The 56297-nt window shown below is 72.3% G+C and carries 48 protein-coding genes, 1 tRNA gene and 1 riboswitch (2 of these 50 only partly in view); of the genes, 28 read left to right on the forward strand and 21 right to left on the reverse strand.

Going from position 1 to position 56297, the window contains the following annotated elements; all coding sequences use genetic code 11:
* The 6 genes from EIM47_RS01545 to EIM47_RS01570 form a co-directional block, all read left to right on the forward strand.
* Window positions 1-2542 carry the 3' portion of an efflux RND transporter permease subunit gene (locus EIM47_RS01545; RefSeq protein WP_125075876.1) on the forward strand. Its footprint begins 593 nt before the window's first position, so 2542 of the gene's 3135 nt are visible here — the last part of the coding sequence; its start codon lies off the left edge, out of view; the stop codon is at window positions 2540-2542.
* A gap of 90 nt (window positions 2543-2632) precedes the next feature.
* Complete coding sequence (locus EIM47_RS01550; RefSeq protein WP_125075877.1) at window positions 2633-5302, forward strand: M1 family metallopeptidase; 2670 nt, start codon at window positions 2633-2635, stop codon at window positions 5300-5302.
* A 49-nt stretch (window positions 5303-5351) separates the two neighbouring features.
* Window positions 5352-5897, forward strand: a complete 546-nt coding sequence (locus EIM47_RS01555; protein ID WP_028914579.1) for a GNAT family N-acetyltransferase — start codon at window positions 5352-5354, stop codon at window positions 5895-5897.
* 66 nt (window positions 5898-5963) lie between these two features.
* The gene (locus EIM47_RS01560; protein WP_039730881.1) at window positions 5964-7160 is read left to right on the forward strand and encodes a DUF418 domain-containing protein; all 1197 of its coding nucleotides are present in this window, start codon (window positions 5964-5966) and stop codon (window positions 7158-7160) included.
* Between the two features lie 117 nt (window positions 7161-7277).
* The gene (locus tag EIM47_RS01565) at window positions 7278-8783 is read left to right on the forward strand and encodes an alanine/glycine:cation symporter family protein (protein WP_019397940.1); all 1506 of its coding nucleotides are present in this window, start codon (window positions 7278-7280) and stop codon (window positions 8781-8783) included.
* Window positions 8783-9691, forward strand: coding sequence for an RNA methyltransferase (locus EIM47_RS01570; RefSeq protein WP_037034288.1), 909 nt, complete (start codon window positions 8783-8785; stop codon window positions 9689-9691). Before EIM47_RS01565 ends, EIM47_RS01570 begins: the two co-directional genes overlap by 1 nt.
* Window positions 9692-9713: 22 nt before the next feature.
* Here the strand turns inward: EIM47_RS01570 and EIM47_RS01575 are convergent, their stop codons facing one another.
* The 5 genes from EIM47_RS01575 to EIM47_RS01595 form a co-directional block, all read right to left on the reverse strand.
* Window positions 9714-11714, reverse strand: coding sequence for a glycoside hydrolase family 97 protein (locus tag EIM47_RS01575; RefSeq protein WP_125075878.1), 2001 nt, complete (start codon window positions 11712-11714; stop codon window positions 9714-9716).
* 160 nt (window positions 11715-11874) lie between these two features.
* Window positions 11875-13275, reverse strand: a complete 1401-nt coding sequence (locus EIM47_RS01580) for a M28 family peptidase (protein ID WP_125075879.1) — start codon at window positions 13273-13275, stop codon at window positions 11875-11877.
* Window positions 13276-13366: 91 nt separating this feature from the next.
* Window positions 13367-13792: a large-conductance mechanosensitive channel protein MscL gene (mscL, locus tag EIM47_RS01585; RefSeq protein WP_028914584.1), complete on the reverse strand. Its 426-nt coding sequence runs from the start codon at window positions 13790-13792 to the stop codon at window positions 13367-13369.
* Window positions 13793-13867: 75 nt separating this feature from the next.
* Window positions 13868-14584: a fumarylacetoacetate hydrolase family protein gene (locus EIM47_RS01590; protein ID WP_125075880.1), complete on the reverse strand. Its 717-nt coding sequence runs from the start codon at window positions 14582-14584 to the stop codon at window positions 13868-13870.
* A gap of 54 nt (window positions 14585-14638) precedes the next feature.
* Entirely contained in the window at window positions 14639-14914 is a 276-nt protein-coding gene (locus EIM47_RS01595; RefSeq protein WP_125075881.1) for a hypothetical protein, read from the reverse strand.
* A gap of 62 nt (window positions 14915-14976) precedes the next feature.
* Between EIM47_RS01595 and EIM47_RS01600 the strand changes: the two genes are divergently transcribed.
* Window positions 14977-15318, forward strand: a complete 342-nt coding sequence (locus EIM47_RS01600; protein ID WP_019398520.1) for a Rieske (2Fe-2S) protein — start codon at window positions 14977-14979, stop codon at window positions 15316-15318.
* 6 nt (window positions 15319-15324) lie between these two features.
* On the opposite strand, the gene EIM47_RS01605 is transcribed toward EIM47_RS01600, so the two are convergent.
* From EIM47_RS01605 to thiS, 4 genes are all read right to left on the reverse strand, one after another.
* Entirely contained in the window at window positions 15325-17178 is a 1854-nt protein-coding gene (locus EIM47_RS01605) for an SLC13 family permease (RefSeq protein ID WP_125075882.1), read from the reverse strand.
* 87 nt (window positions 17179-17265) lie between these two features.
* Complete coding sequence (gene trmB / locus EIM47_RS01610; protein WP_019398518.1) at window positions 17266-18030, reverse strand: tRNA (guanosine(46)-N7)-methyltransferase TrmB; 765 nt, start codon at window positions 18028-18030, stop codon at window positions 17266-17268.
* A 2-nt stretch (window positions 18031-18032) separates the two neighbouring features.
* Window positions 18033-18827 (reverse strand): thiazole synthase, encoded by a 795-nt coding sequence (locus tag EIM47_RS01615; protein WP_019398517.1) that lies wholly within the window; start codon window positions 18825-18827, stop codon window positions 18033-18035.
* Between the two features lie 54 nt (window positions 18828-18881).
* Window positions 18882-19082 (reverse strand): sulfur carrier protein ThiS, encoded by a 201-nt coding sequence (gene thiS / locus EIM47_RS01620; RefSeq protein WP_019398516.1) that lies wholly within the window; start codon window positions 19080-19082, stop codon window positions 18882-18884.
* A gap of 140 nt (window positions 19083-19222) precedes the next feature.
* Here thiS and EIM47_RS01625 point away from each other — a divergent pair, with 140 nt between their 5' ends.
* From EIM47_RS01625 to EIM47_RS01645, 5 genes are all read left to right on the forward strand, one after another.
* A complete protein-coding gene (locus EIM47_RS01625) occupies window positions 19223-21019 on the forward strand; it encodes an autotransporter domain-containing protein (RefSeq protein ID WP_125075883.1) in 1797 nt (598 codons plus the stop codon).
* Between the two features lie 64 nt (window positions 21020-21083).
* Window positions 21084-21157 (forward strand) — tRNA-Gly (locus EIM47_RS01630).
* A 74-nt stretch (window positions 21158-21231) separates the two neighbouring features.
* A complete protein-coding gene (gene rimK, locus EIM47_RS01635; RefSeq protein ID WP_019398514.1) occupies window positions 21232-22119 on the forward strand; it encodes a 30S ribosomal protein S6--L-glutamate ligase in 888 nt (295 codons plus the stop codon).
* 551 nt (window positions 22120-22670) lie between these two features.
* Window positions 22671-23354 (forward strand): response regulator transcription factor, encoded by a 684-nt coding sequence (locus EIM47_RS01640; protein WP_019398513.1) that lies wholly within the window; start codon window positions 22671-22673, stop codon window positions 23352-23354.
* Complete coding sequence (locus EIM47_RS01645) at window positions 23311-24720, forward strand: HAMP domain-containing sensor histidine kinase (RefSeq protein WP_051403623.1); 1410 nt, start codon at window positions 23311-23313, stop codon at window positions 24718-24720. The genes EIM47_RS01640 and EIM47_RS01645 overlap by 44 nt, the downstream gene beginning before the upstream one ends.
* Here EIM47_RS01645 and EIM47_RS01650 read toward each other — a convergent pair.
* Window positions 24717-25502 (reverse strand): hypothetical protein, encoded by a 786-nt coding sequence (locus tag EIM47_RS01650; protein WP_125075884.1) that lies wholly within the window; start codon window positions 25500-25502, stop codon window positions 24717-24719. The genes EIM47_RS01645 and EIM47_RS01650 overlap by 4 nt on opposite strands.
* Window positions 25503-25550: 48 nt before the next feature.
* Window positions 25551-26375: a methylenetetrahydrofolate reductase [NAD(P)H] gene (gene metF / locus EIM47_RS01655; protein ID WP_125075885.1), complete on the reverse strand. Its 825-nt coding sequence runs from the start codon at window positions 26373-26375 to the stop codon at window positions 25551-25553.
* A gap of 182 nt (window positions 26376-26557) precedes the next feature.
* Here metF and EIM47_RS01660 point away from each other — a divergent pair, with 182 nt between their 5' ends.
* The gene (locus tag EIM47_RS01660) at window positions 26558-27115 is read left to right on the forward strand and encodes a DUF3228 family protein (protein WP_028914590.1); all 558 of its coding nucleotides are present in this window, start codon (window positions 26558-26560) and stop codon (window positions 27113-27115) included.
* Window positions 27116-27254: 139 nt separating this feature from the next.
* The gene (locus tag EIM47_RS01665; RefSeq protein WP_019398508.1) at window positions 27255-27947 is read left to right on the forward strand and encodes a hypothetical protein; all 693 of its coding nucleotides are present in this window, start codon (window positions 27255-27257) and stop codon (window positions 27945-27947) included.
* 64 nt (window positions 27948-28011) lie between these two features.
* On the opposite strand, the gene ahcY is transcribed toward EIM47_RS01665, so the two are convergent.
* Window positions 28012-29457 (reverse strand): adenosylhomocysteinase, encoded by a 1446-nt coding sequence (ahcY, locus tag EIM47_RS01670; protein ID WP_125075886.1) that lies wholly within the window; start codon window positions 29455-29457, stop codon window positions 28012-28014.
* Between the two features lie 31 nt (window positions 29458-29488).
* Window positions 29489-29604, reverse strand: a riboswitch (S-adenosyl-L-homocysteine riboswitch).
* A gap of 245 nt (window positions 29605-29849) precedes the next feature.
* On the opposite strand from ahcY, the gene ppc reads away from it, so the two are divergent.
* The 3 genes from ppc (at window position 29850) to EIM47_RS01685 (ending at window position 36115) form a co-directional block, all read left to right on the forward strand.
* Complete coding sequence (ppc, locus tag EIM47_RS01675; protein WP_125075887.1) at window positions 29850-32564, forward strand: phosphoenolpyruvate carboxylase; 2715 nt, start codon at window positions 29850-29852, stop codon at window positions 32562-32564.
* A 329-nt stretch (window positions 32565-32893) separates the two neighbouring features.
* Window positions 32894-33985, forward strand: a complete 1092-nt coding sequence (locus EIM47_RS01680; RefSeq protein WP_125075888.1) for a glycosyltransferase family 4 protein — start codon at window positions 32894-32896, stop codon at window positions 33983-33985.
* Window positions 33986-33994: 9 nt separating this feature from the next.
* Window positions 33995-36115, forward strand: a complete 2121-nt coding sequence (locus EIM47_RS01685; protein ID WP_232210965.1) for an amylo-alpha-1,6-glucosidase — start codon at window positions 33995-33997, stop codon at window positions 36113-36115.
* Between the two features lie 75 nt (window positions 36116-36190).
* Here the strand turns inward: EIM47_RS01685 and metK are convergent, their stop codons facing one another.
* Complete coding sequence (gene metK, locus EIM47_RS01690; RefSeq protein ID WP_019397447.1) at window positions 36191-37408, reverse strand: methionine adenosyltransferase; 1218 nt, start codon at window positions 37406-37408, stop codon at window positions 36191-36193.
* 153 nt (window positions 37409-37561) lie between these two features.
* On the opposite strand from metK, the gene EIM47_RS01695 reads away from it, so the two are divergent.
* On the forward strand, window positions 37562-38575 hold the full coding sequence (locus EIM47_RS01695; RefSeq protein ID WP_028914594.1) for a metal-dependent hydrolase: 1014 nt from the start codon (window positions 37562-37564) through the stop codon (window positions 38573-38575).
* A 142-nt stretch (window positions 38576-38717) separates the two neighbouring features.
* Here the strand turns inward: EIM47_RS01695 and dusB are convergent, their stop codons facing one another.
* From dusB to EIM47_RS01710, 3 genes are all read right to left on the reverse strand, one after another.
* Complete coding sequence (gene dusB, locus EIM47_RS01700; RefSeq protein ID WP_019397445.1) at window positions 38718-39716, reverse strand: tRNA dihydrouridine synthase DusB; 999 nt, start codon at window positions 39714-39716, stop codon at window positions 38718-38720.
* 10 nt (window positions 39717-39726) lie between these two features.
* On the reverse strand, window positions 39727-40692 hold the full coding sequence (locus tag EIM47_RS01705) for a ribokinase (RefSeq protein WP_125075889.1): 966 nt from the start codon (window positions 40690-40692) through the stop codon (window positions 39727-39729).
* Window positions 40693-40767: 75 nt separating this feature from the next.
* Window positions 40768-42066, reverse strand: coding sequence for a nucleoside transporter C-terminal domain-containing protein (locus EIM47_RS01710; RefSeq protein WP_125075890.1), 1299 nt, complete (start codon window positions 42064-42066; stop codon window positions 40768-40770).
* Between the two features lie 192 nt (window positions 42067-42258).
* Here EIM47_RS01710 and EIM47_RS01715 point away from each other — a divergent pair, with 192 nt between their 5' ends.
* The gene (locus EIM47_RS01715) at window positions 42259-43233 is read left to right on the forward strand and encodes an aldo/keto reductase (protein WP_125075891.1); all 975 of its coding nucleotides are present in this window, start codon (window positions 42259-42261) and stop codon (window positions 43231-43233) included.
* Between the two features lie 74 nt (window positions 43234-43307).
* The gene (locus EIM47_RS01720) at window positions 43308-43502 is read left to right on the forward strand and encodes a hemin uptake protein HemP (RefSeq protein ID WP_028914598.1); all 195 of its coding nucleotides are present in this window, start codon (window positions 43308-43310) and stop codon (window positions 43500-43502) included.
* Window positions 43503-43570: 68 nt separating this feature from the next.
* On the opposite strand, the gene EIM47_RS01725 is transcribed toward EIM47_RS01720, so the two are convergent.
* The 3 genes from EIM47_RS01725 to EIM47_RS01735 are packed head-to-tail and all read right to left on the reverse strand — an operon-like array spanning window position 43571 to window position 45888.
* Window positions 43571-44668 carry a PDZ domain-containing protein gene (locus tag EIM47_RS01725; RefSeq protein ID WP_125075892.1) on the reverse strand — a complete coding sequence of 366 codons (1098 nt, stop codon included), beginning with the start codon at window positions 44666-44668 and terminating at the stop codon, window positions 43571-43573.
* A 33-nt stretch (window positions 44669-44701) separates the two neighbouring features.
* On the reverse strand, window positions 44702-45361 hold the full coding sequence (locus EIM47_RS01730) for a hypothetical protein (protein WP_028914600.1): 660 nt from the start codon (window positions 45359-45361) through the stop codon (window positions 44702-44704).
* Window positions 45358-45888 carry a sigma-70 family RNA polymerase sigma factor gene (locus tag EIM47_RS01735; RefSeq protein WP_240626128.1) on the reverse strand — a complete coding sequence of 177 codons (531 nt, stop codon included), beginning with the start codon at window positions 45886-45888 and terminating at the stop codon, window positions 45358-45360. The genes EIM47_RS01730 and EIM47_RS01735 overlap by 4 nt, the downstream gene beginning before the upstream one ends.
* Window positions 45889-46154: 266 nt before the next feature.
* On the opposite strand from EIM47_RS01735, the gene EIM47_RS01740 reads away from it, so the two are divergent.
* From EIM47_RS01740 to EIM47_RS01765, 6 genes are all read left to right on the forward strand, one after another.
* The gene (locus EIM47_RS01740; protein WP_125075894.1) at window positions 46155-47123 is read left to right on the forward strand and encodes an SPFH domain-containing protein; all 969 of its coding nucleotides are present in this window, start codon (window positions 46155-46157) and stop codon (window positions 47121-47123) included.
* A gap of 3 nt (window positions 47124-47126) precedes the next feature.
* Window positions 47127-47558: an NfeD family protein gene (locus tag EIM47_RS01745; RefSeq protein ID WP_125075895.1), complete on the forward strand. Its 432-nt coding sequence runs from the start codon at window positions 47127-47129 to the stop codon at window positions 47556-47558.
* 96 nt (window positions 47559-47654) lie between these two features.
* A complete protein-coding gene (gcvT, locus tag EIM47_RS01750; protein WP_019397516.1) occupies window positions 47655-48761 on the forward strand; it encodes a glycine cleavage system aminomethyltransferase GcvT in 1107 nt (368 codons plus the stop codon).
* A gap of 91 nt (window positions 48762-48852) precedes the next feature.
* Entirely contained in the window at window positions 48853-49248 is a 396-nt protein-coding gene (gene gcvH / locus EIM47_RS01755; RefSeq protein WP_125075896.1) for a glycine cleavage system protein GcvH, read from the forward strand.
* 64 nt (window positions 49249-49312) lie between these two features.
* A complete protein-coding gene (locus tag EIM47_RS01760; RefSeq protein ID WP_125075897.1) occupies window positions 49313-49732 on the forward strand; it encodes a hypothetical protein in 420 nt (139 codons plus the stop codon).
* Between the two features lie 287 nt (window positions 49733-50019).
* On the forward strand, window positions 50020-50475 hold the full coding sequence (locus tag EIM47_RS01765; protein ID WP_028914603.1) for a histone H1-like repetitive region-containing protein: 456 nt from the start codon (window positions 50020-50022) through the stop codon (window positions 50473-50475).
* 455 nt (window positions 50476-50930) lie between these two features.
* On the opposite strand, the gene EIM47_RS01770 is transcribed toward EIM47_RS01765, so the two are convergent.
* The gene (locus EIM47_RS01770) at window positions 50931-52235 is read right to left on the reverse strand and encodes a serine hydrolase domain-containing protein (protein ID WP_125075898.1); all 1305 of its coding nucleotides are present in this window, start codon (window positions 52233-52235) and stop codon (window positions 50931-50933) included.
* Between the two features lie 161 nt (window positions 52236-52396).
* On the opposite strand from EIM47_RS01770, the gene EIM47_RS01775 reads away from it, so the two are divergent.
* Window positions 52397-53002, forward strand: coding sequence for a LemA family protein (locus tag EIM47_RS01775; RefSeq protein ID WP_026010270.1), 606 nt, complete (start codon window positions 52397-52399; stop codon window positions 53000-53002).
* A 73-nt stretch (window positions 53003-53075) separates the two neighbouring features.
* Window positions 53076-54974: a M48 family metallopeptidase gene (locus EIM47_RS16075; RefSeq protein ID WP_125075899.1), complete on the forward strand. Its 1899-nt coding sequence runs from the start codon at window positions 53076-53078 to the stop codon at window positions 54972-54974.
* Window positions 54975-55016: 42 nt separating this feature from the next.
* Here the strand turns inward: EIM47_RS16075 and EIM47_RS01785 are convergent, their stop codons facing one another.
* Window positions 55017-56297: the 3' portion of a choline dehydrogenase gene (locus tag EIM47_RS01785; RefSeq protein ID WP_125075900.1), read on the reverse strand. The gene runs 306 nt beyond the window's last position; 1281 of the gene's 1587 nt are visible here — the last part of the coding sequence; the start codon falls outside the window, past its right edge; the stop codon is at window positions 55017-55019.

Consider the following 56297-nt stretch of genomic DNA (forward strand, 5'->3'; position numbering starts at 1 on the left):
CACCGCCGGCGACGTCGAATCGGCGCTGCGCACGGAGAACGTGGAGCTGCCGGCCGGGCGCATCGAGTCGGCCACCCGCGACTTCACCCTGCGGGTGGAGCGCGGCTACCGGGCGCCGGAGCAGTTCGCGAACCTGCCGTTGCGCAAGGGTGCCGACGGCTACGTGGTGCGCCTGGGCGACGTGGCCCGGGTCGAACTGGGCCCGGAGGAGCGGCGCTCCTACCTGCGCAGCAACGGCGTGCCCAACGTCGGCCTGGGCATCGTCCGCACTTCCACTGCCAACGCCCTGGACGTGGCCCGCGCCGCGCGCGCCGAAGCGGAGGAGATCCAGAAGACGCTGCCGGAAGGCACGGACATCTTCGTGGCCTACGACAGCACCATCTTCATCGAAGCCTCGGTGGAGCGGGTGTACTGGACCCTGGCCGAGGCCATGGTCCTGGTGTTCGGGGTGATCTGGCTGTTCCTGGGCAGCCTGCGCGCGGCGCTGATCCCGGCGGTCACCGTGCCGGTGTGCCTGGTGACCGCATTCATTGCCCTGTATGCCTTCGGCTTCTCGATCAACCTGCTGACCCTGCTGGCGCTGGTGCTGTGCATCGGCCTGGTGGTGGACGACGCCATCGTGGTGCTGGAGAACGTGCAGCGCCGCGCCGACCTGGGCGAGCCGCCGCTGGTGGCCGCGCGCCGCGGCACCGCGCAGGTGGCGTTCGCGGTGATCGCCACCACCGCGGTGCTGGTGGCGGTGTTCTTGCCGGTGGGCTTCATGGAGGGCAACACCGGGCGCCTGTTCCGCGAGCTGTCGGTGGCGCTGGCGGCGGCGGTGGCGATCTCGGCCTTCGTCGCCCTGACCCTGACCCCGATGATGTGCTCCAAGCTGGTGCGCCCGCATGCGGCGCCGCGCGGGCTCAACGCCTGGACCCAGCGCGTGCTGGCCCGGGTCAGCGATGGCTACGGCCGCCAGGTCACGCGCCTGGTCGGGCTGCCGGGCCGGCGCCTGCTGGCGCTGCTGCTGCTGGCCATGGCCCTGTGCCTGGCGGCGGTGGCGGCGCTGGGCCTGCGCGTGCCCAGCGAGCTGGCGCCGGCCGAGGACCGCGGCCGCTTCTTCGTGATGGTCGACGGCCCCGAGGGTGCCGGCTTCGACTACACCGTCTCCCAGATCCAGCAGGTGGAGGAGATCATCCTGCGCCGGGTGGGTGGGGACCAGCCGGTGCAGCGCGCCAACTCGCGCGTGCCGCGCGGCTTCGGTGGTAGCGAGGAAATGCACACCGGCCAGGTGGTGGTGTTCCTGCAGGACTGGCGCCAGCGCAAGGCCAGCACCGACGAGGTGGTGGCGGAGCTGCGCCGCGAGCTGGGCACGCTGCCGGGGGTGCAGGTGCGCGCCAACGTGCCCGGTGGCCTGGTCAACACCCGCGGCCAGCGCTACCAGCTGGTGCTGGGCGGCCCCGACTACGCCGAGCTGGCGCAGTGGCGCGACCGCATCCTGCAGCGCATGGAGTCCAACCCCGGGATCCAGGACCCGGACTCGGACTACAAGGAAACCCGGCCGCAGATGCGGGTGGAGATCGACCGCAACCGCGCCGCCGACCTGGGCGTGTCGGTGCAGGAAATCGGCCGCACCCTGGAGACCATGATGGGCTCGCGCCAGGTGACCACCTTCGTGGACAACGGCGAGGAGTACGACGTCATGCTCCAGGCCGACCGCGACAAGCGCATGGACCCGGCCGACCTGGAGCGCACCTGGGTGCGCGCCGCCAGCGGCGAGCTGGTGCCGCTGTCCAACCTGGTCACCCTGCGCGAGGTGGCCGAGGCGGGCAGCCTCAACCGCTTCAACCGCCTGCGCGCGATCACCATCAGCGCCGGCCTGGCGCCGGGCTACAGCATGGGCGAGGCGCTGGAATGGACCCGCCAGGTCGCCGCCGAGGAACTGCCCGACTACGCCCAGATCGACTGGAAGGGCGAGTCGCGCGAGTACCGGGAGGCCGGCGGCGCGGTGCTGCTGACCTTCGCCATGGCCCTGCTGGTGGTGTACCTGGTGCTGGCGGCGCAGTTCGAGAGCTTCCTGCACCCCCTGGTGATCATGCTGACCGTGCCGCTGGCGGTGCTGGGCGCGCTCATCGGCCTGTGGGCCACCGGCGGCACGCTCAACCTGTTCAGCCAGATCGGCATCGTCATGCTGATCGGCCTGGCGGCCAAGAACGGCATCCTGATCGTGGAGTTCGCCAACCAGCTGCGCGACGAGGGCCGCTCCGTGGCCGCCGCGATCGCCGAGTCGGCGCGGGTGCGCCTGCGCCCGATCCTGATGACCTCGGTCGCCACCGTGGTCGGCGCGGTGCCGCTGGTGGTGGCCGGCGGCCCGGGTTCGGCCAGCCGCGCCACGATCGGCATCGTGATCATCTTCGGCGTGTCGTTCTCGACCCTGCTGTCGCTGTACGTGGTGCCCGCGTTCTACGCCCTGCTGGCGCCGTTCACCCGTTCGCCGGAGGCGCTGGCGCAGGAGCTGGATCGGCTGGAAGCACGCACGCCGCCGGTGGGCGGCCACGGCTGAAACCCGGGAAAGGGGCCTTGCGGCACTTTCCCCGGATTGCCCGGACTGGTACACCTGCAACCTTTCACACGTCGCAGGTTGGATGTCCTGATGCGCAAGTTCCTCCGTCCCTTGTTGCTCTCCCCGTTGGCCCTGGCCTGCCTTGGCGCCCACGCCGCCGACGAGGTCCCGCTCACCCGCCTGCCCGACTGGGCGGTGCCGGCCCGTTACGCGATCGACCTGAAGGTCGACCCGCGCCAGCCGCGGTTCGAGGGCACGGCGCGGATCGAACTGGAGCTGCGCCAGGCCTCGGACCACGTGTGGCTGCATGGCAAGGAACTGCAGGTGGCATCGGCCACGGTGGTCACCGCCGACGGCCGCCGCATCCCGGCACGCTGGAGCCAGGCCGACGAGCGCGCCGGGGTCGCGCGGGTGGACTTCGGCAGCGAGCTGCCGGCGCAGAAGCTGGCGCTGGAGTTCCGCTACACCGCGCCGTTCAACCAGCAGCTGGAAGGCCTGTACAAGGTTGGCTACCAGGGCGATGACTACGCCATCACCCAGATGGAGCCGATCAGCGCGCGCCTGGCGTTCCCGGCGTTCGACGAGCCGGCGTACAAGACCCCGTTCGAGCTGAGCCTGACCGTGCCCGAACAGGACGTGGCCCGCGCCAACACCGCCGAGGTCGCCACCGAACCGGCCGGCAAGGGCTGGAAGACCGTGCGCTTCGCCCCGACCCTGCCGCTGCCCACCTACCTGGTGGCCTTCGGCGTGGGCCCGTGGGACGTGGTCGAGGGCCCGCAAATCGCACCCAACCGCTGGCGCAAGGAGCCGGTGCCGCTGGCCGGCGTCGCCGCCAGGGGCCAGGGCGGGCGCATGCAGAAGGCGCTGGAGCAGTCGCCGGCGATGATCGAGTGGCTGGAGGAGTACTTCGACTACGGCTACCCGTTCGGCAAGCTCGACCTGGTCGCGGCCCCGGACTTCTCCGCCGGCGCGATGGAGAACCCGGGCTTCGTCACCTTCCGCGACTGGCTGCTGCTGCTGGACGACAACTCGCCCACGCGCAACGTCAAGGGCTCGTTCAACGTCACCGCGCACGAGCTGGCCCACCAGTGGACCGGCGACATCGTGACCATGGAGTGGTGGGACGACCTGTGGCTCAACGAGGCCTACGCCACCTGGCTGCAGCAGAAGATCACCATGGCCCTGCGCCCGGAATACGAGGCGCAGCTGGACCGGGTCTCCAGCGCGCAGCGCACGATGGCCGCCGACAGCCTGGTCAGTGCCCGCCGCATCCGCCAGCCGATCACCGGCAACGGCGACATCGAGACCGCGTTCGACGGCATCACCTACCAGAAGGGCGCGGCGGTGCTGGCCATGTTCGAGGCCTTCGTCGGCGAGGACGTGTTCCGCCAGGCGATGCGCCAGTACATGCGCAAGCACGCCTTCGGCAACGCCACTGCGTTCGACCTGATCGACGAGATCGCCGCCGCCTCCGGCAAGGGCGAGGCGCTGAAGGCCTCGTTCCGCAGCTTCATCGAGCAGCCGGGCGTGCCGTACCTGTCCGGCGAGCTGGTCGGCAAGGGCAGGGAATGGCGCTTCCGCGTGCAGCAGCAGCGCTACCTGCCGCTGGGTTCGGCCGGCGACGCCGCCCAGCAGTGGGGCGTGCCGGTGTGCGTGCGCTACGGGGTCAAGGGCGGTGACCGCACTGCTTGCGGGCTGGTCAGCGGACGCAGCGGCGAGATCGCGCTGCCCGGCGCCAGCGCGGACAGCTGGGTGATGCCCAACGCCGGCGCCACCGGCTACTACCGCTTCAGCCTGCCGCCGCAGCAGCTGGCGCGCCTGGCCGCGCAGGTGCCCAAGCTGGCCGATACCGAGCAGCTGGCCTATGCCGATGCCCTGGGCGCGGCCTTCGCCCGCGGCGACGCCGACGCGCACGACGTGCTGGAGGGCATGCGCCGCCTGGCCGGGGCCGCCTCGCCGGAGGTGGCCACCGCGCTGCTCCCGCGCTTCAACTGGATCTGGAGCAACCTGGCCAGCACCGACGCGCAGCGCCAGGTGCTGCGCCAGGCGGCCAGCGATGCGTTCCTGCCGCGCCTGCGCGCGCTGGGCTACGCGCGCAAGCCGGGTGAGTCGGCGCGCGACACCGAGCTGCGTCCGGCCCTGGTGCAGCTGCTGGGCGGGCAGCTGGAGATCCCCGAGGTGACCGCGGCCCTGCTGGAGCAGGCGGACAAGGTGCTGGGTGGCGGCAGCGGCGCCCTCGACTTCGCCGCCGCCGAGCCCGACCTGCTGGGCGAGGTGCTGGGCGCGGCGGTGCGCACCCGTGGCGAGCCGGTGGTGAGCCGGCTGATCGCCGAGCTGGCGGACAACGGCGATCCGGTGCAGCGCAACGCCATGCTGCATGCCCTGGCCGCCACCCGCGACCCGGCCCAGGTGGCGCGGGTGCGCGACCTGGCGCTGGATCCGGTGGTCAAGGTCGGCGAGATGTACTGGCTGGTCGGCGTCGGCGTGGACGATCCGCAGCTGCGCGAGGGCCTGTGGCCGTGGTTCACCGCCAACTTCGACCGCATCCTCGCGCGCACCGGCGTGTTCGCCGCCACCTACATGCCGGGCATGGCCGTGGCCGGGCAGTGCTCGGTCGAGGCGGCCGAGCGCCTGGAGGCGTTCTTCGGCCCGCGCCTGGCGGAACTGCCGGGTGCCGAGCGCGGCATGGCCCAGGCGGCCGAATCGCAGCGCCTGTGCGCCGCGCTCAAGGCCGCCCAGGACCCGGCGCGGATCCGTTGATGGCGGCTGCCGCGCGGCCGCATCGCCCCGCCCCGCAGGGGGCGCGGCGATGAGCGCGGCGCCTAGGCTGCGGGTGCAGGGGGACGGCTTCCTCCTGCGCCCGTGGTGCGCCGACGACCTGGAGGCGCTGCTGGAACACGCCGACGACGCCGCGGTGGTGCGCGGCCTCGGCGAGCGCTTCCCGCATCCGTACACGCGCGCCGACGGCGAGGCCTTCCTGGCCGGGCGCGTGGTCGACCTGGCCACGGCCTGGGCGATCGAACTGGAAGGCCGCGCCTGCGGCGGCCTCGGCCTGCTGCTGCAGGGTGGCGAACGCGCGCACGCGGCGCGGCTGGGCTACTGGCTCGGGCGCCGCCACTGGGGCCGCGGGCACATGACCCGGATCGTCGGCGCATTCCTGCAGGCGGCGGTGCCCGCGTACGGCCTGCAGCGGGTGGAGGCCTTCGTGCTGGAGGGCAACCCGGCCTCGGCGCGGGTGCTGGAGAAGAACGGTTTCCGCCACGAGGGCACCTGCCGCGCCGGGATCCGCAAGGGCGGCCGCTTCCACGACCTGCACTGGTATGCGCGGCTGTGGGGCGGGGCCGCGGGGCGCTGAGCCCGGGCCCTTCCAGCCCGCCCCCGGTGCATGCACCATGGGCCGATTCCGGTGGAGGGGAACGGCATGGCAGGGAGCGGCGGCGCGCGCCTGGAGAACCTCGATGCCCTGCGGGGCTTCGCCCTGTTCGGGCTGTTCATGGTGCACATGCCGGAACTGTTCGAGCTGTACTGGCTGGCGCCGGTGACCGACCCGTTCCAGCTGGCGGTGCACGACGCGGTGTGGCTGGTGTTCGCCGGCAAGGCCTTCGCCCTGATGGCGCTGTGCTTCGGCACCAGCTTCTTCATCCTGATGCAGGCCGGGGAACGCCGCGGCCGGGACTTCAGCGTCCGCTTCGCGTGGCGGCTGTTGCTGCTGGCCGCGATGGGCCTGCTGCACGGGCTGTGGTACCGCGGCGACATCCTCGAGGTGCTGGCGGTGATGGGCCTGTTCCTGCTGCCGTTCCACCGCGTCCGGTCCAACCGCGTGCTGCTGGCGCTGGCGGCGGTGCTGCTGCTGCAGCCGCTGATGCTGGTGCAGATCGCGGCCGGGCTGGCCGGCGCGGAATGGGCCAACCGCGCGCCGGCCTACTGGAGCGACGCGATCAATCCGCTGTACGCCAGCGGCAGCCTGTGGGACACGGTGCGGATCAACGTGGTGGAGGGACACGCCCAGAAATGGGCTTTCATGCACGGCTCCGGCCGGCTGAGCCAGATCCTGGGGTTGTCGCTGGCCGGCATGGTGCTGGGACGGATCGGCTTCTTCGCCCGGCCGCAGGCATTCGCGCGCCTGCGCATGGCCGGCCTGCTGCTGGCCCTGGCCGCGGCCGCGGTCCTGTACTTCGCCCGCGAACCGCTGGCGGCGCTGGTGCCGGCCAGCGATGCGATGTTCATGCCGCGCGCGCTGGCCGGCAGCCTGCTTGGCAGCCTGTTCGACCTGGCGGTGATGGCGGTGCTGCTGTTCGGCTTCCTGGTGCTGTACCACGGACCGGCGCAGCCGGTGCTGCGGTTGCTGGCGCCGGCCGGGCGCATGACCCTGAGCCTGTACGTGGGCCAGTCGCTGCTGTTCGTGCCGGTGTTCTACGGCTACGGCCTGGGCCTGCACGCCAGCATGACCCAGCTGCAGGCCGTGCTCTGGGGCCTGGCCGCGTTCGCCGCGCAGCTGGCGTTCGCCCACCTGTGGTTCCGCCATTTCCTGTACGGACCGCTGGAATGGCTGTGGCGCGCGGGCACCTGGACCACCCTGCGGGTGCCGTTCCGCCGCGTGCAGGGCGCACCGGCCTGAGCGGCGCCCGTGCCGGAAGGCACTGCGCGGCGGGGCGGGTTGCGGTTATCTTTCCTTCACCTTGCGGCGCGCGCCGCCCCTTCCCCTTTCCGTTCCGACGGCCGGAGACCCTGACCCGTGGAAGCTTTTCTTGCCTGGATTAACGGCATCATCTGGAGCAATGCGCTGATCGCGCTGTGCCTGGGTGCCGGCCTGTGGTTCACCTTCCGCACCCGCGTGATGCAGGTGCGCGGATTCGCCGAGATGTGCCGGCTGACCGTCACCGGGCAGAAGTCCGACGCCGGCGTCTCCTCGTTCCAGGCCCTGGCCATCTCCATGGCCGGGCGCATGGGCATCGGCAACATCGCCGGCGTGGCCACCGCCATCGCCTACGGCGGCCCGGGCGCGGTGTTCTGGATGTGGGTGATGGGCTTCCTCGGCGCCTCGACCTCGTACGTCGAGTCCAGCCTGGCCCAGATCTACAAGGAAAAGGACGCCGAGGGCCGCTACCGCGGCGGCCCGGCGTACTACATCGAGAAGGCGATGGGCCTGAAGTGGTACGCGGTGGCGTTCGCCGTGGCCACCGTGGTCGCCACCGGCCTGCTGCTGCCGGGCGTGCAGGCCAACGCCATCGCCGACAGCGCCAGCAACGTGCTGTGCGGCGGCGGCGCGGCGTTCTGCGAGGCCAGCGGCGGCGCCAGCATGCTCAAGCTGTGGATCGGCCTGGGCGTGGCCACCCTGCTGGGCCTGATCATCTTCGGCGGCATCAAGCGCATCGCCGCCTTCGCCGAGCTGGTGGTGCCGTTCATGGCCCTGGCCTTCATCCTGATGGCGATCGTGGTGATGATCCTCAACGCGCACAAGGTGCCGGGCATGTTCGCCGACATCTTCTCCAGCGCGTTCGGCGCGCACGCGGCGTTCGGCGCGATCATCGGCCAGGCCATCGCCTGGGGCGTCAAGCGCGGCGTGTACGCCAACGAGGCCGGCCAGGGCACCGGCCCGCACGCGGCCGCGGCCGCCGAGGTCTCGCACCCGGCCAAGCAGGGCTACGTGCAGGCCTTCGCGATCTACTTCGACACCATGCTGGTGTGCACCTCCACCGCGTTCCTGCTGCTGTCCACCGGCATGTACAACACCTTCCGCGTGGTGGTGGAGGACGGCAAGGAGACGCTGCAGGCCATCGTCAGCGGCGTGCCGGGCGTGGCACCCTCCGAGGGCGCGCAGTTCACCCAGGCGGCGGTGGAGTCGGTGCTGCCGGGCTGGGGCTCGGCGTTCGTGGCGCTGGCGTTGTTCTTCTTCGCCTTCACCACGATCATGGCCTATTACTACATGGCCGAGACCAACCTCACCTACCTGGCCGGCGTGCGCAAGACGCACCCGCTGGCGACCCTGCTGCTGCGCCTGGGCATCATCGCCATGGTGGTGTTCGGTGCCTACCACAACGCCGCCACCGCCTGGACCCTGGGCGACATCGGCGTGGGCCTGATGGCCTGGCTCAACATCATCGCCATCCTGATCCTGCAGAAGCCGGCGCTGCTGGCACTGCAGGACTACGAGCGGCAGAAGAAGCTTGGCGTCGAGCCCGTGTTCGACCCGGAGGCGCTGGGCATCCGCAATGCCGGCTTCTGGTCCAGGAAGGACTGATGGGCAATCCCTGGGACCGCGGCCCGCGCCCACCGCGCAAGGGGCCGCCGCGCCGCGAGGGCGATGCGCGGCCGGCGCCGGCCGGGCGCCCGGAGCGTGGCGCGGTTCCCGCCGCGGCGGGCTGGCCGCAGGCACGGGAGCCCGACGCGGCCGCGGCGCCGGCGCCGCGGCCGGCGCGCCGCGAGGAAGTACGGCTGTACGGGCTCAACGCGGTGCAGGCGGTGTTCGAACGCCGGCCGCAGGCGATCCGCAAGCTGTACCTGCTGCAGTCGCGGGTGCACGCGCTGCGCCCGCTGCTGGCCTGGTGCGTGCAGAACCGCGTCGGTTACCGCGTGGTCGAGGCGGAGGACCTGGACCGGCTGGCCGCCAGCTCCCACCACGAAGGCGTGGTCGCCGACGTGCTGCGCACCGCGCCGCTGGCGCTGGATGACTGGCTCGCCGCCCTGGCGCCCGGCGCCCCGGCGCTGGCGCTGTGGCTGGACGGGGTGGGCAATCCGCACAACTTCGGCGCGATCCTGCGCTCGGCCGCGCACTTCGGCGCGGCGGTGCTGCTGCCGGAGCGTTCGACCCTGGCCCTGTCCGGCGCCGCCGCGCGGGTGGCCGAGGGCGGTGCCGAGGCGGTGCCCCTGGTGCGCCTGCCGGACAACGATGCGGCGTTGGCGCGCCTGCATGCGGCCGGCTTCGCTTCGGCCGCCACCGTGGTGCGCGACGGCGAGGACCTGTTCGCGCTGCAGCCGCCGGCGCGCCTGGTCTACGTGATGGGCGCCGAGGGCGAGGGCATGGACCCGGGCCTGGCCGGTGCCTGCATGCACCGCGTGTCGATTCCCGGCACCGGTGCGGTGGAAAGCCTCAACGTCGCCGCGGCCACCGCGGTGTTCCTCGCGCACTGGGCCGCGACCCGGTGCTGAGCGCGCCCGGGATCGCCGCGCTTCAGTCGGACGCGGCGATCCGCAGCGGCACCGCCTGCAGGTGCAGCACCGCGCCGCCGCCGGCCGCCAGTTCCAGGCGGATGCGACGGTGGTCGGCATCGATGCGCCGTTGCTCGCGGACCACGTCGGTGGGCGTGGCGCCGTCGCGCCACAGGGTCAGGGTGTAGTCCGCCGCCGGCAGGAAGCCCAGGTCCAGCTCCATGCTGCGTGCCTGGTTGGCCATCGCGCCGATGTACCAGTCGCGGCCCGCGCGGCGCGCGGTCGCGATGTGGCTGCCGATCGCCCCGTCCAGCACCCGGGTTTCGTCCCAGCTGGCCGGCACGCGCGCGATGAATTCGGCGCCGGGGGCGTCGACGTACGCGTCCGGGCTGTCGGCGACCATCTGCAGCGGGCTGTCGTAGACCACGTACATCGCCAGCTGGTGCGCGCGCGTGCCCATCACCTGCGGCCCCTTGAACGAGATCCGGAACTGCTCCGGCGTGGCGTTGCGGAACCCGCCCGGGGTGTAGTCCATCGGCCCCAGCAGCATGCGGGTGAACGGCAGGGTCAGGTTGTGCTCCGGGGTGATGCGCCGGCTCCACTTGTTGTACTCGGCGCCGAGCACGCCTTCCTGGGTCAGGAACTGCGGCCAGGTGCGGTGCAGGCCGGTGGGGTGGTAGGCGCCGTGCAGGTTGAGCATCAGCCGGTGCCGGGCCGAGGCGCGCATCATCTCGTGGAAGAAGGCGACCATCTGCTGGTCGTCGCGCTCCATGAAGTCGACCTTGACGCCCTTGACGCCGAGCCTGGCGTAGTGCGCGAACACCTGGTCCAGGCGCGGCTGCAGCGACTTCCAGTGCGCCCACAGCCAGATGCCGACGCCGCGCTGGCGGGCGTAGGCGATCAGTCCCTCCAGGTCCAGGCCGGGCACCGGCCGGGTGATGTCGGCCCTGGGGTTGTACCGGCCGTCGCCGCTGCTGCCGACGTACCAGCCATCGTCGATCAGCATGTATTCCAGGCCCAGCGCCGCGGCGTGGTCGATGTAGCGGCGGATGGTGGCCGTGTTCATGCCCGGCTCCGGCACGTCCGGGGCCAGGCCGCCGGACCACCAGTCCCAGGCCGACTTGCCGGGGCGGATCCACGAGGTGTCGGCGATCGGCGTGGGCGGATTGAGCCGGGCCACCAGGTCCGACTCCACCAGTGCGCCGGGGCTGTCGCCCAGCATCAGCACCCGCCAGGGCGTGGGATGGCCGCCGGCGTCCACCTCGCCGCGCGGCAGCCGCACGGCCACGCCGGGTTCGTCCAGGCGCGGCGACAGCCTGGCCTCCACGCCCGGGCGGCCATCGCCGCGGCCGGCCAGGTACAGGCCGGCATAGCGGTCCAGGTCGGCCTCGGCGATGGCGAAGGTGGTGCTGCCCTCGCCGGTGGCGCACACCAGCGGCAGGCCAAGCAGGTGGTGGGGGCGGATGCGCGAGGCGGCGACCGGGTCGAACTCGCCTTCGTGGCTGGTGCCGAAGCGGCCGAGGTTGAGCGCGTGGCAGGCGAAGTCGCGCGGGAACAGGAAGCCGGTCAGTTCCCCGTCCACCACCAGGTCGCCGCGCGCCGGGCGCGGCAGGCGGTAGCGCAGGGCGACGCCGTCGTCATAGGCGCGCAGCACCAGGCCCAGGATGCGACCGTCCGTGGTGGCCAGTTCGACTTCCAGCTGGCGGTAATGGTCGCGTCCTTCGCGCGACTTGCCCGCCACCAGTTCGTAGGGCTCGTCGGCCTCGCTGGCGCGGCTGCCGGCCAGGCGCAGGCCTTGGGCGATGGGTTCGCCGCCGCCCAGGCGCACGCCCAGCGGCGAGGGCGCGATCACCGCCTGGCCGTCGCGCGCCACCGACCATAGCGGGGCGCCGTCGGCATCCAGCTCGAAAGTGACGCTGTTGCGGCCGTCGGGCGACTGCAGCTGCAGCGGCGCGGATGCCTGGGCGTGGGCCGCAGGCAGGCCCAGCAGGAGGACGAGTACGGTTCGCAGCATGGCTGGCATTCGGCGGCTCCCTTCCTGGTGCAGGGGAGCGTACCCGCTGCCGCGGCTGGCGTCCGGCATGGACCGGTGAGGATCCGGAACACCTGCGCACCCGGCGCGCAGGCATGGCCCGCCGGGGCGGACTGCCTCCGCGGCGGTGCGCCGCGGAGGCCTTGCGCGATCAGTTCGCCGGCCGCGGGGTGGCGCCCGGCTTGCTGCCGAAGTCGCCTTCGGCCTCGGCCGCCAGCCAGGCGAATACCGCCCAGGCGGCGACGTTCTGCTTCAGCGCCTCCGGGTCGATCTTGTCGAGGGTGTCGTCGGCGGTGTGATGCAGGTGGAAGTAGTCGGTGCCATCCTGCGCCAGCCAGGCCCAGGTCGCGCCCTTGGCCGCCAGCGGGATGATGTCCGGGCCGGGGCCGCCCTGGCCGGGCGCGTGCTCGATGCCCAGCGGCGCCAGCGCCTGCGCGATCTGGCGGGTGGCCGCCTGCGCATGCTCCGGCGCGCCGGTGTTGAAGGCGTAGATGCGGCCGGCGCCGAAGTCGCTCTCGGCGGCCAGCTGGTGCACCGCGATCTCGCCGGCATGCCTGTCCGCGTAGGCCCTGCCGCCGACCAGGCCCTGTTCCTCGTTGGCGTAGGCGACCACGCGGATGCTGCGCGCCGGGCGCCGCGGCATCTGCTTGACCAGGCGCGCGGCGGCCATGGTGATGCCGATGCCGGCGGCATCGTCCACCGCGCCGGTGCCCAGGTCCCAGGAATCCAGGTGCGCGCCCAGCAGCACCACTTCCCTGGGCTTGCTGCGGCCGGTGATCTCGCCGATCACGTTCTGCGAGGTGTATTCGCCGTCCCAGCCGCAATCCAGCGACAGCCGCACCTTGACCGGGCCGCGCGCGGCCAGGCGCGCCAGCTGGTCGGCGTCGGGGATGCTCAGCGCGGCCGAGGGCACCGGGGCAAGGCCCTCGTCGAAGTGGGTGATGCCGGTATGCGGCACGCGGTGGCTGTCGGTGCCGGCCGAGCGCATCAGGAAGCCGATCGCGCCCTTGCGGATCGCCAGCGACGGGCCGCGCGAACGGATCGCGCCGCCGGGGCCGTAGCCGCTGCCGTCGCGCGCGGCGGGCATCTGGTAGTCGACGAAGGCGATGCGCCCGGCCAGCGAGCCCTCCGGCGCCGCTTCCAGCGCCGCCAGGTCGGGGAAGCGCACGATCTCGGCCTCGACCGTGCCGCCCGGGCTGCCGCCCAGGGCGGTGACCGCCAGCGGCTGCGCGTTGGCGCCGACCACCGCGGCGCTTTCGCTGCGACGCTCCCACTTCGGGAAGGTCACCGGCTCGGTCCACACCTTGTCGAAGCCCAGCTCGCGGAACTTGGCCACCGCCCAGGCCACGGCGCGGGCGTCGGCCTCGCTGCCGGCGATGCGCGGGCCGACCTCGGTGGTCAGCGACTCGGTGACCTTCCAGGCGGTGTCGTCGGCCAGGGCGCGCTCGCGCAGGGTGGTGGCCTGCTCCAGGGCGCGGTCGGGAATGCGGGTTTCGGCGGCGGCGGCCGCCAGCGGGACCAGCAGGGCGGCGGCAAGCAGGGCAAGGCGCATTGCGGCGAGGCTCCGGCGTTGGGAAAAGCCGAGCCTAGCAAGCCCCGCCGGGCCGCTCCCGTGCGCTTGGTCACGGGGGCGGCGGGTCCGCTCAGCGCTGTTGCAGCGAATCGCGGATCTGGCGCAGCAGCAGCACTTCCTCGCTCGGCTCCGGCGGCGCGGCCGGGGCTTCCTCTTCCTGCTTGCGGCGGCGGGCCAGGCGGTTGACGCCCTTGACCAGCATGAAGATGGCGAAGGCCACGATCAGGAACTGGATGACGGTGTTGAGGAACTCGCCATAGCCGATCACCACCGCCGGGATCTCGCTGCCGTCGGCGGCCACGCGCGCCGGCGCGAGGGTCCAGGCCAGGTCGGAGAAGTCGACGTTGCCGATCAGCCAGCCCAGCGGCGGCATGATGACCTTGTCCACCAGCGCGGTGACGATCTTGCCGAAGGCGCCGCCGATCACCACGCCCACGGCGAGGTCGATGACGTTGCCGCGCATGGCGAATTCCTTGAACTCGCTGATCATGCCCATCTCGTTCTCCTTCTCTGTCTACGGGTGCCCGCGGCACGGGCGCGAAGCGTAACCCGCGCCGGGCGCGGGCGGCGATCAGGCGGCGACGCGGCCGTGCAGGGTGGCGATGCCGTCCAGGCTGGCGGCGAAGGCGTCACCGGGCTGCAGCGCGGCCACTCCGGCCGGGGTGCCCATGAACACCAGGTCGCCGGCGCGCAAGGCATACAGCTTCGACAGCTCGTGCAGGATCTCCGGCACGTCCCAGATCAGGTCCGACAGCGGCGCGCGCTGGCGCACCTGGCCATTGACCTGCAGCTCCAGCACGCGCCCGTCCAGGGTTCCGGCTTCGGCCGCCGGCAGCAGTTCGCCCACCGGCGCGGAATGGTCGAAGCCCTTGGCGGTGTCCCAGGGCAGGCCCTTGGCCTTGGCCGCGGCCTGCAGGTCGCGGCGGGTCAGGTCCAGGCCGACGGTGTAACCGAACACCAGCGCCTGCGCCTGTTCCACCGGCAGCACCCCGGCCGGGGCGTCGCGGCCGATCGCCACCACCAGCTCGACCTCATGGTGCAGGTCGGCGGTGGCCGGCGGGTAGGGCACCACGCCGTCGGTGACCACCGCATCGGCCGGCTTCATGAAGAACACCGGGGTGCCGCGCTCGGCCTTGCTGGCCGGCACCGCGGCGCCCATCTCGCGGGCGTGGTCGGCGAAGTTGCGGCCCACGCAATAGATCCGGCGTACCGGGAAGCGGCCGCCGCCGCGCACGGCCAGGCGCGGCACGGGGGGCGCGGGGATGACGTCTTGGTTATCGGCGCTCATGGGCGGCCCGCTGGCTGGAGGGCCGCACAGTCTAGCCGGGGCGGCAGGCCCGGGTCAGCGGGGCAGGGCCTGGCGGCGCAGCACGCGGTACTCGCCGTCCATCACCGGGCGTGCGCCCGGGTGCGCGCTGCCGCGCCCGCGCAGCAGCTTCCAGGCCAGGCCGGCGGCCAGCATGGCCGCACCCACGAACACGCTGAAGAACACCAGCAGCGCCAGCAGGGCCACGCCGACCACGCCCAGGGCCACGCGCAGCAGCGGGTGCCGCGGCTTGCGGGGCTGGAACAGGTCGCGCAGGCGCGCACTGTCGAAGCGGAAGGAGCGTTGGTGCATTTCGGTGCCGTGCCAGAATGGCGGTGGCCGGCAGTATCGGCGCGATGCCCACGCGAGGTGTGATGAATCCGTTAAACCAGGAACCCCTGCTCAGCTTGGACGCCCTGCCCGACGGCGCCCTGGCCGAGGCCCAGGCCGTGATCGACGGCGAGTCCGAGTCGCTGGTGGTGTACCGCAGCGGCGAGGCCGTGCGCGCCTGGCTCAACGTCTGCCCGCATGCCGGCCGGCGCCTGGACTGGGCCCCCGGACAGTTCCTGAAGAGCCGCGAGGGCCAGCTGGTGTGCGCCGCGCATGGCGCCGCGTTCGAGCTGGAGCGGGGTGGCTGCGTGGCCGGGCCGTGCCGCGGCGACCGCCTGCGGCCGGTGGCGGTGGAAGTGCGCGACGGCCAGGTGTGGCTGGCCTGAACCGGCTCAGCGGCCCCAGAACATCAGGTTGACCACGGTCACCGCGATCGCCGAGTACAGCAGCGACAACGGTCCGCCCACGCGCCACAGCTGGCGCGAGGTGTAGCCGGCCGGGCCGGTGATCATCGAGATCACCGGGTTGGAGGCGGTCATGAAGTTGTTGGAGGCCGACAGCGCGGTGACCAGGGCGAACGCGGTCGGGTCGCCGCCCACCGCCAGCGCCAGGTTGATCGCGATCGGCACCATCACGATGGTCGCGCCGACGTGGCTGATCACCAGCGAGAAGCCGGTGGTCAGCAGCGCCACCACGATCTGCAGCACCCAGGGCGGGGTGCCCTCCGGCAGCCGGTCCAGGGTGTTGCCCGCCACCCACGCCGCCGCGCCGCTGCTGTCCATGGCCCAGCCCAGCGGGATCAGGCAGGCGGTGAGGAACACGGTCTTCCAGTTGATGGCGGCGTAGGCCTCGTCCATCTTCAGCACGCCGGCCAGCAGCATGCCGGCCACGCCGGTCATCAGGATCAGCGACACCGGCAGGCGCGCGAACAGCGCCACCAGGATGGTGAAGGCGAAGATCGCCATGGCGATCTTGAACTTGTGCGGGCGCTGCTCGCCCTTGGGGTAGTCGGTGACCACGGCGAAGTCGCGGCTGCGCGCCGCCTGGGCCAGGTCCTGCCAGAAGCTGTGGAACACCAGCATGTCGCCGGCGCGCAGCGGCACCGAGCGCACGTCCTCGCGGATCACCTGCTTGTCGCGGTTGATCGCCAGCAGGCTGATGCCCAGGCGCTGGCGCAGGCGCATCTCGCGCGCGGTCTTGCCGATGAAGGTCGAGGTCGGCGGCACCACCGCCTCGGAGATGCCGGCGCGCGCCGGGTTGAACAGGTCGCCGAGGTTGCGCAGGCGCGAGGACATGCGCAGGAAATGGTTCTGGGCGAAGTCGGCCACCTGCTGGCGGCGGCCCATCACCCCCAGCACGCTGCCGACCCAGATGCGCATGTCCGCCGGCGGCGCCAGGCGGGTGTCGTTGCCGGTCTTCAGCGCCAGCAGCACCGGCGCGTCGTGCAGGTTCTCGGCCTCGCCCAGGGTCATGCCCACCAGCGGGCTGTCGGCGGTCACCGCCAGTTCGTAGACGTCGCCGTCCAGGCCGTAGGTGCGGGCGAAGTAGCCCTCGGTGCTGGAGGGCGTGGCGTTCTCGCCGCCGGTTTCCTCCTCGGCCAGCTTGCGGTTGCCGTAGAAGCGGAAGTACAGCAGCGAGCCCACCAGCAGGGCCAGGCCCACCGGCGCCGGGGCGAACATCGACAGCGGTTCCAGCGTGGCCATGCCCGAGGGCAGGTTGTTGTTGGCCGAGACCAGCAGGTCGTTGAGCAGGATCAGCGGCGAGTTGCCGACCATGGTCAGCGCCGCGCCCATCACGATCGCCGCGGCGAGCGGCAGCAGCAGCCGCGACAGCGCCATCCCGGTGCGGGTGGACAGGCGCGAGGCCACCGGCAGGTACAGCGCCATCACCGACGGGTTCTGCATGAACGAGGAATTGAGGCCGGCGATGGCGGTGGTCATCAGCATCAGCCGCTGCTCGATGCCGTGGCCGCGCCGCAGCAGCCAGCCGGCCAGGCGGTTGAGCGCGCCGGTGCGGTCCAGGCCCGCGCCCAGCACCATCGTGGCCATGATGCTGATCACCGCGTTGCCGGAGAAGCCGCTGAAGATCTCCTCCGGCGCCACCAGGCCGGTCACGCCCAGCACCACCAGCACCACCAGCGCGACCAGGTCGGCGCGGATCCGGTCGAACACGAACATCGCCATGGTGAAGGCCACCAGGCCCAGCACCAGGCGCATGTCGTTGGTCAGGGTCAGGCCGGATTCCATGGCGTCCCCGTGCTCAGCGCCGGCCCGTGGCGGGACGGCGGCCGTGGCCGCATGCCAGGTGCACGACGGCGGCCACGGCCAGGTGCCTCATCCTGCGACGGGCTCCGGCGAGGGGGCGTCGGTGCGGTCGTACAGCAGGTCCCACACGCCGTGGCCCAGCTTCAGGCCGCGGCGCTCGAAGTGGGTCTGCGGCCGCCATTCCGGGCGCGGCACGTGGCCGCGCGGGCCGGCGCGGTTGGCCAGCCCGGGGGTCGCCTCGAGCACGTCCCACATGTGCTCGGCGTAAGGCTCCCAGTCGGTGGCCAGGTGCAGGCGGCCGCCGATGCGCAGCTTGCGCACCAGCAGCGCGGCGAACTCCGGCTGCACCAGGCGGCGCTTGTTGTGCCGCTTCTTGTGCCACGGATCGGGGAAGTAGATCCGGATCTCGTCCAGGGCGCCGTCGGCGACCTCGTTGCGCAGCACCTCCACCGCGTCGTGGTGGTAGACCTTGACGTGGTCGCTGCCGTCGGCGGCCAGGGCGTTGAGCAGGCGGCCCACGCCGGGGGCGTGCACCTCCAGGCCGATGTAGTCGCGCGAAGGGTCCTGCTGCGCGGCGAAGCGCAGCGCCTCGCCGTTGCCGAAGCCGATCTCCATCACCTTCGGCGCGGCGCGGCCGAACAGGGCGTCGTAGTCGCGCACCTGGCCGGTGTAGTCGATGCCGAAGCGCGGCCAGGCCTCGTCGAACGCGCGTTGCTGCGCCGGCGTGAACCGGCCCTGGCGCAGGACGAAGCTGCGGATCTCGCGCCGGCCCTCGCTGGCGGTGTAGGGCTTGGGCGGGGCCTTGGCGCCCTCGCTGGTGAACGGGTCGGTCATCGTCAGCCGATCAGTCCGTCCACGGGGGAGGAAGCGCTGGCGTAGCGCTTGCGCGGGATGCGCCCGGCCAGGAAGGCCTCGCGCCCGGCCTGCACCGCCTTGCGCATGGCGCTGGCCATCAGCACCGGGTCCTTGGCCCCGGCGATGGCGGTGTTCATCAGCACGCCGTCGCAGCCCAGCTCCATGGCGATGGCCGCGTCCGAGGCGGTGCCCACGCCGGCGTCGACCAGCACCGGCACCTTGGCGTTCTCGATGATCTCCAGCAGGGTGTAGCGGTTCTGTATGCCCAGGCCCGAGCCGATCGGCGCGGCCAGCGGCATCACCGCCACGCAGCCGATCTGCTCCAGCTGGCGGGCCAGGATCGGGTCGTCGGAGGTGTAGACCATCACGTCGAAGCCGTCGGCCACCAGCAGCTCGGCCGCCTTGAGGGTCTGCACCACGTCCGGGTACAGGGTCTTCTGGTCGCCCAGCACCTCGAGCTTGACCAGGTTGTGGCCGTCCAGCAGCTCGCGCGCCAGCCGGCAGGTGCGCACCGCGTCCTCGGCGGTGTAGCAACCGGCGGTGTTGGGCAGGATCGTGTACTTCTCCGGCGGCAGCACGTCGAGCAGGTTGGGCTCGCCCGGGTTCTGGCCGATGTTGGTGCGGCGGATGGCGACGGTGACGATCTGTGCGCCGGCGGCCTCGGTGGCGCGGCGGGTCTCGTCCAGGTCCTTGAACTTGCCGGTGCCGGTCAGCAGGCGCGAATGGAAGGTCCGGCCGGCGATGACCAGCGGATCGGAAGCGGGAACGTTGTTCATCGGCCGATTATGGCCCGCGGCGCGTGCAGGCGGAACCGGCGCGGCGCTTCCTGCTCAGCCGCCGCCCAGGGCATGGACCACTTCGACCCGGTCGCCCTCGGCCAGCACGTGGGTGGCATGGCTGCCGCGCGGCACGATTTCCCCGTTGACCTCGACCGCGACCCGGCGCCCGGCCAGGCCCTCGGCTTCCAGCAGCGATGCGATGGTGGTTGCGGCCGCGAGGCTGCGCGGCTCTCCGTTCAGCACGATGTCCATGGCCGCGATTGTCGCATCCCGCGGCGCCTGCCGCAGCGCAGCGTGGAGCCGGCGCGCGCATCGCCGATCATTGCGGCAACCGTTTCGGTTCCAACCAACCATCGCCGGCCCGCCGATGCCCGGCACCACAGGAGTTCCGCATGTCCCAGTTCCGTCCCCTGCGCAAGCTGCTGCCGCTGGCCCTGGCCCTGGCGGCCGCCCCGGCGATGGCCGGGGAATACAGCCGCACCGTGTTCTTCGGCGACAGCCTGACCGACTCCGGCCACTTCCGCGGCCTGGTCCCGCCGGAGGCGCGGGCGTTCGCCGGCAAGTTCACCACCAACCCGGCCCTGGTCTGGTCCGAGCAGCTGGCCCAGCACTACGGCACCAACGCCAGCCCGGCGGTGGACGGCGGCGACAACTACGCCCAGGGTGGCTCGCGGGCCGCTGTTCCCAACGCCCCGGCCGACAGCACCCTCAGCCAGGTCCAGGCCTACCTGGGCGCCAATGGCGGCCGCGCCGACGGCTCGGCGCTGTACACGGTGTGGACCGGCGCCAACGACATCTTCGCCATCAGCGACGGCGCCCCGGTCGATGCCACCATCGCCGCCGCGGTGGGCGGCACCGTGCAGGCGGTGGGCGCGCTGGACGCGGCCGGTGCCCGCTACATCCTGGTCCCGAACCTGCCCGACATCGGCATCACCCCCAGCGCCATCGCCGCCGGCCCCGTGGCCCAGGCCACGCTCACCGCGCTGTCGGCCGGCTACAACGAGGCGCTGTACGGCGCCCTGGGCCAGGCCGGCTACAAGGTGATCCCGCTGGATACCTTCAGCCTGCTGCGGGAGATCGCCGCCAGCCCCGCGACCTACGGGCTGGCGAACGTCACCGGCGTGGCCTGCCTGCCGCCGGGCAGCAGCTCGCTGGCCTGCAACCCGACCAGCTACGCCAGCCCGGACGCCGGCACCACCTACCTGTTCGCCGACGGCGTGCATCCCACCGGCGCGGCCCACGCGATGCTGGCCGACTACGCCGTCTCGGTGCTGGAAGGCCCGCGCCTGGCGGCGATCCTGCCGCACGCGGCGACGGTGACCGGGCGCAGCCGCGCCGACCAGGTGGCCCTGCACGTGGACGGCCGCCCGGCCGCGGCCGGGGTGCGCTGGTGGGGCGGCCTGCGCGCCGACCACCAGCGCTACGACCACGGCAAGCTGTACGACGGCATGGCCCCGGCGGCGCTGTTCGGGGTGGACTGGTCCAACGGCAACGGCCTGGTCGCCGGCGGCTTCGCCGGCTACGGGCGCATGGACGCCGACTTCGGCCGCAACCGCGGCGGTTTCACCCAGGACGAGACCACCCTCGGCGGCTTCGTCGGCTGGTACGGCCAGCGCGCCTGGGTGAACGCGCAGGCCAGCTACACCTACCTGGACCTGGACGTGGACCGCGACGTGCGCATCGGCCCGGCGCTGCGCCGCCACTCCGGCTCGACCGAGGGCCATGCCAGTGCCGTGGGCGTGTCCGGCGGCTTCCAGTTCGGCGAGGGCGCGCTGCGCCACGGCCCGGTGGCCTCGCTGCTGTGGCAGAAGATCGACCTGGACGGCTGGACCGAGGGCAACACCTCCTCCAGCGCCCTGGTCCTGCCGGACCAGTCGCGCGACTCGCTGGTCGGCAGCCTGGGCTGGCAGCTGAGCTACGACACCGGCGACTTCACCCCGTACCTGCGCGCGACCTGGGATCGCGAGTTCGAGGACGCGCCGGCGCGGGCCACCGCGCGGCTGCAGACCATGCCGGGCGTGGAGTTCGCAGTGCCGGGCCTGGACATCGACGACAGCTACGGCACGGTGGTGCTGGGCGCGCGCTTCAACCTGTTCGGGCTGAAGGCCGACCTCGGCGCGCGCGGCACCCTGGACCGCGCCGGCGGCACCGACGCCGGCCTGTTCCTGGGCCTGGCCGGCGGCTTCTGAGCCGGCGCCGTGGCGGGCACGGGCGTTGCGCCCGTGCCCCGCGGCCGCATAGACTTCCGGCCGTGCGGGAGTAGTTCAATGGTAGAACTGCAGCTTCCCAAGCTGCTAACGCGGGTTCGATTCCCGTCTCCCGCTCCATATCCCGCAAGACGCCGCGCGAGCCGCGGCGTCTTGCGTTTCCGGGCCATGCACGCGGACCGCGCGAGATCGAGATGAAGCTGGCGATCCTTTCCCGCAACGGCTCGCTGTACTCGACCCGGCGCCTGGTCGAGGCCGCGCGCGGCCGCGGCCACAGCGTGCGCGTGCTGGACCCGCTGCGCTGCTACATGCGCATCGCCCCGGGCGACTTCGCCATGCGCTACAAGGGCAAGCCGGTGTCCGGCTACGATGCGGTGATCCCGCGCATCGGCACTTCGGTCACCCGCTACGCCACCGCGGTGCTGCGCCAGTTCGAGCTGATGGGCAGCTGGACCCCCAATCCCTCCGACGCGATCCTGCGCGCGCGCGACAAGCTGCGCGCGCACCAGTTGCTGGCCGCGCAGGGCATCGGCCTGCCGACCACGGTGTTCGGCGACAACCCCGACGACACCGACGACCTGCTCTCGCTGCTGGGCCCGCCGCCGCACGTGGTCAAGCTCAACGAGGGCGCCCAGGGCGCGGGGGTGGTGCTGACCGAGAAGGCCTCGGCCTCGCGCGCCACGGTCGAGGCCCTGCGCGGGCTGTACGCCAACTTCCTGGTGCAGGAGTTCGTGGCCGAGGCCGCGGGCGCCGACCTGCGCTGCTTCGTGGTCGGCGACCGCGTGGTGGCGGCGATGCGCCGCCAGGCGGCCGAGGGCGAGTTCCGCTCCAACCTGCACCGCGGCGGCCAGGCCAGCCCGGCCGAGGCCAGCGCCCGCGAGCAGGAGGTGGCGGTGCGCTCGGCCCGGGCCCTGGGCCTGGAGGTGGCGGGGGTGGACCTGGTCGCTTCCAGCCGCGGCCCGCTGGTGCTGGAGGTCAATTCGACCCCGGGCCTGGAGGGCATCGAGAGCGCCTGCGGGGTGGACGTGGCCGGGGCCATCATCGACCACGTCGCCCAACGCGTGAGTCTTTTGGATCAATAACTTATGCAAGACCCGGGCGGCGGCCAGGGGGCTTTAACACCCCTTTAATCGCCCCGTCCGTAGTCTCGCCCGGACCGCAGGCTCCATCGTCCCCGGCGGGTTGCCGCCCGCCGGTGTCCAGGGACTACGGTAATCGGGGCACTACTTCGGCCCAGGCGGTCAGGCCTGGGCCTTTTTGTAGGTCCGGGGCCCGGATTGCCGCCCCACTCGGCGCAGGGGCAAAATCGGACGGCGCGGAACCCCGCCTGCCCACCGCGCAAGCGGACCTTCCCGACCGGAGCACCCTGATGCGCAAGCCGCTGCCGCTTCCACCGACCGCCATGGGGCCCGCCGCCGGGCCGGCGGCCTGGACGGCGCGTTCCGCCCCGGCCCGCGTAAACGCCATGCTCACCCGCAAACGCGAGGATGGTCGCCTGGCGTGCCGCCGCCTCCCGGCCGGCCGCTGGCGCGCCGCCAACCGCGTGGCCGCGGCCGCGCGGCCGCGCGCGCAGAACCCGATGCGCTCCCGCCCGACCATGGCGCGAGCCGCCCAGCCAACGACAGGATCCTAAGTGCGCATACTCGTCATCGAAGACAACAGCGACATCGCCGCCAACCTCGGCGACTACCTCGAGGACCGCGGCCACACCGTGGATTTCGCCGCCGACGGCGTGACCGGCCTGCACCTGGCCGTGGTCCACGACTTCGACGCCATCGTGCTCGACCTGAACCTGCCGGGCATGGACGGCATCGAGGTCTGCCGCAAGCTGCGCAACGAGGCGCGCAAGCAGACCCCGGTGCTGATGCTGACCGCCCGCGACAGCCTGGAGAACAAGCTCGCCGGGTTCGATTCCGGAGCGGACGACTACCTGATCAAGCCGTTCGCGCTGCAGGAGGTGGAGGTGCGGCTCAACGCCCTGGCCCGGCGCGGCAAGGGCGTGCAGACCCGGATCCTCAACGTCGGCGACCTGGAGTACAACCTGGACACCCTGGAGGTGCGGCGCGAGGGCCGGCTGCTGCAGCTCAACCCCACCGCGCTGAAGATCCTGCAGGCGCTGATGGAGGCCTCGCCGGCGGTGGTCACGCGCCAGGAGCTGGAAACGCGCGTCTGGGGCGAGGAACTGCCCGATTCCGATTCCCTGCGGGTCCACATCCACGGGTTGAGGGCGGTGGTGGACAAGCCCTTCGCCACCCCCTACATCCAGACCCGCCATGGCATCGGTTACCGCATCGCAGCCCCCGAAGGTGGCAACTGAGCAGGCGCCGGCGGAACGGCCGCCCGGCCGCCGCCGGCCGCGCCGCTTCCGCAGGCGGCTGCGCACCCGCATCATCCTCTCGTTCCTGCTGCTGGGCACCGGCCTGACGGCACTGTTCGCGTTCCTCACCGACTACGCGCGCCAGCGCGTGGAGAACCAGCTGGTCGAGGACGTGATGAACCGCAACATCAACGAGTACGCGCGCCGGTTCTACATCGACCCGACCCGCAACCCGGACCTGCCGGTTCAGCAGATGTACGGGCGGGTGGTGCGGCGCCCGGACTTCGAGCAGCTGCGCCGCGACGAGCCGGACTGGTACGAGCTGCCGGACGGGATCCACAACATCGTCGGCCGCGACGAGGACGGCGAGCCGTTCGCGTACAAGCTGGCGGTGCGCAAGACCCCTGACGAGTGGTTCTTCCTGGCCTACGACATGACCCAGGCGCTGCGCGGCGAGGCCCAGCTCAAGCGCGCGCTGTTCGCCTCGCTGGTGCTGTTCAGCGCGCTGTCGTGGCTGATCGGCTGGTGGTCGGCGTCGCGGGTGATGCGCCCGGTGACCGAGCTGGCCGCGCGCCTGCGCGCCTACCGCGGCAGCAGCCAGCCGAAGAAGCTGGCGCCGCACTTCCCCGAGGACGAGGTCGGCCAGCTGGCCGAGGCGCTGGACGACTACGCCACCCGGCTGACCGAGGTGGTGCAGCGCGACCGCGAGTTCAACGCCGACGTCAGCCACGAGTTGCGCACCCCGCTGGCGGTGATCAAGGGTGCGGTGGAACTGCTGCTGTCGCGCCCGGACCTGGACGAGCGCACCCGCGCCCGGCTGCTGCGCATCCAGCGCGCCGAGCAGCAGTGCAGCGACCTGATCGGCTCGCTGCTGCTGCTGTCGCGCAACGAGCGTGGCCAGGGCCGCAGCGACGTGGCCGTGGTCGCCGAGCAGCTGCTGGAATCGCACCGCGCGCAGCTGGGCGGCAAGTCGCTGGAGCTGCGCCTGGAAGGGCGTGAGGGCGAGCTGGTGGTGGAGGCGCCGGAGGCGGCGCTGTCGGTGGCGCTGGGCAACCTGATCGGCAACGCGGTCAAGTACACGCCTTCCGGCGAGGTGCGGGTGCGGCTGCTGCCGGGCGCGGTGCAGGTGGTCGACACCGGGCCCGGGCTCAGCAGCGAGGATGCGGCCGGCCTGTTCCGCCGCGGCTACCGCGGCACCCACGCCGGGCATTCGCAGGGCGCGGGCATCGGCCTGTCGATCGTCAGCCGGCTGTGCGAGCTGTACGGCTGGGAGGTCAGCGTCAGGCCGCGCGAGGACGGCCAGCACGGCGTGGTCGCGACCCTGGCCTTCGGCGGCCGCGGGGCGGCCGCGGTGCGCGCCGGCTAGAGCTTCAGCCACAGGCAGCCGAAGCGGCGCTGCAGGCCGAACACGGTCCGCGCCGGCGTCGCCGTGCCCGGCAAGGCCTGCTCCACGCGCAGGCCCACCGTGCGCGGCGCCGGTGGCGGCGCGGCGGTGGAGGCCAGCAGTACCGGCTCTGCCGCTGCCTGCGCCAGTGCTTCATCCGCACTGCCGCGCGCGCTGCCCGTGCCGCCGCCGTCCATGCGCATCCAGTCCGGCAGCCAGCGTGCGGCTTCCGGCGGCGCCGATCCGGACATGCCCGCAAGCTCCGGCACCGGCTCCCGTTCCGGTTCCGCCACCGCCGGCGGCGGCTCGCTGGCCGGCGCCGCGGACAGCACCGGGTCGATGCCGAGCACCGGCCGCGCCGCGATCCGTTCCAGCCGGTCCAGCACCCGTGCGGCCGCGCGCCCGGAGACGCCGACCCAGTCGTACAGGCTCGAGAGACGGTTGCCGTCGCGGGTGGCGAGGGCGCGGTTGAGCCGCCCGGCCAGCTGCGACGGGGTGCGCAGGCAGCCGCCGGGGGGCGGAGTCTGCCCCGCGCCGCCGGCGGGGCCGTCGGCCGGCGCATCCGGCGTGGACGGGGTCGGCGCCAGGAATTCTTCCGGCGCGGTCGGCACCGCACCCAGCTTGCTGCAGCGGCGGTCGGTGAACACGCTGCGTCCGGCCGGGTCGACGCAGCGCTTGATGCTGTCCTGCGCGAGTGCGGGTGCCGCCGCGGCGGCCAGCGCGGCAAGGGCAAGGCGGGGCAGGGGCGGCAGCCGGCAGGACATGCGCCCGAGCCTAGCGACGCCCCCCGTGCACGGGAGGCGAACGCCGGGTCAGGCCAGCCGCTGCAGCACGGTTTCGGTCGGCCGGGCCAGGTTGAGGGTGTAGAAGTGCAGGGCCGGAGCGCCGCCCGCGACCAGCCGCCGGCATAGGTCGGCGACCACGTCGGCCCCGAACTCGCGCACCGCCGCCAGGTCGTCGCCATAGGCCTGCATGCGCCGGGCGATCCAGCGCGGGATCTCCGCGCCGCAGGCCTCGGAGAAGCGCTTGAGCTGGGTGAAGTTCGAGATCGGCATGATCCCGGGCACGATCGGCACCTCCACGCCCAGCCGGCGCGCGTCGTCGACGAAGCGGAAGTAGGCGTCGGCGTTGTAGAAGTACTGGGTGATCGCGGCGTCGGCGCCGGCCTCGACCTTGGCCTTGAAGTGGCGCAGGTCGGCCAGCGCGTCCTCGGCCTGGGGATGGGTTTCCGGGTAGGCCGCCACCTCGATGCGGAAGTGGTCGCCGTGCTCGGCGCGGATCAGCTGCACCAGCTCGGCGGCGTAGCGCAGGTCGCCGGGATGGCCCATGCCCGATGGCAGGTCGCCGCGCAGGGCGACGACGCGGCGGCAGCCGAGCTCGCGGTAGCGCCGCAGCAGTTCGCGGATCTCCTCGCGGCTGCCGCCCACGCAGGACAGGTGCGGCGCAGCCTCGAACCCATGGTGCTGGTTGAGGTGGCGCACGGTGTCGGCGGTGTAGCTGAGGGTGGAGCCACCGGCGCCGAAGGTGCAGGAGACGTATTCGGGGCCCCAGGCCGCCAGGCGGCTGGCGGCGCGGTCCAGCTGCGCGCGCTGCTCGTCGGTCTTGGGCGGATAGAACTCGAAGCTGATCGGCGTCATCGCGGCATTTCCCGAGGGGCGCCGCAATCATATCTCTTTATCGCGATGGATGGGTAGAAGCCCTGATTGGTGATTGGTGATTCGTGATTGGAGGGCCGGGACCCCGGGGTTGGGGCGCAGGGGGATGCCTTGCTTTTTCGAATGACGAATGACGAATCACGAATCACGGCCCAAAATGGGCCATGCGCATCGTAATGACCCCCTTCGCCCGCACCCGCCTGTTCCCGCGCCAGCCGCGGGGCAACACCATCCGCGACTGCAGCGCCGAGGAGTTCGAGCGCTACCTCAACGAGCATCCGCCGCTGAAGGTGCTCGACGGCTACGCGCCGTTCTGCAAGCTGCACGTGCACCGCAACTGGACCAGCACCCGCTGCCTGACGGTGCCGATCACCGATGCCAACCGGCACCTGCTGCGCTCGGCCTACGAGGCGCGCACCCGCGAGGAGCTGCCGGTGCTGGTGCGGTGGTTCGAGGGGGTGGAGCCGCCGGTGGCCAACTACCTGATCCCGATCCTGTACAGCGCCGAGCAACTGGCGAAGGAAGGCAGCCCGATCGACGGCGACTGGGGCATCGTCGGCTGCCTGTACACCATGGAGCCGGAGGAAATCCCGATGGCGCCCATCACCATGATGCGCAACGCGCTGGGCGTGGAGGAGGGCGGCTCGGGCGTGCCGCTGGACCGCGAGGCCTACCGCCGCAGCGTGGAGTTCTGGGAAAACAACGCCAACTGGCGGCCCTGAACCGCCGCCGCCGCGGTCCGTGGCCCGGCCGGGCTTCAGGACCGGGCGGTCGCGGCCGATCTAGAGGTGCCAGCCCCGCGCGGGGGATGGTCCGGCGCGCCCGCTGCCGGCGCGAACCTGCCACTGCCGATCCGAGCGCATGAGCATCTTCCCGATCGTCATGATGACCGTCCTGGCCATCTGGGCCGCCTGCGCCACGGCGCTGGCGGTCATCGGCGCGCGCCGGCTGCGGCGCGAGCGCAGCGCGCACGGCCAGGCCCAGGACCGCATCGCCCGCTACCGCGCCGCGCTGCGCCGGACCGAGGAGAAGGCGCAGTCGCTGGCGCTGCAGCTGGAGGCCCTCCAGCGCGAGCACGCGGCCCTGCGCCGCGAGCTGGAGGAAAGCGAGGCCGAGCCGGAGGAACGGCCGGTGCCGACGGTGATGATCGACTGCCTGGACATCTCCGGCGAGATCGGCACCCTGTTCGAGCACGTGGCCCGGGTCGCGACCGCGATCCGCGACTACAGCGCCTACACCCGCGGCCACTACGGGCCGGAGCACAGCAAGGCGCGCTACGACCTGCTGTGGCTGTCCGACTGCCTGCACACCTTCGACCGGGTCGGCAAGGCCCTGGCCGCCGGCAGCCAGCGCTCGCTGTCGGCCGCCTGCCAGGAGCTGCTGCAGATGTACGACACCTACCTCACCGACAGCTCCGGCTACGACAGCCGCGACACCTTCCGCCGCCTGTCCGACCGGGTGCCGCTGACCGGCGTTTCCGAGGCGATCCGCTCGATCGTGATGAAGACCACGGCCACGCCGGAGGAGATCGCCGCCGCCCAGCGCATGGTCTGAGCCGCGCGCAAACGGAAACGGGCGCCTCGCGGCGCCCGTTCCGTGTTCCGTCCCGGGGGACAGGTCAGTAGCGGTAGTGCTCCGGCTTGAACGGGCCGTCGACCGGCACGCCCAGGTAGTCGGCCTGGGCCTGGGTCAGCTTCGTCAGCCTGACCCCGATCTTCTCCAGGTGCAGGCGCGCCACTTCCTCGTCCAGCTTCTTCGGCAGGCGGTAGACCACCTTCTCGTACTTGTCCTTGTTCTGCCACAGGTCGATCTGCGCCAGGGTCTGGTTGGAGAAGCTGTTGGACATCACGAAGCTCGGGTGGCCGGTGGCGCAGCCCAGGTTCACCAGGCGGCCTTCGGCCAGCAGGAAGATGCTGTTGCCCGAGGGGAAGGTGTACTTGTCCACCTGCGGCTTGATGTTCAGGCGCACGGCGCCGGAGTTGTTCAGGCGGTCGACCTGGATCTCGTTGTCGAAGTGGCCGATGTTGCAGACGATGGCCTGGTCCTTCATCGCCTGCATGTGCTCGAGGGTGATGATGTCGCGGTTGCCGGTGGTGGTGACGTAGATGTCGGCCTTGCCCAGGGTGTCCTCGACGGTGGCGACCTCGAAGCCCTCCATCGCCGCCTGCAGCGCGCAAATCGGGTCGATCTCGGTGACGATCACGCGCGCGCCGTAGGCGCGCAGCGAATGCGCCGAGCCCTTGCCGACGTCGCCGTAGCCGCAGACCACGGCGACCTTGCCGGCCAGCATCACGTCCATCGCGCGCTTGAGGCCGTCGGCCAGCGACTCGCGGCAGCCGTAGAGGTTGTCGAACTTGCTCTTGGTGACCGAGTCGTTGACGTTGATCGCCGGCACCAGCAGCTTGCCGGCCTCCGCCAGCTGGTAGAGGCGGTGCACGCCGGTGGTGGTCTCCTCGGACACGCCCTTCCAGTCGGCGACCACGCGGGTCCAGTAGCCCGGGCGCTCCTGCGCGACGCGCTTGAGCAGGTTCTTGATCACCTGCTCCTCGTGCGAGGAGGAGGGCGAGTTGACCCAGCTGTCGTCGCCCTGCTCCAGCTCGTAGCCCTTGTGGATCAGCAGGGTGACGTCGCCGCCGTCGTCCACCACCAGCTGCGGGCCGGCGAGGGTGCCGTCGGGCAGGGTGAAGGTCAGTGCGTCCAGGGTGCAGTCCCAGTATTCCTCCAAGGTCTCGCCCTTCCAGGCGAACACCGGGGTGCCGGTGGCGGCGATCGCCGCCGCGGCGTGGTCCTGGGTGGAGAAGATGTTGCACGAAGCCCAGCGCACGTCGGCGCCGACGTCCTTCAGGGTCTCGATCAGCACCGCGGTCTGGATGGTCATGTGCAGCGAGCCGGTCACGCGCACGCCCTTCAGCGGCTGCGCGGCGGCGTACTTGCGGCGGATCGACATCAGGCCCGGCATCTCGTGCTCGGCGATGTCGATCTCCTTGCGGCCCCAGTCGGCCAGCGAGATGTCGGCGACGCGGTACGGGGCGGTGGCGGGGGAGGTCTGTGCTACGGCGTTCATTGCATGCTCCGGAGGAAAGGGGGAGTCCCCAGTGGTCCGGGCGCCGTTGTCGCGGAAGATGCGCGTCGAGCCTGGCCAAGTCCGGCCCGGCTGGCGGGCGGGGGCGGGAAACCCGCGCGATCCTTGGTCGCAGCGCCCCTCGACGGCGCCGGCGCATTATATCGGCGCATCCGGATCGGGGGATGAACCCGGCGCGGCAGGGGGCCGCATCCGGGCTTCGGCCAGCCGGGTCGCGCTCCGGCGCGGGGAGCCGCCCCGCGTGGCCTGCGACCGGGCCGGCCGCGATGCGCGGCACGGCGACGGTTTCCGATACGCCTGAAACTTTTGCGGCGCCGCACAACCCCCGGCTAAGCTGCCAGATCGCTGGTCAAAGCAGAGCCGTGCGCGTGCCGATGAACGCTCCCCGCAACCTCGAGTTTGCTCCACCGGATCTTCCCCTGCGCGACGACGTGCGCCGCCTCGGCGCGCTGGTCGGCGAGATGCTCGCCGAACAGGAGTCGCCGGCGTTCCTGGAGGAAGTGGAGCGGGTGCGCACCACGGCCATCGCCCGCCGCCAGAACGGCGGCGGCATGGCCTCGCTGTCGGCGCTGCTGGACGGCCTGGAGCCGGCCCATGCCCAAGCCCTGGTGCGCGCCTTCAGCACCTACTTCCAGGTGGTGAACATCGCCGAGCGCGTGCACCGCATCCGCCGCCGCCGCGACTACCAGCGCGCCGGCGGCGACAAGGCGCAGCCGGACAGCCTGCTCGATGCCCTGCGCCGCCTGCGCGCGGCCGGGGTGGAACCGACCGAGCTGCTGGAATGGCTGGAGCGGATCGACATCGAGCCGGTGTTCACCGCGCATCCGACCGAGGCGGTACGGCGCGCGCTGCTGGAGAAGGAACAGATCATGGTGGCGGCGCTGATCGACGACCTCGACGGCAACCGCACCCCGGGCGAGCGCGCCGCCGACCTGGCGCGCTTCCGCATGGCCCTGACCTCGACCTGGCAGACCGCCGATTCCTCGCCGGTGCGCCCGACCGTGGACGACGAGCGCGAGCACGTCGGCTTCTACCTGACCGAGGTGCTGTACCGGATCATGCCGGTGTTCTACGAGACCCTGGAGCACGCGCTGGGCGATACCTTCGGCATCGCCACCGAGCTGCCGCGCCTGCTGCGCTTCGGTACCTGGGTCGGCGGCGACATGGACGGCAACCCGAACGTCGACGCCAACACCATCCGCAACACCCTCGACGCCCAGCGCCGCGCGATCCTGGGCAAGTACGCGGCCGAGCTGCAGCAGCTGGCCAGCGTGCTGACCCAGAGCACGGGCGTGGTCGGGGTGGACGCGGCGGTGCTGGAGCGGCTGGAGCAGTACCGCGCGCTGCTGCCGCAGGCGGCCGCCGCCAGCCGCCCGCGCCACGCCGACATGCCCTACCGCCTGCTGCTGGAGCTGATGCGCGCGCGCCTGCTGGCCACGCTGGAGGACCAGGCCAGCGGCTACGGTTCGCCGGGGGAGTTCGCCGCCGACCTGGACCTGGTCCGCAAGAGCCTGGAGCACAACCGCGGCGTGCACGCCGGCTGGTTCTCGGTGCGGCGCCTGGTGTGGCGCCTGCGTACCTTCGGCTTCCACCTGGCACGCCTGGACGTGCGCCAGGAATCGACCGTGCACGCGCGCGCCATCGCCGCCGCGCTCGGCGACGAACAATGGGAGAGCCGCGACCCGGTCGAGCAGGCGCGGATCCTGGCTGGGCATGCCGGCGCCGGCCAGCCGCTGCCGCAGGCCGGCGACGAGGGCAACCGGCGCCTGGACGCGGTGTTCGGCGCCCTGGTCGACGCCCGCCGCCGCCACGGGCCCGACGCGCTGGGCGCCTACATCATCAGCATGGCGCGCAGCCGCGCCGACGTGCTGGCGGTGCTGGCCCTGGCCCGCCGCGGCGGCCTGGTGGACGAGGCCGGCCGGGTGCCGCTGGACATCGCCCCGCTGTTCGAGACCGTGGACGACCTGCGCCACGGCCCGGCCACCCTGCGCGACCTGCTGGCCGACCCGGTGTACCGCGAACACCTGCAGGCGCGCGGCAACGTGCAGATGGTGATGCTGGGCTACTCGGACAGCGGCAAGGACGGCGGCATCGCCGCCTCGCGCTGGAGCCTGCAGCGCGCCCAGGTGGAGCTGCTGCAGGTGGCCGAGGAGCATGGCATCCGCCTGACCTTCTTCCACGGCCGCGGCGGCTCGCTCAGCCGCGGCGGCAGCAAGACCACCCGCGCGGTTGACGCCTCGCCGCGCGGCAGCGTCGACGGCCGCCTGCGCGTGACCGAGCAGGGCGAGGCCATCCACCGCAAGTTCGGCATCCGCGCCCTGGCCCTGCGCTCGCTGGAGCAGACCACCGGCGCGGTGCTGGTCTCCAGCATCCGCCCGCGCCCGCCGGAGCCGCGCGAGGCGCGCTGGCGCGAGGTGATGGACACCGTGGCCGAGGCCAGCAGCGTGGCCTACCGCGCCCTGGTCGGGGCGTCGCGGTTCATGGACTACTTCCGCAGTGCCACCCCGATCGACGTGATCGAGCGCATGACCCTCGGCTCGCGGCCCTCGCGCCGGCTGGGCGAGGACGCGGCCCTGTCCAACCTGCGCGCGATCCCGTGGGTGTTCGCCTGGAGCCAGGCGCGCGCGGTGATCCCCGGCTGGTTCGGCGTGGGCAGCGGCCTGCAGGCGGCGGTGGAGCGGCACGGCGAGGAGGTGCTGCGCGAAATGGCCGCCGACTGGCCGTTCTTCCGCACCTTCCTGGACGACATCTCCATGGTCCTGGCCAAGGGCGACATGGGCATCGCCGAGATGTTCTCGCGCCTGGCCGGGGATGAGCTGCACGCGCAGTTCTTCCCGCGCATCCGCGACGAGCACGCGCGCACCCGCGACTGGGTGCTGCGCCTGAACGGGCACGAGTTCCTGCTCCAGCATGACCAGCGCCTGGCCCTGTCGATCCGCCTGCGCAACCCGTACGTGGACCCGATCAGCGTGCTCCAGGCCGACCTGCTGCGGCGCTGGCGCGCCAGCGGGCGCGAGGACGATGCCCTGCTGCGGGCGCTGGTGGCCAGCGTCAACGGCGTATCCCAGGGCGTGCAGAACACCGGCTGAGGCCGGCCCCCGCCCGGCGCGGCCGGGCCCGGGCGGCGGGGCTTGAAAGCGCCGCCGCCGTCCCCAGATTCCCGGCCGCGGCGGCGCCCACGGCCGGCCGCGGAAACACCGCTTCCACCGTCCCCCGTGTGTCTTCCGGGCCGACCGACGGTGCTGGCCGTGCGTCCCCTTGCGTTGCCCGTGGCCGCCCGGCCGCGGGCGTGGCCCGTGGCTTGCCGCCGGCGACCGCAACGAGGAGGAGCACGATGAACGTAGACGTGTTGATCCTGTACCGCCACGCGCGCAGGCCGTCAGCCGGCGGCCCGGGCCGCCGCTGAGGAGGGCCCGGCATGCGCATCGCCCATATCGCACCCCTGTACGAAGCCGTCCCGCCGCGCCTGTACGGCGGCACCGAGCGCATCGTCGCCTACCTGGCCGACGCCCAGGTGCAGCTCGGCCACGAGGTGACCGTGTTCGCCAGCGGCGACAGCCGCACCCGCGCGCGCCTGGTGGCCTGCCGCGACCAGGCCCTGCGCCTGGATCCGGAGCCGCTGAAGTCCGACGTCGCCGCGCACCTGGCCATGCTGCACGAGGTGCGCCGCCGCGCCGACGAATTCGACGTGCTGCACTTCCACGTCGACCTGTTGCACTTCCCGATCTTCGAGGACCTGGCCGGGCGCACCGTGACCACGCTGCACGGGCGGCTGGACCTGGCCGGCCTGGCCCAGGCCTACCGGCTGTGGCCGCGCTACCCGCTGGTGTCCATCTCCGACCAGCAACGCCAGCCGCTGCGCTTCGCCAGCTGGCTGGGCACGGTGCACCACGGCCTGCCGGAGGACCTGTTGCAACCGCCGGAGTCGCCGCGCGGCGACTACCTGGCGTTCCTGGGCCGGATCTCGCCGGAGAAGCGCCCGGACCGCGCGATCGACATCGCCGCCCGCGCCGGCATGCCGCTGCGCATGGCGGCCAAGGTCGACGCGGCCGACGCGGTCTACTTCCATGACTGCATCGAGCCGATGCTGGAGGCCGAGGGCGTGGAGTTCATCGGCGAGATCGACGACGCCCACAAGTCCGGCTTCCTCGGCCACGCCGCCGCGCTGCTGTTCCCGATCGACTGGCCCGAGCCGTTCGGCCTGGTGATGATCGAGGCCATGGCCTGCGGCACCCCGGTGATCGCCTGGGACCACGGCTCGGTGCGCGAGGTGGTGGAGCACGGCGTCACCGGCTTCATCGTCGCCTCGATGGAGGAAGCGGTGGCCGCGGTGGAGCGCCTGCCCGAGCTGGACCGCGCCGCGATCCGCCGGGTGTTCGAGCGCCGCTTCTCGTCCACGGTGATGGCGCGCGGCTACCTGGACCTGTACCGGCGCCTGGCCACCCGCGCCACCGAGGCGGCCAACGACGCCGTGGCCGGCGACGGCGACGCGTTCGTGCGCAGGGCCTGAGCCATGCGCATGGCGCGCACCCTCCCGGCCAGCCGCCAGGTGAGTTATTCGCTCAAGGACGGCGACAGCTTCCTGGTCAGCGACGCGCTGGGCGACATCCACGGCGGCGACGTGGCCGATGGCCTGTTCCACGACGGCACCCGGGTGCTGTCGCGGCTGCGCCTGGGCCTGGACGGCACCGCGCCGACCCTGCTCAGCGCCGCCACCGCGCACGACAAGGTGGTGTTCACCGCGCACCTGACCAACCGCCCGCTGCCGCCGATCGGCGGCAGCGCGGCGGCGGGGCGGGGCGTGATCCACATCGAGCGCTCGCGCTTCCTGTGGCAGGGACGCCTGCACGAGCGCATCGTCTGCTCCAACTACGACCGCGTGCCGGTGTCGGTGCCGCTGACCCTGGAGTTCGCCGCCGACTTCCGCGACATGTTCGAGGTACGCGGCATGGAGCGCGTGCGCCGCGGCAACTACCCGCAGGTGGAGGCCGCGGCCGACCGCGTGGTGCTGCGCTACCAGGGCCTGGACGGGGTGGAGCGGCGCACCGTGCTGGCCTTCTCCACCGCGCCGGCGCGGCTGGAGGAGGGCATGGCACGCTTCGAACTGCGCCTGGACCCGCGCGCGAGCTTCGCCCTGTACCTGGAGGCCGGCGCCGACGCCGGCCAGCCGGAAGCCACCCGCCACCGCCGGGCCATGGCCCAGGCCCGGCGCGCGCTGCGCGCGCGGCGCCGCTCCGGGGCGCGCCTGCGCGGCAGCGGCCTGCTGTTCGATGCCTGGGTGGAGCGCTCGCGCACCGACATCGCCTTGCTGGCCAGCGACCTGCCTTCGGGACGCTACCCGTACGCCGGCATTCCCTGGTTCTCCACCCCGTTCGGGCGCGACGCCATCATCACCGCGCTGCAGACCCTGTGGCTGGACCCGGGCCTGGCGCGCGGCGTGCTGGCCTTCCTCGCCGAACGCCAGGCCGCGGAGGATTCCAGCTTCCGCGATTCGGCGCCGGGCAAGATCATGCACGAGGCCCGCAAGGGCGAGATGGCGGCGCTGGGCGAGGTGCCGTTCGGCCTGTACTACGGCGGCGTGGACACCACCCCGTTGTTCGTGGCCCTGGCCGGCCGCTACTTCCGCCGCACCGGCGACCGCGCCTTCATCGACCAGCTGTGGCCGGCGCTGCAGCGTGCCACCGGCTGGATCGAGCGCAGCTGCGACGCCGACCCGGACGGCCTGCTGGCCTACGCGCGCGGGCAGGACAGCGGCCTGTCCAACCAGGGCTGGAAGGACAGCGAGGACTCGGTGTTCCACGAGGACGGGCAGCTGCCCTCCGGTCCGATCGCGCTGGTGGAGGTGCAGGGCTATGCCTACGAGGCGCTGCGGGCGATGGCGGCGCTGGCGCGCGAGCGTGGCGAGCACGCGGCGGCGCAAGCCTGGGAGGCGCGCGCCGGGCGCCTGCGCCGGACCGTGGAGGCGCGCTTCTGGGACGAGGCGCTGGACTTCTACGCGCTGGCGCGCGATGGCGACGGGCGCATGTGCCGGGTGCTGGCCTCCAATCCCGGGCACCTGCTGTACGTGGGCCTGCCACCACCGGAGCGCGCGCAGCGGGTGATCGCGCAGCTGGCCTCGCCGCGCTTCGACAACGGTTGGGGCGTGCGCACCCTGGCCGCGGACCAGCCGCGCTACAACCCGATGTCCTACCACAACGGCTCGGTATGGCCGCACGACGTGGCCCTGTGCGCGGCGGGCATGGCGCGCTACGGCGCGCGCCGCCAGGCGGCGCGCCTGCTGGGCGAGGTGTTCGAGGCGGCGACCCATTTCGACATGCGCCTGCCGGAACTGTTCTGCGGCTTCCCGCGCAGCGCCGGCGAGCCGCCGATCGCCTATCCGGTGGCGTGCACGCCGCAGGCCTGGTCGGCCGGCTCGGTGTTCATGCTGCTGCAGGCCTGCCTGGGCCTGGAGGTGGATGCGCTGGCCGGCGAGGTGGCGATCGAGCACCCGCAGCTGCCGCCGGGCGTGGACCGGCTGTGGGTGGAGCGGCTGGACGTGGGCGGGGCGCGCCTGGACCTGGTGTTCGAGCGCATCGGCGAACGCGTGGTCGCCGCCCGCGCCGGTGGCGCCGAATCGGTCCGGGTAAGCGTGCGGCTGTAGCCGCCGCGCAAAAGCGAAGGGCCGCATCGCGCGGCCCTTCGCTGGTTCCGGCCGCCGCGGATGCGGCGGGGCGGATTACTTCAGCCTGGCGTCGGCGCGCAGCGCCTCGGCCTTGTCGGTCTTCTCCCAGGAGAAGGCGGTGGCGACCTGCTTCTTGCCGGCGCCGTCGGTGTAGCTGACCTCGTACGGCTTGCGGCCGAAGTGGCCGTAGGCGGCGGTGGCCTGGTACACCGGGTGCACCAGGTCCAGCATCTTGATGATGCCGTACGGACGCAGGTCGAAGTGCTTGCGGATCAGCTTCTCGATCTGCGCGTCCGGGATGCGGCCGGTGCCGAAGGTGGTGACCGAGATCGAGGTGGGCTCGGCCACGCCGATGGCGTAGGACACCTGCACCTCGCACTTGTCGGCCAGGCCGGCGGCGACCACGTTCTTGGCCACGTAGCGGGCGGCGTAGGCGGCCGAGCGGTCGACCTTGGACGGGTCCTTGCCGGAGAACGCGCCGCCGCCGTGGCGGGCCATGCCGCCGTAGGTGTCGACGATGATCTTGCGGCCGGTCAGGCCGCAGTCGCCCACCGGGCCGCCGATCACGAAGATGCCGGTCGGGTTGATGTGCAGCTTCTTCTTCGGCAGCGTCTCCAGCCACTTCTTCGGCAGCACCGGCTTGAGGATGTACTCGTAGACGCCCTCGACGATGTCCTTGTGCCTGATGCCCGGGTCGTGCTGGGTCGACAGCACCACCGCGTCCAGGCCCACCACCTTGTTGCCGTCGTAGCGCAGGGTGACCTGGCTCTTGGCGTCCGGGCGCAGCCACGGCAGCGGCGAGTTCTTCTTCTTGCGGACCTTGGCCTGCTGCTCGACCAGGCGGTGCGAGTAGTAGATCGGGGCCGGCATGAACTCCGGCGCCTCGTTGCAGGCGTAGCCGAACATCAGGCCCTGGTCGCCCGCGCCCTGTTCCTCCGGCTTCTTGCGGTCCACGCCGGCGGCGATGTCCGGGGACTGCTTGCCGAGCATGTTGATGATGGCGCAGGTGTGGCCGTCGAAGCCGACGCCGGAGTTGTCGTAGCCGATCTGGTTGATGATGCGGCGCGCCAGCGCCTCGATGTCCACCCAGGCGGTGGTGGTCACCTCGCCGGCGACGATGGCGGCGCCGGTCTTCACCAGGGTCTCGCAGGCCACGCGGGCGCGCTTGTCCTGCGCCAGGATGGCATCCAGGACCGCATCGGAGATCTGGTCGGCGATCTTGTCCGGATGGCCCTCGGAGACCGATTCGGAGGTGAAGAGATAGCTGGACATCGGGCTATATCCCTGTATTCGGATGAAAAGATGGCCGCGCATGATACACGCGCGCGCGCCGTCCTGCATTCTGCCGCCGCCGGGGTTGGTTTCCGTTAACCGTGGCGGCCCCGCCGCGGGCCGGCGTGAAGGCCGGCTGCTAGCATCCGGGCCATGGATTCGCTGACCCAGATCGTCCTCGGCGGCGCCGTCGCCGCCGCCATCGCCCCCGCCCGCCACCGCCGCGCCGCGCTGCTGGCCGGCGCCGCCCTCGGCACCCTGCCGGACCTGGATTCGCTGCCGATCATGCTGGCCAGCGACGATCCGGTGGTGCTGATGACCGCGCACCGCAGCTTCAGCCATTCGCTGTTCGTGCTGCCGCTGCTGGGCTGGCTGCTGTGGTGGCTGTTCCGGCGGTACGGGCGTGGGCGGGTGGCGCAGGCGCCGGCGCGCTGGTTCTGGGCGATCCAGCTGGCGCTGGTGACGCATCCGCTGCTGGACGCGTTCACCGTCTACGGCACCCAGCTGTGGTGGCCGCTGCCGGTGCCGCCGGTGATGTGGTCCAGCGTGTTCATCATCGATCCGCTGTACACGGTGTGGCTGCTGCTGGGCTGCGGGGTCGCCTGGTGGGCGCGGGAGCGGCCGCTGGCGCAGCGCGCGCTGGTGGCCGGCCTGGTCCTCAGCAGCGCCTACCTTGGCTGGTCGCTGGCGGCCAAGGCCATGGTCGAGCGCCAGGCCCAGCGCACCCTGGCGGCCATGGGCCTGGGCGATGCGCCGCGCTTCTCGGTGCCGATGCCGTTCAACACCCTGCTGTGGCGGGTGGTGGCGATGACGCCCAGCGGCTTCGTCGAGGGCGAGCACTCGCTGGTGGCCGACCAGGGCCCGATCGCGTTCCGCGGCCATCCGTCCAATACCCAGGCCCTGGCCGAGGCCGCGCAGATCCCGGCGGTGCAGCGCCTGGCCTGGTTCAACCACGGCTTCATGAAGGCGCGCGAGCGCGACGGCCGCCTGGAACTGTCCGACCTGCGCATGGGCGCCGAACCGGACTACAGCTTCGTGTTCGTGGTGGCCCAGCGCGGTCCCGACGGCCGCTGGCAGGCGATCCGGCCGCAGCAACTGCGCCTGCCCTGGGAAGCGCGCCGGCGCCTGGGGCCGATGTGGCGGCGGATCTGGGAGGCGCCGGAGTGATTGGGGTTTCTTGATTCGTGATTCGTGATTCGGGATTGCGCAGTTTCCCTCTCCCCGTGGGAGGGGGCGCGGGAGAGGGCGGGATCACGACACATCGCCCCGGTCGCAACAGCCACGCTTCAGCGCTGCCGTCGCTACGCGCTCAGGCCACCTCGGGCAGGGCGAACGCCACGCCGGCTTCCAGCGCGTCGAAGTAGTCGCGGGTCAGGGCCAGCTGCTCGGCGGCGGTCTGGGCGCGGTTGACCACGGCGCGGAAGGCGGCGTTCTCCGGGCGGTCCTTCGCGTACCAGCCCAGGTGCTTGCGGGCGATGCGCACGCCCTGTTCCTCGCCGTAGAACGCGTGCAGCGCCTGCAGGTGGCCAAGCAGGATGTCGCGCACCTCGGCCACGGCCGGCTCTGGCAGCTCCTCGCCGGTGGCCAGGTAATGGGCGATCTGGCGGAAGATCCACGGCCGGCCCTGCGCGGCACGGCCAACCATGACCGCGTCGGCGCCGGTGTAGGCGAGCACGAAGGCGGCCTTGGCCGGCGAGTCGATGTCGCCGTTGGCCACCACCGGGATGCGCAGGCGCGACTTCACCTCGGCGATGGTGTCGTACTCCGCCTGCCCGGTGTAGTGCTGGTTGCGGGTGCGGCCGTGGATCGCCAGCGCGGCGATCCCGGCGTCCTCGGCGATGCGGGCGATGGCCGGCGCGTTGCGCACCTCGGCGCACCAGCCGGTGCGGATCTTGAGCGTGACCGGCACCTCGACCGCCGCCACCACCGCCTCGAGGATGCGCGCCACCAGGGCCTCGTCGCGCATCAGCGCCGAGCCGGCCCAGGCATTGCACACCTTCTTGGCCGGGCAGCCCATGTTGATGTCGATGATCTGCGCGCCCTGGTCGACGTTGTAGCGCGCCGCTTCGGCCAGCTGCCGCGGCTCGGTGCCGGCGATCTGCACGCTGACCGGATCCGGCTCGCCGGCGTGGTCCATGCGCCGCAACGACTTGGGGGTGTTCCAGAAGCGCGGGTCGGAGATGGTCATCTCCGACACCGCAAGGCCCGCGCCCAGCTGCTTGCACAGCAGCCGGAACGGCTTGTCGGTGACGCCGGCCATCGGCGCCAGCACCACCCTCGGCTCGATCGCGTAGGGACCGATCCGCATCGCCGCCGCCTCAGCCCGGGAAGCGGGCCAGCACCTCGTCGTGGCGCGGCATCGAAGCGGCCGCGCCGGGGCGCTCGGTGGACAGCGCGGCGAAGCGGTTGGCGTAGCGCACGTGGGTGGCGAAGGCCTGCTCCGGGGCACGCGCCAGCGAGGCGGCCAGGGCGCCGTTGAAGGCGTCGCCGGCACCGGTGGTATCGCTGGCGGCCACGCTCTCGGCGCCGATCCGGTAGTAGGGCTGGGCATCACCGCGCAGCTGCTCCTCGGCATGCGAGACGAACACGCCCACCGAGCCCATGGTCACCACCACGGTGCCGTGCGGCAGCAGCTTGCGGCACAGCGCGTGCAGGCGCGCGCCATCCAGCGCGGCCACCGCGTCCGGCTCCACCCGCTCGCCGACCTGGCGCGCGAGCAGGGCGGCGAATTCGGTCTCGTTCGGGGTCAGCACGTCGGCCAGGCGCAGCAGGCCCATGCTGGCCTGCGCGTTGGCCGGCGCCGGGTTGAGCACGGTGGTGGTGCCGGCCTCGCGGGCCATGGCCAGCGCCGCCTCGATTGCATCCACCGGTGATTCCAGCTGGGCCAGCAGCACGCCGGCCGCGCGCGCCAGCGCCGGGTCGGCGGTGACGTGGGCCACGCCCAGCACACCGTTGGCGCCGGCGCCGATGACGATGGTGTTGCGGCCGCGGGCGTCGACGTAGATGCCGGCGGTGCCGGTGGGCTCGCTGCTGGACTCGGCGCGCAGGTCGATGCCGTCGGCCGCGGCCAGTTCGCGCGCCAGCGCGCCGCCGGCGTCGTCGCCGAGGGCGCAGATGAAGGTGGTCGGCGTGCCGGCGCGGGCGGAGGCCACGGCCTGGTTGAAGCCCTTGCCGCCGGGGCCGGTCATGTACTGGCCGGCAATGGTCGCGCCGGTGGCGGGGAGTTCGTTGCAACGCCAGACATGGTCGACGTTGAAGGAGCCGACGACGATGACCGGATTCATGGAGCCTCTGCTGCGTCTGGACTACGGGGGGAATGGCCAGGCCGGGCGCGGGGGCGCCCGGCCGCCGGCCGGCGGTCAGCCGAAGTGCGACAGTACACCGGCGATGGTGGCGGTCATGAAGGTGGCGATGGAGCCGCCCAGCACCGCGCGCAGGCCGAAGCGCGCCAGGTCCTGGCGGCGCTCCGGGGCCAGGCCGCCGATGCCGCCGATCTGGATAGCGATCGAGCTGAAGTTGGCGAAGCCGCACAGCGCGTAGGTCGCGATCAGCGCGCCCTCGCGGCTGAGCACCTGGCCCGGCACCTGGCCGTTCACGATCTGCGACAGCTCGGTGTAGGCCACGAACTCGTTGATCACGACCTTCTGTCCGATCAGCGAGCCGACGGTGGTGGCGTCGGCCCACGGCGTGCCGATCACCCAGGCGATCGGCGCCAGCAGGTAGCCGAGGATGGTGGACAGGCTGGTCGGCTTGCCGATCGCCGAGGCGATGCCGGTGACCTCGCCCAGCCAGGTCAGCGGGGCGTTGACCAGGGCGATCAGGGCGATGAAGGCCAGCAGCATCGCGCCGATGTTCAGTGCCAGGCGCAGGCCGTCGCCGGCGCCGGCGGCGGCCGCGTCGATCACGTTGGCGGTGGTCTTCTCCACTTCCATCTTGGCCGTGCCGCGGGTCAGCGGCTCGGCGGTTTCCGGCACCAGGATCTTGGCGATCACCAGGGTGGCCGGGGCGGCCATGATGCTCGCCGCCAGCAGGTGCTTGGCGTAGAACACCTGCTGCTCCGGGTCGCCGCCGCCGAGCATGCCCACGTAGGCCGCCAGCACGCCGCCGGCGATATGGGCCATGCCGCCGATCATCATGGTCAGCAGCTCGGACTGGGTCATCTTCGGGATGTACGGGCGCACGGTCAGCGGCGCCTCGGTCTGGCCGATGAACACGCTGGCGCAGACGCTGGTGGTCTCGGCGCCGGACACGCGCATGACCTTGGTGATCGCCCAGGCCATGGCCCGCACCACCGCCTGCATCACGCCCAGGTGGTAGAGCACGCCCATCAGGGCCGAGAAGAAGATGATGGTCGGCAGCACCTGGAAGGCGAAGATGAAGCCCACCGTCGAGGTGTCCATCAGGCTGCCGAAGATGAAGTTGGAGCCCTCGCCGACGAAGCCGAGCACGCGCACGAAGCCGTGGCTCATGGCGTCGAACACCTCGCGCCCGCCCGGCACCAGCAGCACCAGCGCCGCGAAGGCGATCTGCAGCACCACGCCGGTGCCGACCAGCTTCCAGTCCACCGCGCGGCGGTTGTTGGAGAACAGCCAGACGATGCCGATCAGCACGGCCAGTCCGAACAGGCCGAAGCCGATCCGTCCGATTGCCTCGATCATGAGGGTTCCGCGAATGTTAAGGATGTGCGAAAGCGTAGCAGGTCGGCCCCCTGCGCGTATGTATGGAGCACGCCAGGGCCCGTCGCCAAAGGCGTCGCAGGGGTGTTGCGACGATTGCCGGGCGCCTTGTTGCGCGGCCCCGCGGCGGACGCGCCTACACTGCCGCATCCGTGATCCACAGGAGTGACTCCGATGCAATACCGCCGCCTTGGCGCCACCGGCCTGCAGCTGTCCGCGCTTTCCTTTGGCGCCTGGATGACCTTCGGCCGCCAGGTCGGCCGCGGCCAGGCCCGCGAACTGGTGGCCGCGGCCTGGGACCACGGCATCAACTTCTTCGACAACGCCGAGGCCTATGCCAACGGCGAGGCCGAGCGGGTGATGGGCGACGTGATCGCCGACCTGCGCCTGCCGCGCGACGGCTTCTGCGTTTCCAGCAAGGTGTTCTTCGGCGCCGCCGAAGCACCGCGCCCGACCCAGCGCGGGCTGTCGCGCAAGCACGTGGTCGATGCCTGCCACGCCGCGCTGAAGCGGCTGCGGGTGGACTACCTGGACCTTTATTACTGCCACCGCCCGGATCCGGACACGCCGGTGGAGGAGACGGTCGCGGCGATGGACATGCTGGTGCGCCAGGGCAAGGTCATGTACTGGGGCACCTCGGAATGGCCGGAAGCGCTGATCCGCGAGGCGGCACGCTTCGCGCGCAGCGAGCACATGGCCGCGCCGGTGGTCGAGCAGCCGCAGTACAACCTGCTGCACCGGCAGCGGGTGGAGCTGGAGTACGCACCGCTCTATTCGGAGCTGGGCCTGGGCACCACCACCTGGTCGCCGTTGGCCTCGGGCCTGCTGACCGGCAAGTACGCCAACGGCCTGGCCGGGGAGGGCAGGCTGGCCCAGGCCGATGCCGGCTGGCTGCAGCCGCTGGTGCTGGGCGACCCGCAGGAGCGCCGGCTGGAGCGCGCGCAAGCCTTCGTCGAGGCGGCGGCCCGGCTCGGCGAGGCGCCGGCGCCGCTGGCCATCGCCTGGTGCCTGCGCAATCCGCATGTCAGCAGCGTGATCCTCGGCGCCAGCCGGGTGGAGCAGCTGCTGCAGAACCTCACCGCGCTGGACGTGGCGCAGCGCCACGACGAGCAGGTGTGGCAGCGGCTGGAGGTGGTCACCACCCGCTGAGGCGTTGACACGCAAATGAGAATTATTATCATTGGCGGGGCTGGAACCTTCCCGTCGCCCCGCTGGAGTCCGCAATGAACGTGCATCGCCTGAGCCTGCCTTCGTCCGCCGTCCGCAGCACCCCGGACGGCGCCAGCGTTTCCATCGATGCCGAGGCCCTGAGCAGCGAGCAGCTGCTGCGCGGCCGCCGCGAGATCCTGATCCGCCACGGCGACCGCGTGTATCGCCTGCGCCACACCAGCAACGACAAGCTGATCCTCACCAAGTAACGCCTGCGGCCCCGGCCCCGGCGTCCTCCCTCCCCCGCGCCGGGCGCCGTGGCCGCGGCGCGCCAGGCTCAGACCAGCAGCGGCACCGACGCCGGCGGTTGCAGCTGCGCGGTCGGCGGGCGCGGCGGCGCGGGCGGCGGCGGCATGTCCGGATGCGCGGGCGGAGCCGGCGGCGCAGGCACGAAATCCAGCGCGCGCAGCGGCTCGGGCACGGTCACCTGCAGCTGGCGCGCGCTGCGCTCGCGCAGCACCGTCACCCGCGCCTGTTCACCGGGCTTCTTCTGCGCCATCCGGCGCATGGCCTCGGCCGGCGTGGCCACCGCCACGCCTTCCACCTGCTGGATCACGTCGCCGGCCTGCAGGCCGGGCAGCGCACCCTGGGACAGCACCAGCACGCCGCGATCGGTGCCGAAGTAGCGTCCGAGCTGGGCATCGAGCGCGACCAGGTGCAGGCCGTTCCAGCGCAGCGCCTCGCCGAGCAGCGGCGCGCTGCACTCCTCGCCGTAGGCGCAGGCGCCGCGCGCCAGGTGCAGCACCTCCCGGCGCAGTTCCGGGGCCAGGTCGCGCAGCGGGGCCAGGTCTTCGCCGAGCGCGCCGTCGCCGGAGATGCGGTGCGCGATCACCCTTACCGGCAGCGCCTCGGGCGCGACCTCGACCGTGTGTTCGCGGCCGTCGCGCTGGTAAGTCAGCTGCACCTTGCCGCCGGCCTGCAGCTGCGCCAGTGCCTGGCGCGCGGCCTCGACCCGCGCCTGCCCGGTGCCGCCGGCGATGGCCTTGCCGCGGATGCGCAGCAGGCGGTCGCCGCTGCGCAGGCCGGCCTTCTCGGCGCCGCTGCCCGGGGTCACGCCGACGATGCGCACCCCGGCCTGCGGATCTTCGCCCAGCAATACGCCCAGGCGCGGGCGCGCCTGGGCGCTGCGCAGCGAGGCCACGGCTCCGCCGGCCTGGGTGCGCGACAGCTCGGCAACCCGGCGGGCGGCTTCGGCCAGGTCGGCGCGCGCCTTCGCAAGGTCGGCCGCGGCGCGCGCCGCCTCGGCGCCGGCGGCGGTCCTGGCTTCCTTCTTGTTCGCGTCGGCGGCGGCCTGGGCCGGCAGGGCCAGCAGGCAGGCACAGACCAGCAGCCACGGCGTGGCGCGCCGGGTCGTGCGGATGCAGGCAGGACTCATGATCGTTCTCCGGTGGAAGACGATGGCGCCCGGTCAGTAGACCTGGACCAGGGCGTAGCGGGAGGAGGCATCGGCAAACAGCGCATCCCAGCGCTGGTCGCTGGCGACGGCAGCCAGTTCGCGCAGCAGCGCCACCCTGTGCTGCCACAGTTCCGCGCGCGCATCAGCCGCCAACGCGGGGGCGGCCAGCGCGGCATCGACCTCGCCGACCTGCGCCTGCAGCGCCAGGACCAGGGCCAGCTGCGCACCATCGACGGGTCCGTCGACGGACAGTTCGGCCAGCAGCGCCTCCAGCCGGGCGGACTCGGCCTGCAGCTGGTCCAGGGCCACATGCGCCGGGGGGCTGCCCGCGGCGGACGCGCCACCGGCTGCGGCCGGATCGGGGCGGGCGTCGGCGTGCACGCCGACGGCGCCGGCCTGGGCCGCGCGGGCAGGGATCCGCGTGGTGGCGGCTGGGGTCGCGAATTCCTGCGTGGGGCCTGCATGGCGTACCAGCAGCAGCGCCGGCAGCGCGGCCAATGCCGCCGTGCAGGCGGCGATCGCCCAGGACAGCGCGCGGCGCGGGTGCCGCCGCGGGGGCGCCAGGTGCGGTGCAAGCTTCGGCCAGGCATCGGCGGGCGGGGCTTCCAGCGGCAACGCGGCGAATGCCTCGTGCCAGCTGTCGGTGGCGCGGGAAGGGGTGTGCTCGTTCATGCGGGGGACTCCTCGACCTGCAGCAGGGCGCGCAGGCGGCGGGTGCCGCGCGCCAGCTGCGACTTGGAGAAACTCGGGCTGCGCTGCATCAGCGCGGCGATCTCCTCGTGGGTGTGGCCCTCGGCGTGGTACAGCCACAGCACGCTGCGGGTGGCTGCCGGCAGCGCCGCCAGCGCGCGTTGCAGCAGGGCGGCATCGGCCGCCGCCGGCGGCGGTGGCGCGGCGTCCTCCAGGTCGTGGCCGTCCAGCGCCAGTTCCTGGTCCAGGCGGCGGCCGCGGCGCAGCCGCAGCAGCGCTTCGTTGATCGCGATCTGCCGCAACCAGCCCCAGAACGGACCGCTGCCGCGGTAGTCGCCGATCCCGCGCAGCACCTTCAGCATCGTCTCCTGCAACACCTCGCTGGCCTCTTCGCGATCGCCGCACAGGCGCAGGGCGAGGGTGAACACCGGCCGCTCGAACCAGCGGTAGATCTGCTCGAACGCCGCCGGCTCGCCGCGGCGGGCCCGCGCCAGCAGGATGTCGGGCACGGCGATGGCGAAGGCCGAGCGTGGCGCGCCTTCCGCGCGGGTGTCGGCGGCGGCAAGCGCGACGCACGGGACGCCGCCGCCGTCGGGCGCGGGGGACGCCGGGGAGGAGGCCGTGGGTCATCAGTCTTGTGGATGCCTGGGGCGGCGAAAGCGTCGCAGCCCGGTTGCAGGTCGTGACCGGACGGAAGGCCGGCGGTCCGGCGTCGCTCCGTGCCTATACTGGCGCCGGACCAATCGCGGCCTGGATGGCCACAAGGAGCATGGGGATGTTCTCTTCGGGTTTCGTCGCGGCAGTGCTGGCGGTTGCCGGCATCATCGTCCTGTTCAAGACCGTGCGGATGGTGCCGCAGGGTTTCGAGTGGACGGTCGAGCGCTTCGGCAAGTACACACACACGCTCGATCCCGGCCTGCATTTCCTGGTCCCGATCGTCTACGGCATCGGTCGCAAGGTGAACATGATGGAACAGGTGCTGGACGTGCCCAGCCAGGATGTCATCACCAAGGACAACGCCGTGGTCCGGGTCGACGGCGTGGTGTTCTTCCAGGTGCTGGACGCGGCCAAGGCCGCCTACGAGGTGGCCAACCTCGAAGTGGCGATGATCGCCCTGGTCCAGACCAACATCCGTACCGTGATCGGTTCGATGGACCTGGACGAATCGCTGAGCCAGCGCGAGGCGATCAACGCCCAGCTGCTGGGCGTGGTCGACCATGCCACCAACCCGTGGGGCGTCAAGGTCACCCGCATCGAGATCCGCGACATCCAGCCGCCGCGCGACCTGGTCGACGCCATGGCCCGGCAGATGAAGGCCGAGCGCGAGAAGCGCGCGCAGATCCTGGAGGCCGAGGGCCTGCGCCAGGCCGAGATCCTGCGCGCCGACGGCGAGAAGCAGGCGGCGGTCCTGGAGGCCGAGGGCCGCAAGGAGGCGGCGTTCCGCGACGCCGAGGCGCGCGAGCGCCTGGCCGAGGCGGAGGCCAAGGCCACGGCCATGGTGTCCGAGGCCATCGCCAAGGGCGACGTGCAGGCGATCAACTACTTCGTCGCGCAGAAGTACGTCGAGGCCTTCGCCAAGCTGGCCACCGCGCCGAACCAGAAGTTCGTGCTGATGCCGATGGAATCCAGCGGCATCCTCGGCTCGCTGGGTGGCGTGGCCGAGCTGGCGCGCGAGGCGCTGGCCGGCCAGCAACAGGCCAGCGCCGCGCGCCGCAACCCGCCGCCGCTGCGCCCGGGGGCCTGAGCCATGCGCTGGGACGTGACCACCTGGGCGGTGCTGGCGCTGGCGCTGATCGCCGCCGAGACCCTGGCCCCGGGCGCCTTCCTGTTGTGGATGGGGTTTGCCGCCGCGGCGATGTTGCTGCTGGTCCTGCTGTTGCCCGGCCTGCCGCTGCTGGCGCAGGTGGCGCTGTTCGTGGTGCTGAGCTTCCTGTCGATCCGGGTCTACCGGCGCTGGTTCCGCGGCCGCGGGCGGCAGAGCGACCGGCCCCTGCTCAACCGCCGCGCCGAGCAGAACATCGGCCTGGTCGCGCCGCTGGAGCAGGCGATCGTCGCCGGCCGCGGGCGGATCAAGGTCGGCGATGCGTTCTGGACCGTCGAGGGCCCGGACCTGCCGGCCGGGACCCTGGTGCGGGTGGTGGCCGCCGACGGCGCCATCCTCAAGGTGCAGGAAGCCTGAGCACGGCGCCGTCGCGGCGCGCGGCATGACTCCCGGCACCGGCCGCGGCGCCGGCGGGGTAGGGGATAATGGCGCCTTTCCATCTCCGAGAGCGCCATGACCCGCAAGACCGTACTCAACGAAAGCCACCGTGCCCTGGGCGCGAAGATGGTCGACTTCGGCGGCTGGGACATGCCGATCCACTACGGCTCCCAGATCGACGAGCACCACCTGGTGCGCCAGGCCGCCGGCATGTTCGACGTCAGCCACATGACCGTGGTCGACCTGCACGGGGCCCGGGTGCGCCCGTTCCTGCGCCGGCTGCTGGCCAACTCGGTGGACAAGCTCAAGGCCACGGGCAAGGCCCTGTACTCGTGCATGCTCGACGAGCAGGGCGGGGTGATCGACGACCTGATCGCCTACTACCTGGGCGAGGATTACTTCCGCCTGGTGGTCAACGCCGCCACCCGCGAGAAGGACCTGGCGTGGATCAGCCAGCAGGCCGAAGCCTTCGGCGTGGAGGTGCGCGAGCGCGCCGAGCTGGCGATCATCGCCGTGCAGGGCCCGCAGGCGCGCGACAAGGTGATCGGCCTGCTTGCCGAAGCCGACCGCGAGCGCGCCGGCGCGCTGGCCCGCTTCGCCGCGATCGAGGTCGCCTCGGCCTCCGGCATCCCGCTGTTCCTGGCGCGCACCGGCTACACCGGCGAGGACGGTTTCGAGGTGGTGCTGCCGGAGGGGCAGGCGGTCGCGTTCTGGAACGCGCTGCTGGAGGCGGGCGTGCGCCCGGCCGGCCTGGGCGCGCGCGACACCCTGCGCCTTGAGGCAGGCATGAACCTCTACGGCCAGGACATGGACGAATCCACCACGCCGTGGGAGTCGGGCCTGGGCTGGACGGTGGCGCTGGACGAGGGCCGGGACTTCATCGGCCGCGCCGCGCTGGAGGCGCAGAAGGCCGCGGGCGTGCCGCGGCAGCTGGTCGGCTTGGTGATGGACGAGCGCGGCGTGCTACGCCATGGCCAGAAGGTGCTGGCCGCCGGCGGCGAGGGCGAGATCCTCTCCGGCACCTTCTCCCCGACCCTGGGCAAGGCGATCGCGCTGGCGCGCATCCCCGCCGGCGAACCGGGCCAGGTGCGGGTGGACATCCGCGGCCGCGAGGTGCCGGTGCGGGTGGTGAAATTCCCGTTCGTGCGCGAGGGCAAGGCGCAACCAGGCGTGCTGGCCTGATCCGGCGACGGCGGCGACGGTTTACCTCGCGAGGGGCCGTACTTAGACTAGCCGCCGTCCCAACACCCCCTGCGCGAGCGGAGCCACCCCAATGAGCGAGATCCCCGGCGACCTCAAATTCCTCAAGTCCCACGAGTGGGCCCGTGCCGAAGGCAACGGCCGCGTGACCGTGGGTATTTCCGACCACGCGCAGTCGCTGCTGGGCGACCTGGTGTACGTCGAGCTGCCGGAAGTCGGCGCCAGCGTCGAGGCGGGCAACGCCGTGGCGGTGGTGGAGTCGGTCAAGGCCGCCTCGGACGTGTACAGCCCGGTCAGCGGCCGGGTGGCGGAGGTCAACACCACGCTGGCCGACAAGCCGGAGACCATCAACGAGGACGCCTACGGCGAGGGCTGGCTGTTCGTGATCGAGGGCGTGGACGAGGACCAGCTCGCCGAGCTGCTGTCGCCGGACGACTATGCCGAGCTGATCGAGGGCGAAGAGGACTGAACGTCCTCGCCGACCCGCGGCAACGCACGACGCCCGCCTTCCGGCGGGCGTCGTCGTTTCCGGGATGTGGTCGGCGCGCGCGGGCGGTGGCGATGTGGCCGCAGCGACGCGCGCGATGCGCCGGCCAGCGCTCCGGTGCGCGTCGAACGCCGCGCAAGGCTCGCGCAGTTCTGCGCAAATCGGCTTGTGCGACGCGAAAAGGATCGGTTGCGGCGGAAAAAAAATCCGCCTGATGCACGCCGCGCGCGATGCCGGCGCCGCGCTTTCCCGGGGAGCACCGGGCGCGTGCCCGGAAGCGTGTGCGCAGGCGCGCCTCGCAAAAAACCACTTGTTTTTCCGCATCGGTTTGCAAGGCGCGCGATGCGCGCGCGCGCCTTGCCGCACCGGCGGGTGGTCGCCCGAGGCGGGATGCCGCCTCGCGCCGCGCGCGATGGCGGGAGAAAACGCGCGCGCGGGTGTTGACAGTAAAAAAAACCGTGATTAGGTTTCGCCCAGCAGACGCTGCCTGCCGAAGCGAGTGAGTCGAATCAACACCACAACGCGAAGCACAACCCGGGCATCCGCCATGAAATCCCTCCAGGTGGATAGGACCCGCTTCCCCCGAGCAAACGCAGCGCCCCCCCAGATTCCCGCCCGCGCCACTGCATCGCGCGGGCGAAACTGTATCCGTATCGACGTGCCTGGCGCGCCGACGGGTTCCCCGCTGCACGTGCGGCGGGCTTTCGCGACTGGGCGTTAACCCACCGCAAATCACTGACGAGGAGCTACACCATGGCTGTCAAGAAAGCTGCGAAGAAGAAACCCGCCGCCAAGAAGGCGGTGAAGAAGGTCGCCAAGAAGGCCGCCGCCAAGAAGGCCACCGCCAAGAAGACCGCCGCCAAGAAGCCGGCTGCGAAGAAGGTCGCCAAGAAGGCCACCGCGAAGAAGGCCGTCAAGAAGGTCGCGAAGAAGGCCGCCGCCAAGAAGGCGACCAAGAAGGTCGCGAAGAAGGCCACCGCCAAGAAGGCGACCAAGAAGGTCGCGAAGAAGGCCGCGGCGAAGAAGACCGTCAAGAAGGCCGCCAAGAAGACCGCCGCCAGGAAGCCGGCTGCGAAGAAGGCCGCCAAGAAGCCGGCCGCGAAGAAGGCCACCAAGAAGGCCGCCGCGAAGAAGCCGGCCGCCCGCAAGGCCGCCAAGAAGAAGCAGGCCCCGGTTGCGCTGCCGGCCACCCCGGCCCCGCTGATCTGATCAGCCTCCGATTACCGTAGTACCTGAATGACTCCCTCCCCGAAGCCCAGCGGGGAGGGAGTTTTTTTATCCGGGTCGTCCGGTCCTCCGGGGCAGACGTCCTGGCGCGCGCGCGACCGAGGCACGGGTGAGCGGAGTGCATCCGGCCAGCCGGGGCTGGCGATGCATGCGGGCTGGTGGGCAGCCAAGCCGGCAAGAAGGGCCTCGCACTCCGGGGCTGCAGGGGCGCGGCGACGGCCCGCGGGCGTCGCGCTCCAATGGCGCAAGCCCGTCGCGTCGCCACGCGGTGCGCAGTCGCCGCCGGGCTACGCAGACCGGGGCGGCCCGTAACTTCCTGCCAGAGGGGATCCCGGATGCGCCTTCGGCCTGTCCGGGGCTATGCGTCGCCCGCCATGGAGCGCACTTCAAAGGTGCCGCGGGACCGTGCTACGCCGGCCCCGACGTGGTCGCGCCGCTCAGCGCGGCGAGGCGGTGGCGCGCGCGGCGGAGGTGCCGCGGCGCGCGGGCGCAGGCGGGGCCGCCTCGCGGTCCACCATCAGGTTGTCCGAACCGAAGTCGACGTCCACGTCGAGCCAGCGCTTCGGCGGCAGGCCGATGGCCTGGTCGAGGATGGTCGGCAGCAGGCCGGAGGGCAGGCTGCTCTCGCTGTTCCACAGGATCGCCACGCCCAGGTCGCGCCCGGGCAGCAGCGCGACCATGCCGCGGTAGCCCTGCACCGCGCCGGCATGGAACACGACTTCCTCGCCGGCATAGTCGAACACGCGCCAGCCCAGGGCGTAGGCGGCCGAGTTGAGGCGCTCGCGGCGCCAGCCGTAGCGCAGCTCGCCCGGGGTCGGCACCACCGGTGCGTGCAGGGTGGCCAGCAACGGCGCCGGCAACACGTCCGGGCGGTGTCCGGTGTGGGCCAGCAGCCACTGCGCCATGTCGTTGGCACTGGCGTTGACGCCGGCGGCAGGCGGCAGGCGGTAGTAGGTCGGCTTGGGCCGGATCGAGACCCAGCCGTTGCGGCTGCGCACGTGCGGGCGCGCCCAGCGGTGGCTGGACTCGATGCCCGGCAGGCCCAGGCTGGCGTCGCGCATGCCCAGCGGCTCGAAGATGCGCCTCTGCACTTCCTGTTCGTAGAACTTGCCGGTGGCGGCGAAGACCACGTCGCCGACCAGGCTGAAGGCCACGTTCTGGTAGGCGTAGCACTCGCCGGGCGCGCACTGCACCGGCGCCTCGGCCAGCTTCTGCGCGACCTGGTAGTACTCGGCATTGGCCTCGATGTCGCGGTCGTAGGCGTTGTGCGCCTTCAGCCCGACGCTGTGGCTCAGCAGGTCGGTGACGGTGACCCGCCGGGTGTATTCCTCGTCGGCCAGGCGGAAGCCGGGGACGTAGTCGGCCACCTTGCTGTCCCAGCGCAGGCTGCCGTCGTTGACCAGCAGGCCGGCCATGGTGCCGGCGAAGGCCTTGGACAGCGAAGCCAGGCGGAACACGGTGTGGGCGTCGACCGGCTCCGGACGGGCCACGTCGGTGACACCGTAGCCGCGCGCGCTGAGGATGCGGCCCCCCTGGACCAGGGCCATGGCCAGCCCCGGCACGCGCCGGCCTTCCACCAGCTGCTCGGCCATCGCCTCGAACACGGCCACGTCGAAGCCCGCGGCCGGCGGCAGCACGGTGCGGGTAGAGACGTCGCGGTAAGGGAGCGGCTGGGTCGGCGGCGGCGGGTTGGCCGACAGGGTGGGGGTGCGCGCGGTGGACGGGATCGCCAGTCCCAGCATCAGCCCCAGGGTAGCGAGCCTGAGTGCCCGGGGTGCGAGTACGCGGCCCGCTTTGGCGGACCGGGAAGTGCGCCCGTCTCTCATCGCTTCCTACCTGTGATTTACTGCCGCAACCGATTCTAGCGCCGGTTTTCCGGATTGCACAAACAAGGAGAAGATGAATGGGCAGTTTGTTGATCCTGTTGGTAATTCTGGGCCTGGTCGTGGTCGCGGCGCTGTGGGCGGTGGGCATCTACAACGGCCTTGTGAGCGCGCGCAACGCGTGGAAGAACGCCTTCGCCCAGATCGACGTGCAGCTGCAGCGCCGCTTCGACCTGATCCCCAACCTGGTGGAGACGGCCAAGGCCTACATGAGCCATGAGCGGCAGACCCTGGAGGCGGTGATCGCCGCGCGCTCGGCAGCGCAGGCCGGCCTGGCCGCGGCCAAGGCCAACCCGGGCGACGCCGCGGCGATGGCCGAGCTGGCCGCCAGCCAGGGCGCGCTCAACGGGGTGCTGGGGCGGCTGATGGCGGTGGCCGAGGCCTATCCGGACCTGAAGGCCAACCAGAACATGATGCAGCTGTCCGAGGAGCTGACCTCGACCGAGAACCGCGTGGCCTTTGCCCGCCAGGCCTACAACGACGCGGTGATGGCCTACAACAACAAGCGCGAGATGTTCCCCTCCAGCGTGGTCGCCGGGCTGTTCAACTTCGCTCCTGCCGCGCTGCTGGAGCCGCCGGCCGACCGCGCAGCGCAGGTGCGCGAGGCCCCGCGCGTCCAGTTCTGATCGCCCCCGGCAGCATGCCCGTCGGCGGCCCACGCCGCCGCGGGCGCCGGGCCTCGACCAGGGAACGTCGACGATGAACTTCTTCGAACACCAGGAACGCGCGCGCCGCGGCTCGTTCCGGCTGGTGCTGCTGTTCGCGCTGGCCGTGGTCTGCATCGTGCTGGCGGTGGACGCGGCGGTGCTGCTGTTCACCGGCAGCACCGGCGCCGCGCTGGCGGCCACGGTCCTCACCCTGGCGGTGATCGGGCTGGGCTCGCTGTACCGGATCGCCTCGCTGCGTGGCGGCGGTGCCGCCATCGCCGCGCAGATGGGCGGCACCTGGGTGCCGGAGGACACCCTCGACCCGCAGCTGCGCCGGCTGCGCAACGTGGTCGAGGAAGTGGCCATCGCCTCCGGCGTGCCGGTGCCGCGCCTGTTCGTGCTGGAACAGGAAACCGGCATCAACGCCTTCGCCGCCGGCTACAGCCCCTCCGACGCGGCGATCGCGGTCACCCGCGGCGCGCTGGAGCGGCTCAACCGCGACGAGCTGCAGGGCGTGATCGCGCACGAGTTCAGCCACGTGCTCAACGGCGACATGCGCCTGAACATCCGCCTGGTGGGCGTGCTGTTCGGGATCATGATGCTGTCCCTGATCGGCCAGCGGATCCTGTTCCACGGGCGGCTGGGCCGCAGCCGGGACGGGCTGCCGCTGGTCCTGGCGGCGCTGGTGACGGTGGTGGTGGGCAGCATCGGCGTGTTCTTCGGCCGCCTGATCAAGGCCGGCATCAGCCGCCAGCGCGAATACCTGGCCGATGCCTCGGCGGTGCAGTTCACCCGCCAGACCAGCGGCCTGGCCGGCGCGCTGAAGAAGATCGGCGGCCTGCGCGAAGGCTCGCACCTGGCCGACCGCGCCGAGGCCGAGGAGATCGGGCACATGCTGTTCGGCCAGGGCATGGCGCTGTCCTCGCTGATGGCCACGCACCCGCCCCTGGTCGAACGCATCCGCCGGCTGGAACCGTCGTTCGACCCGCAGCAGCTGCGCCAGCTGCAGGCGCGCTGGCACGCCGCCCCGCCCGATGGCCTGGCCGAGGACCTGGCCCTGGGGCTGGCCGCGCGTGATGCGGTGCCGGGCCTGCCGCCGCCGCTGCCGCCGCGCGACGCGCGGATGGCGGTGGCGCCGGCCGCGGTCTCCGGGCAGGTCGCGGCGCCGGCCGAGGACGACTACCGCCAGGCACACGGGCTGGTGGAGAACCTGGATCCGGAACTGCGGGCACTGGCGCGCCAGCGCGAGGCGGCGATGCCGCTGCTGCTGGCCCTGGTGCTGGACGCGGACGCCGCGGTCGCCGCGCGCCAGCTGCAGGAGGTGGCCGCGCGCTGCGGCGAGGCCGTGGCCGCGCGCACCCGCCAGCTGCGCCAGGAGCGCCTGCAGGCGCTGCACCCGGCACTGCGCCTGCCGCTGGCGGCGCTGGCCTTCCCGGTGTTGCGCCAGCAGCCGCGGCCGCAGCTGGATGCCTTCCTCGGCGCGGTCGAGGCGATGGTGCACGCCGACGGCCGGGTCTCGGTGTTCGAGTACTGCCTGTCGCGGTTGCTGCAGGTGCAGGTGCGCGAGGCGCTGGATCCCTCGCGCCACGCGCGCTTCGGCCGCAACAAGGCGCCCGGCGTGCGCCGCGAGTTCGCCACCCTGCTGGCGGTGCTGGCCCAGGCCGGGCACCCGGGCGACCCGGAGGGCGCGCGCCGCGCCTACCTGGCCGGATTGCAGCGGGTGCTGCCGCGCGACCACCTGCCGTACGCGCCGCCGGCGCAGGGCGTGCAGGCGCTGGACACGGTGTGGGAGCCACTGGATGCGCTGGCGCCGCCGGCCAAGCAGGTGCTGGTCGAAGCGCTGGTCGATGCGGTCTCGCACGACGGCAAGGTCAGCGTGGCCGAGGCCGAGCTGCTGCGCACGGTATGCGGGGTCCTGCATTGCCCGCTGCCGGCGCTGCTGTCGCGCTGAAGCGCACCCGCGCCGCCGGCGACGGGGTGCGTGGTTGCAGGCTCAGGCGGCGCGGCCGCGCAGCAGGTCGGCGGCGCGCTCGGCGATCATGACCACCGGCGCATTGGTATTGCCGCCGGGCAGTTCCGGCATCACCGACGCGTCGACCACGCGCAGGCCGTCGATGCCGCGCACCCGCAGCTGCGGGTCCACCACCGCCTGCGCATCGCTGCCCATGCGGCAGGTGCCGGCCGGGTGGTAGATGGTCTCGGCCTTGGCGCGCACGAATTCCTCCAGCCCGGCATCGGACAGGTCGGTGCGCTGCGGGTGGATGGGGGCGCCCAGGTAGCGCGCCAGCGCCGGCTGCGACAGCAGCCGGCGCGACAGCTTCGCGCACTCGACCATCACCTTCAGGTCGAAGCCTTCCGGATCGGACAGGTAGCCTGCGTGGATCCTCGCCGGGCTGCGCGGATCGGCATCGCGCAACGCGATCCGGCCGCGGCTGCGCGGACGCAGGAAGCAGGCATGCACGGTCAGGCCGTCGCCGGCCAGGCGGTTGCGGCCGTGGTCGTCGAGCATGGCCGGCACGAAGTGGAACTGCACGTCGGGACGTGCGTCGGTGGCCAGCACCGAGCGCACGAAGCCGCCGGCCTCGGCGATGTTGCTGGTGCCGGCGCCGCGGCGACCGCGCAGGAAGTAGTCGAAGGCGATCTTCAGCTCGCTGGCGCGGTCGTAGCTCAGCCCCGGCGGGCAGTGGTGGAGGGTGCAGATGTCCAGGTGGTCCTGCAGGTTGGCGCCGACCCCGGGCAGGTCGGCCAGCACCGGGATGCCGAGCGCGCGCAGCTCGTGCGCCGGGCCGATGCCGGACAGCATCAGCAGCTGCGGCGAGTTGACCGCGCCGGCGCTGAGCAGCACTTCGCCTCCGGCTTCGGCACGGTGCGCGTGCGTGCCGGTCCGGTACTCGACCGCGCAGGCGCGTCCGTTCCGGACCACGATCCGGGTCACCAGCGCGCCGGTGGCGATTTCGAGGTTGGGCCGCGCCCGCGCCGGGGCCAGGTAGGCGGCCGCGGTGGAACAGCGCGCGCCGTCGCGCTGGGTGACCTGGTAGAAGCCGAAGCCTTCCTGCGAGGGGCCGTTGAAATCGTCGTTGCGCGGCCAGCCGGCCTGCACCCCGGCCTCGACGAAGGCCTCCGACAGCGGATTGCGGTGGCGCAGGTCGGACACCGCCAGCGGGCCGTCGGCGCCGTGCAGCGGCCCGGTGCCGCGCGCGTTGCCCTCGGCGCGCAGGAAGTACGGCAGTACCGCTTCCCAGTGCCAGCCCTCGGCGCCGGCCGCGGCCCAGGC

Source organism: Pseudoxanthomonas sp. SGT-18 (genome assembly GCF_003931645.1).
Lineage (GTDB): Bacteria > Pseudomonadota > Gammaproteobacteria > Xanthomonadales > Xanthomonadaceae > Pseudoxanthomonas.

Bases quoted from the DNA above. Each gene is read 5' to 3' on its own strand.
- EIM47_RS01550 (WP_125075877.1), top strand. From the start codon at position 2,633: ATGCGCAAGTTCCTCCGTCCCTTGTTGCTCTCCCCGTTGGCCCTGGCC.
- EIM47_RS01555 (WP_028914579.1), top strand. From the start codon at position 5,352: ATGAGCGCGGCGCCTAGGCTGCGGGTGCAGGGGGACGGCTTCCTCCTG.
- EIM47_RS01560 (WP_039730881.1), top strand. From the start codon at position 5,964: ATGGCAGGGAGCGGCGGCGCGCGCCTGGAGAACCTCGATGCCCTGCGG.
- EIM47_RS01570 (WP_037034288.1), top strand. From the start codon at position 8,783: ATGGGCAATCCCTGGGACCGCGGCCCGCGCCCACCGCGCAAGGGGCCG.
- EIM47_RS01575 (WP_125075878.1), bottom strand. From the start codon at position 11,714: ATGCCAGCCATGCTGCGAACCGTACTCGTCCTCCTGCTGGGCCTGCCT.
- EIM47_RS01580 (WP_125075879.1), bottom strand. From the start codon at position 13,275: ATGCGCCTTGCCCTGCTTGCCGCCGCCCTGCTGGTCCCGCTGGCGGCC.
- mscL (WP_028914584.1), bottom strand. From the start codon at position 13,792: ATGGGCATGATCAGCGAGTTCAAGGAATTCGCCATGCGCGGCAACGTC.
- EIM47_RS01590 (WP_125075880.1), bottom strand. From the start codon at position 14,584: ATGAGCGCCGATAACCAAGACGTCATCCCCGCGCCCCCCGTGCCGCGC.
- EIM47_RS01595 (WP_125075881.1), bottom strand. From the start codon at position 14,914: ATGCACCAACGCTCCTTCCGCTTCGACAGTGCGCGCCTGCGCGACCTG.
- EIM47_RS01600 (WP_019398520.1), top strand. From the start codon at position 14,977: ATGAATCCGTTAAACCAGGAACCCCTGCTCAGCTTGGACGCCCTGCCC.
- EIM47_RS01605 (WP_125075882.1), bottom strand. From the start codon at position 17,178: ATGGAATCCGGCCTGACCCTGACCAACGACATGCGCCTGGTGCTGGGC.
- trmB (WP_019398518.1), bottom strand. From the start codon at position 18,030: ATGACCGACCCGTTCACCAGCGAGGGCGCCAAGGCCCCGCCCAAGCCC.
- EIM47_RS01615 (WP_019398517.1), bottom strand. From the start codon at position 18,827: ATGAACAACGTTCCCGCTTCCGATCCGCTGGTCATCGCCGGCCGGACC.
- thiS (WP_019398516.1), bottom strand. From the start codon at position 19,082: ATGGACATCGTGCTGAACGGAGAGCCGCGCAGCCTCGCGGCCGCAACC.
- EIM47_RS01625 (WP_125075883.1), top strand. From the start codon at position 19,223: ATGTCCCAGTTCCGTCCCCTGCGCAAGCTGCTGCCGCTGGCCCTGGCC.
- rimK (WP_019398514.1), top strand. From the start codon at position 21,232: ATGAAGCTGGCGATCCTTTCCCGCAACGGCTCGCTGTACTCGACCCGG.
- EIM47_RS01645 (WP_051403623.1), top strand. From the start codon at position 23,311: ATGGCATCGGTTACCGCATCGCAGCCCCCGAAGGTGGCAACTGAGCAG.
- EIM47_RS01650 (WP_125075884.1), bottom strand. From the start codon at position 25,502: ATGTCCTGCCGGCTGCCGCCCCTGCCCCGCCTTGCCCTTGCCGCGCTG.
- metF (WP_125075885.1), bottom strand. From the start codon at position 26,375: ATGACGCCGATCAGCTTCGAGTTCTATCCGCCCAAGACCGACGAGCAG.
- EIM47_RS01660 (WP_028914590.1), top strand. From the start codon at position 26,558: ATGCGCATCGTAATGACCCCCTTCGCCCGCACCCGCCTGTTCCCGCGC.
- EIM47_RS01665 (WP_019398508.1), top strand. From the start codon at position 27,255: ATGAGCATCTTCCCGATCGTCATGATGACCGTCCTGGCCATCTGGGCC.
- ahcY (WP_125075886.1), bottom strand. From the start codon at position 29,457: ATGAACGCCGTAGCACAGACCTCCCCCGCCACCGCCCCGTACCGCGTC.
- ppc (WP_125075887.1), top strand. From the start codon at position 29,850: ATGAACGCTCCCCGCAACCTCGAGTTTGCTCCACCGGATCTTCCCCTG.
- EIM47_RS01680 (WP_125075888.1), top strand. From the start codon at position 32,894: ATGCGCATCGCCCATATCGCACCCCTGTACGAAGCCGTCCCGCCGCGC.
- EIM47_RS01685 (WP_232210965.1), top strand. From the start codon at position 33,995: ATGGCGCGCACCCTCCCGGCCAGCCGCCAGGTGAGTTATTCGCTCAAG.
- metK (WP_019397447.1), bottom strand. From the start codon at position 37,408: ATGTCCAGCTATCTCTTCACCTCCGAATCGGTCTCCGAGGGCCATCCG.
- EIM47_RS01695 (WP_028914594.1), top strand. From the start codon at position 37,562: ATGGATTCGCTGACCCAGATCGTCCTCGGCGGCGCCGTCGCCGCCGCC.
- dusB (WP_019397445.1), bottom strand. From the start codon at position 39,716: ATGCGGATCGGTCCCTACGCGATCGAGCCGAGGGTGGTGCTGGCGCCG.
- EIM47_RS01705 (WP_125075889.1), bottom strand. From the start codon at position 40,692: ATGAATCCGGTCATCGTCGTCGGCTCCTTCAACGTCGACCATGTCTGG.
- EIM47_RS01710 (WP_125075890.1), bottom strand. From the start codon at position 42,066: ATGATCGAGGCAATCGGACGGATCGGCTTCGGCCTGTTCGGACTGGCC.
- EIM47_RS01715 (WP_125075891.1), top strand. From the start codon at position 42,259: ATGCAATACCGCCGCCTTGGCGCCACCGGCCTGCAGCTGTCCGCGCTT.
- EIM47_RS01720 (WP_028914598.1), top strand. From the start codon at position 43,308: ATGAACGTGCATCGCCTGAGCCTGCCTTCGTCCGCCGTCCGCAGCACC.
- EIM47_RS01725 (WP_125075892.1), bottom strand. From the start codon at position 44,668: ATGAGTCCTGCCTGCATCCGCACGACCCGGCGCGCCACGCCGTGGCTG.
- EIM47_RS01730 (WP_028914600.1), bottom strand. From the start codon at position 45,361: ATGAACGAGCACACCCCTTCCCGCGCCACCGACAGCTGGCACGAGGCA.
- EIM47_RS01740 (WP_125075894.1), top strand. From the start codon at position 46,155: ATGTTCTCTTCGGGTTTCGTCGCGGCAGTGCTGGCGGTTGCCGGCATC.
- EIM47_RS01745 (WP_125075895.1), top strand. From the start codon at position 47,127: ATGCGCTGGGACGTGACCACCTGGGCGGTGCTGGCGCTGGCGCTGATC.
- gcvT (WP_019397516.1), top strand. From the start codon at position 47,655: ATGACCCGCAAGACCGTACTCAACGAAAGCCACCGTGCCCTGGGCGCG.
- gcvH (WP_125075896.1), top strand. From the start codon at position 48,853: ATGAGCGAGATCCCCGGCGACCTCAAATTCCTCAAGTCCCACGAGTGG.
- EIM47_RS01760 (WP_125075897.1), top strand. From the start codon at position 49,313: ATGTGGTCGGCGCGCGCGGGCGGTGGCGATGTGGCCGCAGCGACGCGC.
- EIM47_RS01765 (WP_028914603.1), top strand. From the start codon at position 50,020: ATGGCTGTCAAGAAAGCTGCGAAGAAGAAACCCGCCGCCAAGAAGGCG.
- EIM47_RS01770 (WP_125075898.1), bottom strand. From the start codon at position 52,235: ATGCTGGGACTGGCGATCCCGTCCACCGCGCGCACCCCCACCCTGTCG.
- EIM47_RS01775 (WP_026010270.1), top strand. From the start codon at position 52,397: ATGGGCAGTTTGTTGATCCTGTTGGTAATTCTGGGCCTGGTCGTGGTC.
- EIM47_RS16075 (WP_125075899.1), top strand. From the start codon at position 53,076: ATGAACTTCTTCGAACACCAGGAACGCGCGCGCCGCGGCTCGTTCCGG.